The organism is Pseudomonas sp. P4_C3 (genome assembly GCF_056402075.1).
The window spans coordinates 1-56,267 of the sequence record NZ_JBFUIC010000017.1 but is presented as its reverse complement, the minus strand read 5'-3'; the positions used below and the strand labels follow the sequence as shown (position 1 = coordinate 56,267).

The following is a 56,267-nucleotide window of genomic DNA, read 5'->3' as shown; positions in this document are numbered from 1 at the left end:
TGATGGGGGTTGGACCCGTCACGTGGCTGTGCGTTCAGTGGCGGCGAATTATAGGGGAGGCGGGCTGGACGGTACAGGCTTGCGCCGGGCGGTCTGGTAAACTGCTGGCACTTTTCACCCTGTCGAGTGTTTTTCGTGTCGATTTCCCTTCTCTGTGGGCGTTGCCCGCTATGAGTCATGCCCCCGCGCGCTTTGCCTTGAATGCCGTAGCCCGCTTGCGCGATCAGCGCGAGGAGGAGGGCATCAAGCCGATTCAGGCYCGCGGCTGGCGCGCGCCGCGTTGCCGCGACTGCCGGGTGATCGAGAGTCACTGCCTGTGTGCATGGCGTCCGCAGGTCGCTACCCGCTCCGGCGTGTGCCTGATCATGACCAACAAGGAAGTGTTCAAGCCGAGCAACACCGGTTGGCTGATCGCCGACGTGGTAACTGACAACCATGCCTTCATCTGGTCCCGTACCGAGGTCGATCCAAAGTTGCTGGCGCTGTTGTCCGACCCGCAATGGCAGCCTTACCTGGTGTTTCCGGGTGAGTACGTCGAGCCCGAGCGTGTGACAAACAGCGTGGATGTCGATAGCACCAAGCGTCCATTGTTCATTCTGTTGGATGCGACCTGGACCGAAGCGCGGAAGATCTTTCGCAAGAGCCCCTATTTCGATCGATTGCCGATCCTCAGCCTGCTGCCGGAGAAACTCTCCCGCTACCGGTTGCGCCGCTCGACTCGCAGCGAGCATCTGTGCACGGCGGAAGTGGCGGCGCTGTGCCTCGACCTTGCAGGCGATGTAACCGCAGCTTCGGCGCTGGATRCCTATTTTGATGTGTTCAGCCAGCATTACCTCGACGCCAAACATCAGTTGGACATGAACGTTTCGACCCCGGCGCACGCCGAGTTGATGCCCTATGTGCAGCCGGTCACTCCGTTGATGGGCTGATTGTTGCGCATACTGCAATAACGTGTACCGGCCATGCTGCTTGACCACCCCGGCTTCGCTGGGCATGCTTGGCGCCGATCTGGGTGCGGCCAGAGTTTGCAACGTCGTTTTTTGCGTTGAGCGTGCTTTGTTGGTGCGGCTCCGTGGCTGTACCTTGAGTTGCTCTGGCGAAGCCCGAATGCATCGGGCGTCCCATGAAAAACAGGATCATTTGAAAAATGGCCACATACGAAATCCTGATTGCCGATGACCACCCACTTTTTCGTAGTGCCTTGCACCAAGCGCTGACCCTGAGCCTTGGCCCGGATGTCCGTCTGGTGGAAGTGGCGAGCATCGCCGAACTGGAAGTGCGCCTGACGGAAAAATCCGATTGGGATCTGGTGCTGCTGGACCTGAATATGCCGGGAGCCTACGGTTTTTCCGGACTGGTCCTGCTGCGCGGTCAGTATCCGCAGATTCCAGTAGTCATGGTTTCGGCCCAGGAAGAGCCGACCATCATGGTCAAGTCTCGTGAGTTCGGCGCCAGTGGCTTCATTCCCAAATCCAGCGACTTGAGTGTGATCCAGAAAGCCGTGCGTGCGGTTCTCGATGGCGACGTGTTCTGGCCGCCGCAGGCGTTCGAAGCGGTCAGCGTCTCGGATGAAGCCAAGGCGGCCAGCGAAGGCCTTGCCAGCCTGACGCCGCAGCAATTCCGGGTGCTGACCATGGTCTGCGAAGGCTTGCTGAACAAGCAGATCGCCTACGAGCTGAGTGTTTCCGAGGCGACGATCAAGGCGCATGTCACCGCGATTTTCCGTAAACTGAATGTGYGGACCCGGACCCAGGCCGCGCTGCTCTTGCAACAACTTGAGTCAATTTCCAGCCATTAAAGGCTGGCAACTTCACGCTTTTTTGACTTTGGTTGATCTAGCTTTCCTACTTCTTTTTTGTAAGTTGCCCACTCTATGTCACCTTTCAAAGGCCAGACCGGTCTGAAACGTATTCTCAATGCCTCCAGTTATTCGCTGGACGGCCTGCGCGCAGCCTTCACCGGTGAAGCCGCCTTTCGGCAATTGGTATTGCTCAACGTCATCCTGATTCCCCTTTCGTTCTTCCTGAATGTCAGCCGGGTCGAACGGGCGTTGTTGATCGCGGTATGCCTGCTGGCGTTGATCGTCGAGTTGCTCAACTCGGCAGTGGAAGCGGCCATCGACCGCATTTCCCTTGAGCGGCACCCGCTGTCCAAGAATGCCAAGGACATGGGCAGTGCCGCCCAGTTCGTGGCATTGAGCATGATTGCCCTGGTGTGGGCGGTAATTCTGCTCTAAGCGATCGTCGGCAGCACGATCTCGTCGCTGCGCTGAACCCCGGCGGTGAAGGCGCGGCACAGATCGAGGAACTCGCGCATCGCCGAGGTCTGATACTTCTGTTTATGCCAGATGAAATAAAACTGTCGCGCCAGATCCAGATCCGGCGTCTCGACAGGCACCAGGCTGCCGCGGCGGAATGCGTCGCGCAAAGCCAGCCTGGAAATGCAGCCAATCCCCAAACCTGACTCCACCGCGCGCTTGATCGCTTCGGTGTGCTCGAGCTCCAGGCGAATGTTTAATGAAGTGCGGTGATGGCGCATGGCTTGATCGAAGGTCAACCGCGTGCCTGAGCCTTGTTCGCGCAAGATCCAGGCTTCGTGACTCAACTCATCCATGGTGGCCGTGCCGCGCTTGGCCAGCGGATGCTGAGGGGCGCAAAACACCACCAGTTCGTCCTCGACCCAGCTTTGTACTTCGATGTCCGGGTGGCTGCAGTCGCCTTCGATTAGACCCAGATCAATTTCATAGTGGGCCACTTGTTGCACGATATTGGCAGTGTTCTGCACGTGCAGTTTCACCTGGCTYTCCGGATGGCGCTGCATGAAGCTGCCGATCAGCAGGGTGGCCAGGTAATTGCCGATGGTCAGGGTCGCGCCCACGGCCAGCGAGCCGAAACCGGACTTGCCGTTGAGCAGATCTTCGATTTCCTTGGCCTGGTCCAGCAGGGCGACAGCTTGCGGCAACAGTTGTTTGCCGAGCGCGTTGAGGCTCAGGCGTTTGCCGGCGCGGTCGAACAACTGGCAGCTGCACTGGCGCTCCAGCTCGGTGATCGAGGTGCTCGCCGCCGATTGCGAGAGGTTGAGCAGGCCCGCGGCACGGGATACGCTTTCCTGCTGGGCGACGGCGACGAATACTTGAAGTTGACGGAGAGTAAATCGCATATCGATATAACCGATAACCCTTATCTTAATAATCCATTTAACAGATATTGTCTCTGCCTTTAGAATGCGATGCAATTGCGCAGAGCTGGCTTTCTTTGCAGAGCACGCCGAACACGCGCAGACAAATCTCCAGGAGTCCCACGTACATGAGCAACATGAACCACGAGCGTGTCCTCAGTGTTCACCACTGGAACGACACTCTGTTCAGCTTCAAGTGCACCCGTGATCCGGGCCTGCGCTTCGAGAACGGTCAGTTCGTGATGATCGGCCTGCAACAGCCCAACGGCCGCCCGCTTATGCGCGCTTACTCGATTGCCAGCCCGAACTGGGAAGAGCATCTCGAGTTCTTCAGCATCAAGGTGCCTGATGGTCCGCTGACTTCGCAGTTGCAGCATCTGAAGGAAGGCGACGAGATCATCATCAGCAAGAAGCCTACCGGCACGCTGGTACTGGATGACTTGAAGCCTGGCAAACATTTGTACCTGCTCAGCACCGGTACCGGTCTGGCGCCGTTCATGAGTGTTATCCAGGACCCGGAAACCTACGAGCGTTTCGAGAAAGTGATCCTGTGCCACGGCGTGCGTTACGTCAACGAAGTCGCTTACCGCGAGTTCATCACCGAGCACCTGCCGCAGAACGAATTCTTCGGCGAAGCACTGCGTGACAAGTTGATCTACTACCCGACCGTGACCCGCGAGCCGTTCGAGAACGAAGGTCGCCTGACCGACCTGATGCGCAGCGGCAAGCTGTTCAGCGACATCGGCCTGCCACCGATCAACCCGCAGGACGACCGCGCCATGCTGTGCGGCAGCCCGAGCATGCTCGACGAGACCAGCGAAGTGCTGAACAGCTTCGGCCTGAAGGTTTCGCCGCGGATGCGCGAGCCGGGTGATTACCTGATCGAGCGAGCGTTCGTCGAGAAGTGACCGTAGGTCACTTGTAGGAGCGAGCCTGCTCGCGATGGAGGTCAACGATAACGCGGGAAGCTTGATACCCAGCGGCGTCCTCAGGTTTTTCGCGAGCAGGCTCGCTCCTACAGTAGATTTGCAGCGCATCTGAAAAGCCCGCATGACTTGGGAAGGTCATGCGGGCTTATTCGTTTCCGGCGTTCAGCCCTTTGCAGGAATGACTTCCAGGACGCGGATCAGCTCCGGTGTCGGATAGTGCCAGCGCACATCCAGATCCCAGAACTGCGCGCCGTATTCCCGCGCGGGTGCCGGCGTTTGATAGGCCGGGCGCGGATCTTGCGCCAGGCATTGCTCGATCAGCTCAACCAAAGGCTCTTCCAGGCGCTGAGCATGCTCGTGAGCCTGTTTCAGCGCTGTATCCGTCCACTGTATGGGGATCAGCTGCGGCGCGGCGCTGGCGATGCTGTTGGTGGCTGTGTCGATGATGTCGGCGTAGGGCACGTAGGGTTTGATATCGAGAATCGGCGTGCCATCCAGCAGATCGATGCCCGAGATCCACAAGCGGTTGGCTTCGACCTTGTCCAGTTTCACCACTGACTGCCCGATGCCATTGGGACGGTGGGTGGCGCGGGTAGCGAACACGCCCATGGATTTGTTGCCGCCGAGGCGAGGAGGGCGGACCTTCAAGCGAGGCTTTTCTTCCAGGGCCTGGTGGAACAGGAACAACAGCCATACATGGCTGACCTGCTCCAGGCCCTGTACAGCGTCCCCTTGATCGAACGGTGCCACCAGTTCCAGCACGCCACGGGCGGCCGGGGCCAGTTGCGGCTGGCGCGGAATGGCGAACTTCTCCTTGAAGCAGGAGCGCACGAAGCCGATGGGGGAAACGCTGTAGGTCATGGTTTGAGGTCGAGGTGGATTTAGATAGGGCATGATGCCGCAAAGATCAAAAGATCGCAGCCTGCGGCAGCTCCTACAGAGGAATTCGTTCGGCGTAGGAGCTGCCGCAGGCTGCGATCTTTTAAAGGCTGAATCCGCCATCCAGGGGAATGATATTCCCGGTCATGTAGACCCCGGCAGTACTCGCCAAACTGATCGCCAGCGCCGCTACCCCTTGATAGGGTAGCTCTCCAGCAGTGCGCCCCAGGTGGTGCTGGCATTGTTCACCAGAATGTCCAGATGAGTGATCTGCTCGCCCAGGCGCCCGCCTCGAGATAGGCCTTGGCGATCATTTTACCGGTGCCGCGGGTGCCACCGGTCATCAGAGCAGTGCGGCCTTGCAGGGAAAAGTAGGGATGCATGGCGAATCCTGAGAGCTGAGGTCTTTACACCCTGGTCGTCAGCCGCGGTCAGCGGAGCCACTATTTTTGCGCGGAATGAGCGGGCATAGCGCCATGCGGGAACTGCGATGTGGCGTTCCGACTAGCCAGCGAAGGATGAGGGAACACCGCGTTCATACAGTCAGTACGCGTTATCGTTTGCGACCTTCGCTGGCAAGCCAGCTCCTACAGGCGAACGCGCAGGGTCAGGCCCTTGAGGAAATTGCGCAGCAACTGGTCGCCGCACGGGCGATAGTTGGTGTGGCCGAACTTGCGGAACAACGCGCTCAGTTCAGGCTTGGACACCGGGAACTCGGCGGCCTTGAGGATCGCGTGCATGTCGTCCTCTTTCAGCTCGAACGCCACCCGCAGCTTTTTCAGGATGATGTTGTTGGTCACCGGCACTTCGATCGGCTGCGGCGGACGGCTTTCGTCCTTGCCACGCTTGAAGATCACCAGACCGTCGAGGAAATGCGCCATGACTTCGTCCGGGCAGCGTACGAAGCCTTCCTCGTCTTCTTCTTTTTTGTCGAGGTAGGTCAGCAGGTCCGGCAGGGTCACGTTCAGGCCGCCGAGCTTGATGATCTCGATGACTTTCTTGTCGCTGATGTCGAGCATGTAGCGCACGCTGCGCAGTACGTCGTTATGAATCATGTGTGCAGTCCTGATAATTCAGCTATGGGCGCCGCCGAAAACAGCAGCGCCGAAAGGTGTGGCGGCGCGGGGAGCCTTAGAACTTCTCTTTGCCGGACAAGTAGCGCCATTGCCCCACGGGCACTTTGCCGATGGACACGCCGCCGATGCGGATGCGGCGGATGGCGACGACTTTCAGGCCGACGGCCTGGCACAGCTGGGCGATGATGCCCGGTTGCGGGTTCTTCATGGCAAAGCGCAGGCGGTTTTCGTTCTGCCAGCTGGCCTTGACCGCCGGCAGCTCCTTGCCCTTGTGGGTCAGGCCGTGGTTCAAACGGTTGAGGCCGTGAGCCACCATCTCGCCTTCAACCTCGACCACATACTCTTGCTCGATCTTGCTGGAGTCAGCGGTGAGCTTGCGCAGGATTTTCCAGTCCTGGGTGAACACCAGCAGACCGCTGGCGTTGGCCTGCAGGTCGGTGCTGGCGGTCAGGCGCAGGAAGTGCCCTCGCAACGGTCGCTTGCCGTAGCGGTGTTCTTCGCTCAAGGTCTCGGCGCCGAGGGTGGCCATGGCGGTGTCTGCGTCCATGCCGGCGGGCACATTGAGCAGCAGGGTCACCGGTTCCGGCGCGGTGGCCTTGGCTTCTGGATCAAGCTCGACTTTCTGGGTGTCGACCTTGAATTGCGGCTCGTCGATGACCTCGCCGTCGACGGTGACCCAGCCGCCCTCGATGAACAGCTCAGCCTCCCGACGGGAGCAGCCGACGAGTTCGATGAGGCGTTTGGAGAGACGAATCGGGTCAGTCATGTCAGGGCCGTAACAAAAAGGGGGGAGGCATTGTACCTGCCTGGCGCCGGTTAATCCCGGTTCCATTTACACCGTAGAGCTTTTTGTAGGCGCTGGCTTGCCAGCGAGCAGTGTGTCTGTGAAAACAATGCTGGATGTGCCGACGTCTTCGCTGCGATGCGGCGACCCGACAAGCCAGCTCCTACAGTTGTTCCGTGTTGTGTCAGCCATGTTGGGAGTGTTGCTGATTTTGGCGCATACGCATGTGCAGCAATGGATACGGCTGGCCCATGCCATCGACTTCCGAGCGACCGATGACCTCGAAGCCCTGCTTGAAGTAAAAGCCCAGGGCTTGCGGGTTCTGTTCGTTGACGTCCAGTTCGTCGGCATTCAGGTGTTCCAGGGCATAGCGCAACAATTTCTTGCCCAGGCCCTGGCCGCGATGGTCGGGGTCGATGAAGAGCATTTCGATCTTGCCGGCCGCGACGCCGGCGAACCCGGTGATGCGTTGGTTCGAATCCTTGGTGCAGATCAGCATCACCGCGTCGAGGTAGCGGGTCAGCACCAGGTTTCTCAGCAGTTTGATGTAGCTGTCCGGCAGAAAGTCGTGGGTAGCGCGTACCGAGGCCTCCCAGACCCGGGTCAATTCTTCGTAGTCGCCGAGTTTCGGCGTGTGGATGACCGAATGCTGACGCATGCCTGTCTGCCCCTGATGCGTGAGTGATGTGAGTCCGTTCAATCTCAAACGATAGCCGTAAAAAAGCCCCGCATCTCGTCAAGAGAGCGGGGCTTTGCGTATTTTTTGCGTTTAGATCTGTTCAGCCCACAGGTCGTATTCGTCGGCGTCGGTCACTTTGCACCAGACCTTGTCGCCCGGCTTGAGGTTGCTGCCGTTGTCGATGAATACGTTACCATCGATTTCCGGAGCATCGAAGAAGCAGCGGCCGACCGCGCCTTGCTCGTCGACTTCATCGACCAGCACTTCGATTTCACGGCCGATGCGCATTTGCAGGCGCGCCGAGCTGATGGCCTGCTGGTGCGCCATGAAGCGCTCCCAGCGGTCCTGCTTGACGTCGTCCGGGACGACTTCCAGGTCCAGGTCATTGGCCGGTGCACCTTCTACCGGCGAGTACTGGAAGCAGCCGACGCGGTCGAGCTGGGCTTCAGTCAGCCAGTTCAGCAGGTACTGGAAGTCTTCTTCGGTTTCGCCCGGGAAGCCAACGATGAAGGTCGAACGGATGATCAGGTCCGGGCAGATTTCGCGCCAGTTCTTGATCCGTGCCAGGGTCTTGTCTTCGAAAGCCGGGCGTTTCATCGACTTCAGCACTTTCGGGCTGGCGTGCTGGAACGGGATGTCCAGGTACGGCAGGATCTTGCCGGCGGCCATCAGCGGGATCAGCTCGTCAACGTGCGGGTACGGGTAAACGTAGTGCAGGCGAACCCAGACGCCGAGGGTGCTCAGGGCTTCGCAGAGTTCGGTCATGCGGGTTTTCACCGGCGCGCCGTTCCAGAAACCGGTGCGGTATTTCACGTCGACGCCATAGGCGCTGGTGTCTTGCGAGATCACCAACAGCTCTTTGACACCGGACTTGACCAGGCGCTGGGCCTCGTCGAGCACGTCACCGACCGGACGGCTGACCAGTTTGCCGCGCATCGACGGGATGATGCAGAAGCTGCAGCTGTGGTTGCAGCCTTCGGAAATTTTCAGGTAGGCGTAGTGGCGCGGGGTCAGCTTGATGCCTTGCGGCGGCACCAGGTCGATCAGCGGGTTGTGGTCCTGGCGTGGCGGCACGACTTCGTGCACCGCGTTGACCACTTGCTCGTACTGCTGCGGACCGGTCACGGCCAGCACGCTCGGATGTACGTTGCGAATGTTGCCTTCTTCGACGCCCATGCAGCCGGTCACGATGACCTTGCCGTTTTCCTTGATGGCTTCGCCGATCACTTCCAGGGACTCGGCCTTGGCCGAATCGATGAAGCCGCAGGTGTTGACCACTACGACGTCGGCGTCCTGGTAGGTGGACACGACGTCATAGCCTTCCATGCGCAGCTGGGTAAGGATGCGCTCGGAGTCGACCAGTGCTTTGGGGCAACCCAGGGATACGAAGCCAACCTTTGGATTGGCCGGCGCAGGAGTGGTGGACATGTCTAACCTCGGTATTTTGTGACGCCGCTTGCCGGGCAGGGCAAAACCGACGGACGGGCGCTTGAACTGCGCCTCTGATCAAAAAGTGCGCAATTCTAGCGATGAGTCGTTCACTTGACCAGCTTTATGCAGGGAAATACGACGAGTGCTGCGCTATGCTTCGCGCCGTTACGCTTTACTGATTTTTTACAGTCAACAAAACGTCTGTAACGTGAAGTAAAACAGCGCATGCTGCACGACAAAGCATAGTGCTTCTTTCAAAGAAGCCCGAGTCTGGGTAGTAGGAGTGGTGGATGGGTCAGGCAAGTAGTCAGACTGCGGGCGCCGAGCATTCGGCGGTGAAGCCGATCGGGATGCTGGTCGCGGCAGTCGGGGTGGTTTATGGCGATATCGGCACCAGTCCGTTGTACACCCTCAAAGAAGTGTTTTCCGGAGGCTATGGCGTGCCGGTCAACCATGACGGGGTGCTGGGGATCCTGGCGCTGATCTTCTGGTCGCTGATCTGGGTTGTGTCGATCAAGTACATGATGTTCGTGCTGCGCGCCGACAACCAGGGCGAAGGCGGGATCATGGCCTTGACCGCACTGGCCCGGCGGGCGGCGGCGGGGCACGCGAAATTGCGCATGTTGCTGGTGGTCTGCGGGCTGATCGGCGCGGCGTTGTTTTATGGCGACAGCATGATTACCCCGGCGATCTCCGTGCTGTCGGCGATTGAAGGCCTGGGGCTGGCCTTCGAAGGCATCGACCATTGGGTCGTGCCGCTGTCGCTGGTAGTGCTGGTCGCGCTGTTTCTGATCCAGCGTCACGGCACGGCACGGATCGGCATTCTGTTCGGGCCGATCATGGTCGCCTGGTTTTTGGTGTTGGGCGCGTTGGGCGTCTACGGCATCCTTCAACACCCGGAAGTATTGCAGGCAATGAATCCGGTGTGGGGCGTGCGCTTCTTCATCGACCACCCGGGCATGGGCGTGACAATTCTCGGCGCTGTAGTACTGGCATTGACCGGTGCCGAAGCGCTGTACGCGGACATGGGCCACTTCGGTCGCAAGCCGATTGCCCGTGCGTGGTTCATCCTGGTGCTGCCGGCGCTGGTGCTGAACTACTTCGGTCAGGGCGCCTTACTGCTCGGCGACCCGGAAGCTGCCCGTAACCCGTTCTACCTGCTGGCACCGAGCTGGGCATTGATCCCGCTGGTCGGCCTGTCGACCCTGGCCACGGTGATTGCCTCGCAAGCGGTGATTTCCGGCGCGTTCTCCTTGACCCGTCAGGCGATCCAGCTCGGTTACATTCCGCGCATGCACATCCGGCACACCTCCAGCGCCGAACAGGGTCAGATCTACATCGGCGCGGTGAACTGGGCGCTGATGGTCGGTGTGGTGCTGCTGGTGCTGGGTTTCGAATCCTCCGGTGCCCTGGCCTCGGCCTACGGTGTGGCGGTGACCGGGACCATGCTGATGACCACCATCCTGGTGTCGGCCGTGATATTGCTGTTGTGGAAATGGCCACCGCTTCTCGCCGTTCCCGTGCTGCTCGGTTTCCTGCTGGTGGACGGCCTGTACTTTGCCGCCAACGTGCCGAAAATCGTCCAGGGCGGGGCTTTCCCGGTGATCGCCGGTATTGTGCTGTTTGTGTTGATGACTACCTGGAAGCGCGGCAAGCAGTTGTTGGTCGAGCGCATCGATGAGGGTGGATTGCCGCTGCCGATCTTCATCAGCAGCATTGCCGTACAACCGCCCCATCGAGTTCAGGGCACCGCCGTGTTCCTGACAGCGCGGGCGGATGCCGTGCCCCACGCGTTGTTGCACAACCTGCTGCATAACCAGGTGTTGCACGAGCAAGTGGTGTTGCTGACGGTGGTGTACGAAGACATCCCTCGGGTGCCACTACAACGGCGCTTCGAGGTCGATTCCTACGGCGAAGGTTTCTTCCGCGTAATCCTGCATTTCGGATTCATCGATGAGCCGGACGTACCGCAGGCGCTGAAACTGTGCCACCTCGATGAACTGAATTTCAGCCCGATGCGTACCACCTACTTCCTCAGCCGCGAGACGGTCATCGCCTCCAAGCTCGAAGGCATGGCCCGTTGGCGCGAAGGGTTGTTTGCGTTTATGTTGCAGAACGCCAACGGCAATTCCTGATCCACCGCTATCGCGAGCAAGCTCGCTCCCACAGGGGGTGTGTGGTGCCTGCTGGAATGAAAAAGCCCCCGCAACCGTAAGGCTGCGGGGGCTTTTTGCAGGCTGTCAGATCACTCTGTAGCAGCCGTTTCCTTCACCTGCCGCTTCTCGATCACATCCACCAGACGCTTGGCCAGCGCCGGGTAGTTCTCGTCGAAGTGATGGCCGCCAGGCAGCTTGATGGCTTCGCCCACCGCAGTCTTGTCGGTGCAGCCGCTTTCGTCGGTTTCCTCTTCACCGTAGATGCACACCACTTTGGCGGCTGGCAGCTTGGCCATTTCCGGGCCGGTGGCGGCTTCCTTGCCGGCGTTGCCGAGCCAGCCTTCGACTTCGATTTCGAAGCTGCCGGTACGGGCGAAGGCCAGGAGGATGATCGCGTCGACGCGTTGCTGCTCCGACTCGGCCAGACGATTGTAGATCGCTGGCAGGACATCGGCGCCGAACGAGTAACCGGTCAGGATGAAGCGCTTGGTGCCCCATTTCTGCCGGTAGTGTTGCATCAGTTCGGCCAGGTCCAGCGCACTTTGCTCCGGGCTCTTGTGCTGCCAGTAGTAGCGCAGGGTGTCGATACCGACCACCGGGTAGCCGATCTTGGCCATCTCGCCCGCCACGTCGCGGTCGAGATCGCGCCAGCCGCCGTCACCGGACAGGAACAGGGTCACGGTGTCCCTGGCCTGGCCTGCCGGCACTTCGACCACCGGGATCTGCAGGCCGCCAGCGGCCTTGTCACCACCGACGAGGATCTTGCGCAACTCGTTGTTCAGCACTTGTGGCAGGTTGATGTCGTAGTCGCTGATGCTGGTTTCGGCATTGACCTGGTCGCGCACGAAGCCGGCGCTGGTGTCGTCCGGGTTGTCGTTCCATGCCACCAGCCAGTGGCCGTGGGCCGCGCTTTTCGGTAGCAGGTGCGTACAGCCGGGCTTTTCCAGGGCCAGGTCCACCGAGACGGCCTGGGCCTTGTCGTTCTTCTGCTCGGACAACCAGCGCCAGGCCAGCACGGCGCCCGGGCCGATGCCGCTGACCAGGGTCGCCGGGCCTTTCAGTTCTCTCAGGCCCGATTGCAGGGCTCGGCTTTGCAGCAGGCAGTCCTTGGGCAGGATCACCTGGACAATCTGCGCCGCGCCACTGCGGCTGAGGGTCATCAATTGCTTGTCGCTGAGTTTCTGGTCTTCGTTGACAGCCACCAGTACCTGGGCGCGTGGCGTGGTACCGGGGATGACACGGGTCATCGCCGCACCATCGGCCGGGGTCAGCAATTCGAGGGTCGGTTCCGGTGCCGGGCGTTTCAGGTACCAGTAACCGCCACCGAGAACCAGGGCCACAATCACCAGTGTGCCCAATACATACCGCAAGGAGCGTTGAATCATCAGCGTTTCACCAATCCGGTCAAGCCACCCGCGATCAGGGCAGCAGTGTCGGCCAGCGCAACCAGCGGATCGAGTCCGGCGGGCACGGCCATATAACGGGGTTCCCAATCAGGCTGGAACTTGTCTTTGAAGCGGCGCAAGCCCTGGAAGTTGTACAGCTGCTCACCACGGCGGAATACCATCGAGCCCAGGCGCTGGGTCAATGGCGCGCCGCGACGGGGTTGCAACCCCGACAACGGCACCATGCCCAGGCTGAAACGCGCGTACCCATGGTTTTTATAATGTTGAATCAGGCCGACCATCATGAACTCCATGGTCAGCTTCGGGGCATCCGGGTGCGCGCGCATCAGGTCGAGGCTGGCCAGGTCATGGCCGTAGGTCTCGAGCAGGTTGGCGAACGCCACCGGGCGTCCTTCGAAGCGTATCACCGCGATGCGGAAATACTTGAGGTAGTCATCGCTGAAGCGGCCCAGCGAAAAGCCTTTCTCCCGGACGTTCTTGCCGGTCAGCCAGGCGTCGGAAATCACCTTGAGCTCATCCATCGGCGCGTGGCCCGGCTCATGGATTTCCAGGGACAGGCCGTCACGGGTGCCTCGGTTCCAGGTGTAGCGCAGGTCTTTCATCTCTTTGCCCTTGGCTTCGAGATCAAAACGCTTGAGGTCGACCCGGGCTTCTTCGCCGAGCTTGATCGCGGTCAGGCCGATGTCCATGTAGTACGGCAGGTTCTCTGCGCGCACTTGATAGAACACGGGACGGGCATGGTGGATGTCGCACAGATCGCGGAACTGCCAGATCATTTCCGCCCGTTGCTGGCCCGGGCCGATCGGGTCATACAACGCCACCAGGCTGCGGCCACGGCGGGCGTACATCAGGAACGCCTCGTCGTTGGGGTGAAACAGCAGCGCCTTGTCACCGGTCAGGGCCAGGCCGCCATCCGGTTGGGCCGATGCCATGAGGATCTTGCTGGCGCGCTCCAGTTCGTCGGGCGTCGGCAGGTGAATGACCGGACGCGCGGTGCGCAGCAGCCAGGTCAGCGACACCACCACCAGCAGCACTGCGGCACCGAGCAGCGAACGCAGGCCGCGGGGGGCATCGGCGTCGAGGGTGAACTGCCACCAGAGCTGGTGGCTGTACGGAACGTCCTGATAGGCGAACAGCAGCAACCAGATCGACGCACCGAGCACGCACAGGCTGGCCACCAGGTACAGCGGCGAGAACGGTACTTCGGTCAGGCGGCTGGGGCGATAGAACGAGCGGCGGAATACCCCGAGCAGGCTCGCCGTCAGCACCATCAGGCTGGCTTCCTCCCAGTCGAAGCCTTTGAGCAGTGAGAGCAGGGCGCCGACCAGCAACAGAATGGTGGTCAGCATCCACGCGGCCGAGAGCCGGCGACGCAGCCCCTGGGCCAGTAACAGGCAAAGAACGCCGACCAGGCTGGCGCCAAAGTGCGAAGCATCGACCAGTCGATGGGGGATCAGAAACCCGATGTGTTCCAGGCGGGTGTCGATTTCCGGGGTGGCACCGGAAAAGAGCAGGACAACACCGGACAGGAATACCAGCACCGCCAGTATCGGAGCCGCCAGGCCTGAGGCCGCGCGCAACGTCTGGCGTGTCTGGAACAGGCGCTGACCTTCGTTGATCAGCAACAGCAGGCAGGCCACCAGTAAGGGCAGGACCACGTAGATCAAGCGATAGAGCAGCAGGGCGGCCGCCAGTGGCGCAGCACCGAGGGTGTCGGAAAACGCCGCCAGCAAAATGGCTTCGAACACCCCGACACCGCCCGGCACATGGCTGAGCACGCCGGYGGCCAGCGCCAGCAGGTAAACCAAGAGGAAGGCACCAAAGGGCGGTGCTTCTGGCAGCAGCAGATAGAGCACGGTCGCGGCCGCCGCTACGTCCAGGGCAGTGATGACCAATTGCAGGAACGTCAGGCGACGCCCGGGCAGACGCAAGGTGCGGCGRCCGACCTTGACCAGCAGGTTGTCCGGGTAAGGCTGTTCCGGCAGCCGACGACGGTAGATACCAATGGCCAGCACCGAAAACAGTACGAGCACGGCGCTCGCCACCACGCCCAGCAACGTCTCGGAGAGACCCAGGGCGGTGGATGCCGCTGGCAGGTCGCTGAGCGTCGCCAGGGCGGCCAGCGGCGGCAGGGCGCAACCCAGCGAGAGGCTGGCGAACAGCGTCATGTGGGCGACTTCAGCCGCTCCCAGGCCATGACGGGCATAGAGGCGATAGCGAACCGAACCGCCCGACAGCATTGAAAGACCGATGGCGTTGCCGATGGCAAAGGCCGTGAAACCGCCTAGCGCCAACGTGCGCGGTGCCAGGCTCACCCCGGCATAGCGACTGGCCGACCATTCGTAGCCGAGCAGAATGATGAAACCCGCCACCGTTGCGGCCAGTGCGCCCATCAAGGCAGGTTTTGGAACTTCGAGGATCGAGTCGTGCAGCGCGTAAAGGTCGAGTTCGCTCAACAGATGGCGACAGGCAATCAGCGCGATCGCGAACAACAGCAGGGTGACCGCCAGACCAATGGGTTGACGGTATTTGCTCAATCGATCGAGCAGGCGCAGGCGCTCAGCCTTGATCGGTTGTGTCGCTGTGACAGTGTCTTGTGAATCAGACGAGTTGGCGCGCATCAATCACCTCTTGGATTGTGCGCGACAGGATGGGGGTATCCAGCCAAGTTACCAATCCCTGCAGAAAAAAATAATCACAAATATTAACGCCTATCACCGGGCAACGGGGACGGCGCGTCATCAGTCGTGAAGGCTTCAGCCTGCAATAGAGCATAGTCTGAACCCGGCGCATGGGTGCCCCCCAAACGGCTTGCTTCACAGTGACAGGTCATTGTTGCGAAAGGACTTTTTCAACAGATACAAAAAAGGCCACTCTTTCGAGTAGCCTTTTTTGATGTTTGGTTGCGGGAGCCGGATTTGAACCGACGACCTTCGGGTTATGAGCCCGACGAGCTACCAGACTGCTCCATCCCGCGTCTGTGTGGCGGCATTCTATAGAGATACGCCGGGGTGTCAACCGTTAATCCTGAATCAGGTCAAATAAACGTTGAATCGCGGCAAACGGTCGCGGCGATGGCCTAAGTTTCGGAATCAGAACGATTTCCGGTTTCGGTGTCATTGAGTATCCAGGCCTTGTTTCGGCGTTCGGCGCTACAAAACGAGCGCGCACAAAAAAGGCCACTCTTTCGAGTAGCCTTTTTTGATGTTTGGTTGCGGGAGCCGGATTTGAACCGACGACCTTCGGGTTATGAGCCCGACGAGCTACCAGACTGCTCCATCCCGCGTCTGTGTGGCTCATTCTATAGAGATGCGCTCGGGTGTCAACCTCCAATTCCGATAAAATCTCTTCCCGTTCAATCGGTTAGCGTTCAAAAGGGGAGGTCGATCGGTCTGTGAGGCAGGCAGGGCAAGGCCTGCGCGTCTATTGAAAGTAATTTTTCGATTGAGAAAATAAATTCACAATCGAATCTTCCTACGATTGGAAAAGAACATTCAGAMTACTGGTGCTATATACAGGTGTCAGTGAGATACTGTTTGTCCGGCATGCCATGACGCCTTTTCTTTGCCATGAACACGGCTTTGCTATGACTCAACGCAAGATCATCCACGTCGATTGTGACTGCTTCTATGCAGCCATCGAAATGCGCGACGACCCACGCCTCGCCGGTAAACCACTGGCGGTAGGTGGGGCGGCGGACCGGCGCGGGGTGATCGCCACCTGCAATTATGAGGCGCGAGCGTACGGGGTGCGTTCGGCGATGTCCTCCGGGCATGCCTTGAAGCTGTGCCCGGACCTGACCATCGTCAAGCCACGCATGGACGCCTATAGAGAAGCGTCCAGGGAAATCCACACGATCTTTCGCGATTACACCGAGATCATCGAGCCGCTCTCGCTCGATGAGGCGTACCTCGATGTGTCGGACAGTGCGCATTTCGGTGGTAGCGCAACGCGCATCGCCCAGGACATCCGGCGCCGGGTCTCCAACCAGTTGCATATCACCGTGTCGGCGGGTGTGGCGCCGAACAAGTTTCTGGCCAAGATCGCCAGTGACTGGAAAAAGCCCAATGGCCTGTTCGTCATCACTCCGGACCAGGTCGAGGATTTTGTCAGTGGCTTGCCAGTGAGCAAATTGCACGGGGTCGGAAAAGTCACCGCCGACAAACTCGGCAAGCTGGGGATTACCGATTGCCTGCAATTGCGCGAGTGGGACAAGTTGGCGCTGGTGCGTGAATTCGGCAGCTTTGGCGAGCGACTTTGGAGCCTGGCCCGTGGGATCGATGACCGCGTGGTACATAACGACAGTCGCCGTCAGTCGATCAGTGTTGAAAATACCTACGACGTCGATCTGCCAGATCTGAAGAGTTGCCTGGATAAATTGCCCGAGCTGCTGGAGACCCTGGTTGGCCGCATGGCGCGAATTGACAGCAGCTATCGTCCGGGCAAGCCATTCGTCAAAGTGAAGTTCCACGACTTCACCCAGACTACATTGGAGCAGGCCGGGGCAGGGCGGGATCTGGGGAGTTATCAGTTGATGTTGACCCAGGCTTTCAATCGCGGCGGTAAACCGGTGCGGTTGTTGGGCGTCGGCGTGCGGCTGGAGGACTTGCGGGGCGGGTTCGAGCAGATGGAGTTGTTTGAGCGGTAAATTCTGAAACACAAAAGATCGCAGCCTGCGGCAGCTCCTAAAGAAGAACGCGATCTGTTGTAGGAGCTGCCGCAGGCTGCGATCTTTTTTGGGGTTTAGTTCAGCCCCGGATTCGCCACCAGTCGCTCGCCATTGCGGGCCAGCGACTTCAGGAACTCGCTCTGCAATTCTGGATCATTGCGCGTCAGTTCGATCAGGCTCTGTTCCAGCTCACTGGCTTCCTCTTCAAGACCCAGCTCCGACAGGCGTTTGACCCGGTGGACCCATTGGCTGACTTCGTCACCTTCGAGATCGTCATAAATCAACCCGTGGGCCTCATAGAGCTTGCTGCGCAAGTTGCTGCTGATGACCAGGGTGGAATCGTTGTGCACGTTGCCCTGGGCATCCTCAACACGGATCAGCAAGCGGCTCAGATGGTTGATGTCATGTTCGGCGAACGGGTTGTCCAGCAGATTCAGGCGTAACACGCCGTTTTTGTCGGTGGTCAGCTCGAAGGTTTCCTTGCCGGCCTTGACCTCGACCGGGCGCTCGCTCCAGGGCAGGCTTGAGTATTCCGTACGCTTGTCGCGCTGGACTTCATCAATGCCGGCCAGGTTCTGCTGCGCGCGACCGTGGGACTGCACGTTCATGAACGGGTTGAGCCCGGCGAAACCGTAGCTCAGCCAATCCTTGGTCATGCTGTCCGGCAGATTGCCGAGGGCGAACACATTGACCACGTTGGCACCGACACCCGCCACCACGGCCACCGCGCCCAGCGGGATTTCGTAAATCTCCCGCCAGGGTTGGTACGGCGTATAGCGGTCGTAGTGACGCGTGACTTCGTACTCGGTGACTTCGAAAGTCTTCTGCTCGTGAATTTTCACCCGCCGTTGCGGCAGCTCAAGCACCTTGGGCTCACCGACATCGATCTGCAGGCTGTGATCGAGCAATTTGCGCTCGACCCGTTCCTCTTGCTCGCTGCGTTGTGACATGTGGTTGGCACAGCCACTGACCAGCAGGGTGCCGCACAAGGCGGCACCACCGAGGCCTAAGGTGTTTCGCTTGAACATGACGCCTCTATATCTGGTATCAGCGGCGGATGCGAGCCTGAAGGAAGGACAGTACGTCGGCGACCGGCAGCGCTTGTGCGTCGGCCTCGGTACGGCTCTTGTATTCCAGGTTGCCTTCGGCCAGGCCGCGGTCGCTGACCACGATCCGGTGTGGAATGCCGATCAGCTCCATGTCCGCGAACTTGATGCCTGGGCTGGTTTTCTTGTCACGGTCGTCGAGCAGCACTTCAAAGCCGGCAGCGGTGAGTTCCGCGTACAGCTTGTCGGTGGCTTCACGAACCTGTTCGGTTTCGTAGCGCAGCGGTACCAGGGCAATCTGGAACGGCGCGAGAGTGTCGCTCCAGATGATCCCGTTTTCGTCGTTGTTCTGCTCGATGGCCGCCGCTACCACGCGGGACACGCCGATGCCGTAGCAGCCCATTTCCAGGGTGACCGGCTTGCCGTTTTCGCCCAGCACTTCGCACTTCATCGCTTTGCTGTACTTGTTGCCCAGCTGGAAGATGTGCCCGACTTCGATGCCGCGCTTGATTTCCAGGGTGCCTTTGCCGTCCGGGCTCGGGTCGCCGGCCACAACGTTGCGCAGGTCGGCAACGGTCGGAACAGGCAGGTCGCGCTCCCAGTTCACGCCGAAGTAGTGTTTGTCGTCGATGTTGGCGCCGATGCCGAAGTCGCTCATCAGTTCGACCGAACGGTCGATGATGATCGGCAGCTGCAGGTTCAACGGACCCAGGGAACCGGCACCGGCGCCAATGGCGTCGCGCAGTTCGCTTTCCGAGGCCATGACCAGCGGGCTGGCAACGCCTGGCTGGTTGGCCGCCTTGATTTCGTTCAGCTCATGGTCGCCACGGATGATCAGGGCAATCAGCTTGCCTTTCTCTTCAGCGTGCACCACGAGGGTCTTGATGGTTTTCTCGATCGGCAGGTTGAAGCCTTCGACCAGTTGCGCAATGGTCTTGGCATTCGGCGTGTCGACCAGACGCAGTTCTTCGCTCGGAGCGGCGCGCGAGGTTTCCCGTGGCACGGCCTCGGCTTTCTCGATGTTCGCCGCGTAGTCGGAACCGTTACTGAAGACGATGTCGTCTTCGCCCGATTCGGCCAGAACGTGGAACTCGTGGGAACCGGCGCCGCCGATGGAGCCGTTGTCGGCTTCAACAGGGCGGAACCTCAGGCCCAGACGGGTGAACACGTTGCAGTAAGCCTGGTGCATGCGGTCGTAGGTGACCTGCAGCGAAGGCTGGTCGGCGTGGAACGAGTAGGCGTCCTTCATGATGAATTCGCGGCCACGCATCAAGCCGAAGCGTGGGCGGATTTCGTCACGGAATTTGGTCTGGATCTGGTACAGGTTGATTGGCAACTGCTTGTAGCTGCTCAATTCGTTGCGCATCAGATCGGTGATGACTTCTTCGTGGGTGGGACCTGCGCAGAAGTCGCGACCGTGGCGATCCTTGAAGCGCAGCAATTCAGGGCCGTACTCTTCCCAGCGCCCGGATTCCTGCCACAGCTCAGCCGGTTGCGTGCTCGGCATCAACACTTCGAGAGAGCCGGCGGCGTTCATTTCTTCGCGAACGACGGCTTCGACCTTGCGCATTACCCGCAAGCCCATCGGCAGCCAGGTGTACAGGCCCGAGGCGAGTTTGCGGATCATGCCGGCGCGCAGCATCAGCTGGTGGCTGATCACGACCGCGTCGGAAGGCGTTTCTTTTTGTGTGGCGAGCAAAAATTGACTGGTGCGCATGGTTGGCCGTTATCGATTGCTGATGACGAGAAATGACGGAGCATTGTACGGGCGAGATCCGCTGGCGTACAGGCGTGCGGTCGGTGGTGTGGCAGGAGGGCGTGATTCACACGGCCCTCCGCGATTCTTCCTGCGTAATGAGCCTACGATTCTTCGGCGACCGGGGTCTGCACCGGTTCCGGTGTCGGTGTCGGACCTGCGCGGCGGTTCTCCTGGAACCAGTGCAAGGCGATCAACAGCAGGGTCGGGACGCCCAGCAGGGCGGTGATCAGGAAGAAGTTGTGGTAACCGAATTTTTCCACCATGACCCCGGAGTAGCCACCGATCAGGCGCGGCAGCAACAGCATGATCGAGCTGAGCAGGGCGTATTGGGTGGCGGAGAACTTGAGGTTGGTCAGGCTCGACAGGTAGGCGACGAACGCCGAAGTCGCCAGGCCTGAACTGAAGTTGTCCAGGGAGATGGTCAGCACCAGCATGTTGAGGTTGGGGCCCATGTCGGCGAGCATCAGGAACAGGATGTTGGTCGCCGCGGATGCRACGCCACCGATGAACAGGATCGGCAGGATGCCGAAACGCACGATCAATAGGCCGCCCATGCCGGCACCCACCAGGGTCATGATCAGGCCGAAGATTTTGCTGACGCTGGCGATCTGGTCCTTGGTGAAGCCCTGGTCGATGTAGAACACGTTGGCCATCACGCCCATGACCGTATCGGACATCCGATAGGTGGCGATCAAGCCGAGTAGCAGCAGCGCCTGCCAGCGGTATCGCAGGATGAAGTCGTTGACTGGCGTGAGCACCGGTGCCAGGCCGCGACGGCCCATGGCCGAGAGGCACAGGGCAGTGAGCGTGATATAGAGGATGGCCCGCAGGAGCGCGCGGTCTTCGAGCAGCAGGTCGAGCACGCTCACGCCTTCGAACAGTACGCTGGCGAAATCGGTGTAGTAGAGCTGGGTGAACATGGCCGGTACGGACACCAGCAATATGATCAGCACGAACACCGAGGCCAGTTGATGCACGAAGCTGTAGCGTCCGGCCTGCAGTTGCGTGCGCAACGGCACGGGTGGTTCGCGCATGAATATGGAAGTCAGCAGAGCCGGGACCATCAGTGCCCCGAACAGAATGTAAGTGCCGGCCCAGGCCGAATGCTTGTAGTTGAAGCCGGTGGAGCCAAAGCCTTCGGCGAAGTACAGCGCGCCTGCAGTCGCCAGCAGCGCAGCGACCCGGTAGCCGGACATGTAGCTGGCGGCCAGGGCGGYCTGACGATTGTCTTCGGCGATTTCCAGGCGATAGGCGTCTACCGCAATATCCTGCGTCGCTGATGCGAAAGCGACGACCACGGCAATGGCTATCAGCCAGGACAAATGCTTTTGCGGATCGCAGAAACCCATCCCGATCAGGCCAAGGATGACCAGTGCCTGGGACAGCACGAGCCAGGATCGTCGTCGACCGAGTTTGCCAAGCAATGGCAGTCGCCATTGGTCGAGCAACGGTGACCAGACCCACTTGAAGGCATACGCCAGGCCAATCAGGCTTGCATAGCCAATGGTTTCACGCGCCACGCCAGCCTCACGCAGCCAGACTGAAAGCGTCGAAAACACCAGCATGTAGGGCAGGCCGGCGGCGAAACCAAGCAGCAACAGCACGAGTGTCGAAGGGCTGGCATAAGCGGCGAGCGCGGCGCGCCAGGTTTTACGGGGCATGGGCTGGAGTCTGCCTCAAGAAATACGGAAACAAAGCGCGCACTCTAACCGCTGTGCTCTACCGGACGCCAGCCATGGCGCTGAATATCAACACGATTATTCAGGACACTGATGCCCTCCATGCGTAATCGTGCGCGCTGCTCATCGCCCGAAGGGCTGCCGACCGGCAGGCTGATACGCCCGTTTGCACCCAGAACGCGATGCCAGGGTAATTTGCTGTCGCTCGGCAATTGGCTGAGGGTGCGGCCGACCCAGCGGGCGGCGCGACCCAGTCCTGCAAGCTCGGCCAATTGACCGTAGCTGATGACTTTGCCCTCGGGAACTTGCGCCAGTGTCAGATACAGCGCCGTGCGTCGGATTTGCGCTGCACTCTCGGGTTCATCGGTTGGATCGGTCACGTCCGTCAGTCCTGAAGAAGTTTGCTTTACCGTCTTTAGAGTAATTCCTGTACGGATAGTTGAGAAATGGACTCAACAGAAATAGTCGGGTCAGTCCTTGTCAGGACATCATTCCTACGGATAATGCCGACTTTACTCGCAAGTCCGAGTCCGTATTTTGCTTATGTTGTCCAGATCCCTGCTATGTCTCGCCGTCCTTGGTGCTTCTTCTCCTTTGTTAGCCGATACCGTGTGGTTGAAGAACGGTGACAAGCTGAGCGGCAAGATCACGCTGTTCGATGGCGGCAAGCTGCTGATCCAGACCGAGTACGCGGGAGCGGTGATGATCGACTGGAAACAGGTCAAGACCCTGGACAGCGATCAGGAGTTGCTGGTCAAGCAGGATGCCTACAGTGGCGAGAAAGCGAAGTCGCTGAAAGCGGCGGACGCCGGCAAGGTGACGCTGGCCAATGGCGACGCACCGAAGACGGTCGAATTGGCGAGCATTCAGCAGATTCTCAAGCCAAAACCGGTGGTTGAGGATCTGGTGTGGAAAGGCAACGTCGATATCGCGCTGGATTACCAGCGGGCGGAAAACGACACCGATGACTACGACATCGATTTCAAGACCAGTGCGCGACACGGTCGCTGGCGGCACACCGCCGAAGGTGAATACAACCGTGAGTTCCAGGACGACGTGGTGACCACGGACAACTGGCGGGCCGAGTACTCCATCGACCGATTCCTGACCGACCAATGGTTCTGGCAGGGGCGCCTGGTGTACAAGCGCGACAAGGTCGAAGACCTTTCCCGTCAGCGCACCGTCGGTACCGGTCCCGGCTATCAGTTCTGGGATGACGAGCTTGGGGCGTTCTCCCTGGGCTCGCTGGTCAACCGCACGGACTATGAGTTCTCCGATGGCAGCAAGGTCAATTTCTACGCCCTGGCCATGAAATGGGACTACAACCGCTACCTGATCGGCAAACGCGTCGAGTTCTTCACCAATGGTGAGGTCGGCAAGCCGCTGTCGGATGTGGCCGACTACGCACTCGATGCCGAGATGGGGTTGCGCTACAAGGTGACTGACTGGGCTTCGCTGAACCTGAAGGCGGAGCGGGACATCATCAGCGGCACCGACGATGCGGATCTGGACAAGACACGCTACACCGCAGGATTTGGCGTGACCTGGTAAGACGCTAAAAGATCGCAGCCTGCGGCAGCTCCTACAGGGGAGCTATGTTCACCCTGTAGGAGCTGCCGCAGGCTGCGATCTTTTTACCTGTGAAAAACACACAGGCACAAAAAAGCCCCGCTGTTGAGGGCGGGGCTTTTTACTAAAGCAAGTACAAGTTAGATAACTTGAACTTCTTCAGCTTGCATGCCTTTCTGACCGCGGGTAGCGATGAAAGAAACCTGTTGGCCTTCTTTCAGGCTTTTGAAGCCGTCGGACTGGATAGCTTTGAAGTGAACGAACAGGTCGTCACCGGATTGTGGAGTGATGAAGCCGAAGCCTTTTTCATCGTTGAACCACTTAACGGTACCGGTTTGGCGATTAGACATGGTGTAACTCCTTGAACAAAGATAACTGCGACTCAGGAAGAACCCTGGCCGAGACTGAGTGCAAAGAGCAGGAAAAATTCTTGTAGATGGTTGGATCGAAATTCAACATATCGTGTAGAGATTCTCAGTGACACAAGCAGCACAGTGACGCCACCTTAACCCTTTTTCCTGAACGTGCCAATGCTTCTTGCGAAGGTTTCTCTGATTTAAGGATCGGCGGTGTGACGGTTCGTCGCCAGCGCAGGCAATTCCTGCCTGTTCGGCGAGAATTGCACCGCGGACTTTGAACCCGGCGGCGCGCCCGGTAAGATGCCGGACAGAATTTTTCGACCTCGCTATTCAGGACACCCGCCATGAGCATCAAATCGGACAAGTGGATTCGCCGCATGGCGCAGGAACACGGCATGATCGAGCCTTTCGTCGAGCGCCAGATGCGCGGCAGCGACGATAGCCGTGTGATCTCCTATGGCGTGTCGAGCTACGGCTACGATGTGCGTTGCACCAATCATTTCAAGGTGTTCACCAACATCAATTCGGCCATCGTCGACCCGAAGAACTTCGATGCCGGCAGCTTCGTCGACATCCACAGCGACGTGTGCATCATTCCGCCGAACTCGTTCGCCCTGGCCAGCACCGTCGAATACTTCCGCATTCCGCGCAATGTATTGACCATTTGCCTGGGTAAAAGCACCTACGCGCGCTGCGGCATCATCGTCAACGTCACGCCGCTCGAGCCTGAGTGGGAAGGTCACGTGACCCTGGAGTTCTCCAACACCACCAATCTGCCGGCGAAAATCTACGCGAACGAAGGCGTGGCGCAGATGCTGTTCCTTGAGTCTGACGAAGAATGTGAAGTGTCCTACAAGGACCGTGGCGGCAAGTATCAGGGCCAGCGTGGCGTGACCCTGCCTCGCACCTGAGTCAGCCGTCTGACAAATGTCGGGAATTCCTGAGCGGGCGTACACTCTATGGGGTGTACTGTTCCGACCCGCGCAAGGCGGGTCGGGCCATCGCTCAGGAGTGCCGAATGAAGATCGATCCGCGAATCAGTGCCGAACTGGCAAGGCTTGAACCCAATCAGGTGGGTGTTCTGGCCTGGTCGTTGTTGGCTCATCCGCCCGTCAGCATGGCAGGGGGGATCCCCGGCCAGCCTGATCCTGATACCCCGAATGAACAGCCTAACGAGCCGGGCGAACCGACCCTGCCGGATGAGCCACCGCCTGCGCCTGTTGCCTGATTACCCGGACACTACCAATCAAATGTAGGCGCGAGCCTGCTCCGGGCGGCGTTCCGACGATGGCGGTGTAACAGTCAACAATGAAGCTGATTGAACCACCGCCATCGCGAGCAGGCTCGCTCCTACAGGAATGTCTGTAGCCGTTACTTAAGGTTGCCGCTGAGGAACTGCTTCAACCGCTCGCTTTTCGGAGTGCCCAGTACGTCTTCCGGCGCGCCTTCTTCCTCAACCAGGCCCTTGTGCAGAAACAGYAMCTGGCTCGACACYTTGCGGGCRAAGCTCATTTCGTGGGTCACCATGATCATGGTCCGGCCTTCTTCGGCCAGGCCCTGRATCACCTTCAGCACTTCACCCACCAGTTCCGGGTCCAGCGCCGAGGTCGGTTCGTCGAACAGCATGACTTCCGGCTCCATGGCCAGTGCGCGGGCAATCGCTACCCGCTGTTGCTGACCGCCGGACAGGAATGCCGGGTATTGGTCCGCCACACGGGAGGCCAGCCCCACCTTGTCGAGGTAGCGCCGGGCGCGGTCCTCGGCTTCTTTCCTGTCACACCCCAGCACCCGGCGCGGGGCCATGGTGATGTTTTCCAGCACCGTCATGTGGCTCCACAGGTTGAAGTGCTGGAACACCATGGCCAGGCGGGTGCGAATCCGCTGCAGTTCATCGGCATCGGCCACGTGCATGCCGTGACGATCCTTGATCATGCGGATGTTCTGCCCGTCGAGGCTCATGGCGCCGTCGTTGGGTTGTTCCAGAAAGTTGATGCAGCGCAGAAAGGTACTTTTACCCGAGCCGCTGGCGCCGATCAGGCTGATGACGTCGCCGGTCCTGGCCTTGAGCGAAACACCTTTGAGGACTTCATGGTCGCCATAGCTTTTATGCAGGCCTTCGATGGTCAATTTGTACATGGGGCGTGCATCCTCAAGGCGAAAGTAGATAGCCGCTGCGATAGGCTTCGGTGCCCGCGACGTGGGCGATCACCATGCCGGCAGTGGCCATGCGACGCAGCGAACGGGCGTACATCAGCCCGGCGGCGGAGCAGTGAACGGGAGTGACGCGATCGTTGACCGGATCAATGATCTCGGCGATCAGTTGCCCGGCTTCCAGGTACTGGCCGGGCCGCGCGGTGAACACCAGCAGGCCGCCGACGGGCGTGGCCACCGGTTCTACACCGGCCAGCGGTGTCGCCGGATAGGGCAGGTCGGGCAGGGGCGCGGGTTCGCCGGCGATCGCGCCGAAATGGATCAGGTAATCGATCAGTGCCTGGCAATCGAGGCTCGCCAGCGGGTGATTGACGTCGCCCTGGCCGCGCAGTTCGACGGTCACCGAAAAACTGCCCGGCGCAATGTCGAAGTGCTCGCCGAAGCGCTCCTTCAACTGCCACCAGAGCAGGGTGAAGCATTCGTCGAACGACTGACCGCCGGAATCGGTTGCCAGCAGGCTGGCTTCGGCGCCGATATAACGGGCCAGCGGCTCGACCAGTGGCCAGGCATCCGGCGTGGTGTAGAGGTGAGCGACCGCTTCGAAATCGCAATGCAGATCGAGCACCATGTCGGCGTCGCAGGCCAGCCGTTGCAGGGTCAGGCGCTGGGATTGCAATTGGGTGCTGGCGGTCTGCCGGGCCAGCGCATCGCACAGGCTGCTGCGGATCAGTTGCAGGTTGTGCTGCGGATCGTCACTGAGCTTGCCCTCTATCGCGTTGCCGACTTCCTCACTGAGGTCGACGAACCAGCGGTTGAAGTTCTGGCCGCTTTCCAGCTCGTAGCGGCCCAGCGGCACATCCATCAGCACCTGTTCCAGGCCCACCGGGTTGGCGATGGGCACCAGCACGATTTCGCTGCGCAGGCGACCGGCGGCTTCGAGCTCCGCCAGGCGTTGCTTGAGGTGCCAGGCCACCAGCATGCCGGGCATTTCGTCGGCGTGCAGGGAGGCCTGGATGTAGATCTTGCCGTTGGCCGGTTGTGGGCCGAAGTGAAAACTGTGGATCTGTCGCGCGGTGCCCGGCAGCGGGGCCAGCAGGTCATGTTTCTGGTGGCGCATCTGTTGTTTCCTGAAGCAGGTTGAGTGCTAGTGGGTCGGCCCGAGGAAGGCCAGCCATCGGCGTTCGGCAAGGCGGAACAGGCCGACCAGCGCAAAAGTGACGGTCAGGTAGATCAGCGCGGCGATGCCGAACGACTGGAAGGTCAGGAAGGTCGCCGAGTTGGCGTCCCGTGCGACTTTCAGGATGTCCGGGATRGTCGCGGTGAAGGCCACGGTGGTCGAGTGCAGCATCAGRATCACTTCGTTGCTGTAGTAMGGCAACGAGCGACGCAAGGCCGACGGCATGATCACGTAGGCATACAGCCTCCAGCCRGTCAGTCCGTAAGCCTTGGCGGCCTCGACTTCGCCGTGGTTCATGCTGCGAATGGCTCCGGCGAAGATCTCCGTGGTGTAGGCGCAGGTGTTCAGGGCGAAGGCCAGGATGGTGCAGTTCATCGCATCGCGRAAGAAGCTGTCGAGCAGCGGCTGCGCGCGTACGGCGGCCAGGCTGTAGATCCCGGTGTAGCAGATCAGCAGCTGGATATAGAGCGGCGTTCCGCGAAACAGGTAGGTGTAGAACTGCACCGGCCAGCGAATGTAGAGGCGCGGTGAAACCCGGGCGATAGACAGCGGAATCGAGACGATGAAACCGAAGAATATCGATGCGCTGAGCAACCACATGGTCATGGCCAGACCGGTGATGTTGTTGCCGTCGCTGTAAAGGAAGGGTTTCCAGTATTCCTGCAGGAGTTCGATCATCGTACGGCCTCCCGGGTACCGGCGGAGTAACGACGTTCGAGCCAGCGCAGAATGAAGTTGGACGCGCTGGTGATCACCAGATAGATCAGCGCGGCAAGTACCAGGAAGTAAAACAGCTGATAGCTGCTTTTGCCGGCGTCCTGGGCAGCCTTGACCAGATCGGCGAGGCCGATGATCGACACCAGGGCGGTGGCCTTGAGCATCACCATCCAGTTGTTACCGATACCCGGCAGGGCATAACGCATCATCTGTGGGAACACCACGATCCAGAAACGCTGGCCGCGCTTGAGGCCATAAGCGGTGGCCGCTTCGACCTGACCCCGTGGGACGGCGAGAATCGCGCCACGGAAGGTTTCGGTGAAATACGCACCGYAGATGAAGCCCAGGGTGATTACCCCGGCGCTGAACGGGTTGATCTCGATGTATTCCCATTCCATGTAATCGGTAAGCGAGGTCAGCCAGGTTTGCAGGCTGTAGAAAATCAGCAGCATCAGGACCAGGTCCGGAACGCCGCGAATGAGTGTGGTGTAGAGCTGGGCAGGCACGCGCATCAGTTTGACTTTGGACAACTTGGCACTGGCGCCGAGCAGTCCGAGCAACACGGCTACCAACAACGACAACGCCGACAATTTGATCGTCATCCAGGTGCCTTGCATCAGCAGCGGACCGAAGCCCTTGAGGCTGAAGGCAGAGAGCCCCAGATTTTCCAGTAGGTTTTCGAACATAAATCAGCAACCTGATCGGATGAAAAAAGCGCCCATCGAGAGATGGGCGCCGGGCATTATTTGCCGCTATACAGATTCAGATCGCCAAAGTGTTTCTTCTGAATGGTGGCGTAGGTGCCATCATCGTGTAACGCTTTGATACCTTTATCCAAAAGTGCTTTCAGCTCGGTGTTACCTTTCTTAATACCGACCGCTGTTTTGGCGGGTAGCAAAGCGTTGTCGACCGGCTTGCTGACATCGTAGTCGGCACCCTGTGGCGACTTCAGAAAGCCCAGTTTGGCTTGCAGCATGTCCTGAATCCCTGCATCGAGACGACCGGAAGTCAAGTCGGCGTAGACCTGATCCTGGTTGGCGTAGGCTTGGGTTTTCACGCCGGCCTTGTCCAGAACGGCTTTGGCATAGGCTTCCTGAATGGTGCCTTGTTCGTAGCCGACGGTCTTGCCCTTGAGCGAGGCGACGTCTTCAGTCACGCCAGAACCTTTCTTGGACACGTAGGCGGTTGGGCCGGAAAACAGTTCGCTGGAGAAGTCGATGACTTTTTCACGGGCTTCGGTAACGGTCATCGACGAGATCACACCGTCGAATTTATTGGCTTTTAGGCCGGGAATCATGCCGTCGAAGTCACTTTCGACCCACTTGCACTTGACCTTCAGTTCGGCGCAGATCGCGTTCCCCAGATCGATGTCGAAGCCAACCAGGCTGCCGTCGGCCGCTTTCGACTCGAACGGTGCGTAGGAAGGGTCAACGCCGAAGCGCAGTTCTTTGTACTCCTTCGCCATGGCGGAGCCAGCAGCCATGCACAACGCCAGTGCAGAAAGGGTCACCAATGCTTTTTTCATTATTCAATCCCTAAAAACCAATATGAGCGCTTGTGGCGCAGAATTATTGTTACTGGAAAGCGTCAGACCTGTTGAAAGTAGCAATTTCCGAACCAGAGTGCCGAACAAGCGTTTTAAAAGGTGTCTGGAAATAGCCGGAGACAGATTTATGCACGAAAACGGGCGCAGGGAAATGGCCGCACCCGTTCGACTCAAAAAGAAAAAATTTTGAGGATAAAAAGAAGGCTCAGCCGAGCAGATTTTGCAGGGTCGCCAAACTGTCGGCTTCGTCGACCGACTTGTCCTTGCGCCAGCGCAACCGCAACGGCGATTCAACATTCAACCTCTATTTTAAATGTTGAATCGCTATCGTCGGAACGCCGCCCGGAGCCGGCTCGCTCCCACAGGTAAAGGGCGCGGTTACTTTCCTGGTGTCAGCGTCATCCGAGTCTTGCCATAGGCGTTGTCGAAGTTCTGCGGCTGTATCGGCAGGCTCATGTACTGGCCCTTGAGCCACGGTTCGATGCTGTTGAGGTAGTTCGGGCTGGCCGGGTTTCCGGATTGGCCGGTGCCGTTTTGCGCCATCAGCGGCTCGGACTGGCCGAAGTCGACGATAAAGCGCATGGCTGGCGCCAGCGTAGTGTTGAAGTCCTGGCCCCAGGCGAAGGCAGCGGTGTTGAGCGTGGTGTGATCGCCACCGGCCGGCAGCGGTCCGCGTACGGTCTGGCCGCTGGTGTTCTTCCATTCATAGCGGTGCAGTTTGCCCCACTGCCAAGCCTTGTGATCACTGCCCAATTGGCTGTCGCCTGCGCTGATCGCTGCGGCGAGGCTGCGAGCGAGGATCACCGGTTTGTCTTCTTTCTGCGCGGTGCGCACGTCATCCCAGAATGGGCTGTCCTCACGCCCGAGCAAGTGATCGGCTTGGGCCGCGTAGGACAACTTGCCATCGGCGACAAAGGCCTTCCATGCCGGGCTGCTTTCAGGGCCCAGTTCATCGAGGAAGATCTGCCGGGCGCTTTCCTGCAGGAACAGTTCGTAGATTGCCGCATCGGTGGAGGTCGGGCTGAGCTTGCCGTCGAACGCCAACAGGCGGCTGTAGGCCTCGTGTGCCTTGGCGCGATCTGCCGCCGGCAAGGCGTCGATGGCTTGTTTGAGCGGCTGGGTCATACCTGGCGCTTCAAACATTTTCTTCAGCTTGGCAGCGAAGGTAGTGGTCTGGTCGTATTGCATGGCGATCAGGCTGCGGCTGTCGTGTTTGCCTGCGCCGGCCAGTTCGGCCAGGCGCTCGCCGCGCTCCGGAGCGGCCCAGGAATTGGACAATTGCATGCCGTAGCCATGGGGAATGACCCGCTGGTTGGCGGTGCCGAGCCAGCCTTGTGCCGGGTCCTGGTCGTACGGGTGCAACATCGGGTCGGCGTAGCCGTCCCAATCGTAACGACCTTCCCAGCCCGGTGAGGGCAGCAGACCTTCGCCTTCGCGACGGTTCGGGTAACGACCGGTGACTTGCCAGCCGATGTGGCTCGCGTCGGCAAACACCAGGTTCAGCGCGATGGCGCGGATTTCGCGGCTGGCATCAGAGGCTTTCTCGACGCTCTGGGCGCGGGACAGGTCGAAGAACGCGTCCAGGGTCTTGTCGTCGGTGAAGCTCGGCGTCTGCAAGGCCAGGCCGAAACCATTGGCCAGAGTGCTGCCCTGAGCGCTGTTGAGCAGCGGTCCATGGCGGGTTTCGTACACCGCTTCGCGAATCGGCCGCTGGCCTTTGACGAAATAGGTTTCGTTGCGCACGATCGCCGGCTGCCACTTCCCGGCATTTTCGTAGGTGAGCCCGTTGCCCTGGCGTTTGATCTTCTCCAGGAACAGGTCCTGGTTGTCGCCCATCACGGACGTCATGCTCCATGCCACCTTGCCGTTGAAACCACCGAGCACCATTGGCAGGCCCGCGATGGTCACGCCGGACGCCTGATACTTCGGCGCGCGAATCTGCACGTAACTGAACAACGAAGGCACGCCCAGCGGGCCGTGACTGTCACTGGCCAACAGGCTCTTGCCGCTGCGGCTGCGTTGCGGGGCGATAGCCCAGTTGTTCGACGAGGTGGCGCCGAGCAGGTTCAGGTCCGACAGTTGCCCGGTGGCCTTGCTGAGTTCGGCCAGCCCCGGCACTTGCCCGTTGAGTTTGATGCCTTGCAGTTTTTCGCTTTCGGCGACCGGCAGTTTTTCGTCGGGAGCCGACGGCGTCAACCACGCCAGTTTGTCGGTGGTGACAGTCTGGGCCAGTACCAGCGAGGAAATTTCTTCCGGCAGGTTGGTCGACTGGCTGAAGTTCAACAGGCAGAAAATCAGCGCCGAATCTTCCGGCTGCCAGTATTCAGGCTGGTACCCGGAGGCCGCGAGGTCCGCCGGCAGTTTGTCGCGGTAGCGGAACAGGTAGGCGTTGACGCCGCGCGCATAGACTTCGAAGAAGCGCTTGAGGCGCGGCGAAGAGGCCTTGTACAACTCGCCGGCACTTTTCTTCAGGTTGACCGCCCGCATGTAACGGTCGGCATCCAGCAGCTGCGCACCGTGCATCTCGGCCAAACGGCCCTGGGCCAGCAGGCGCAGGGTGACCATCTGCGTGATGCGGTCGCTGGCATGCACGTAACCGAGGGTGAACAGCGCGTCGTGGAAGCTGTTGCTTTCGATCAGCGGCATGCCCATGGCATTGCGGCGCACCGAAACGTTTTGCGCCAGGCCCTTGAGCGGCTGTACGCCGGAGGTCGGCGGGAGGGTGTCCTGGGCGTTGAAGTTCTGACAACCGGTCAGGCTCAAGGCACCGGCCACTGCTGCGGCAACGCCGAACCGGGGTAGAAAATGAGTAAGGGCTGGCGAGGCCATGGCAAAGCTCCTGCGGGGGTAGAGGCGGCGGCGCGCAATAAAGGCGCTACGTTAGTGAGCAGGAGGTGGCCGTGCAAGCGGGGTACAAGGTTATTTCAGGATTTGTCTGATAAACCGAAAAAATCACGGCCTTGCCAGTCGCAATGGGTGATGTTGAAGTGCGACACGGTCAACAATCCTGGAGAAAAGTCGGCATGGAGCTCAAGGCAAACGCGGCACTGATCATCATCGATCAACAGAAAGGCATCCTGCATCCCAGACTCGGCCGCAGGAATAATCCTCAGGCTGAAGAGCGCATGCTGGAATTGCTCGGTCATTGGCGGCGCACCGTTCGGCCGGTGATCCATGTGCAGCACCTGTCCTGCTCGGAGGACTCAGTGTTCTGGCCGCAGCAGTCGGGGGTGGAGTTTCAGGAACGGTTTCAGCCCATGGCCGGTGAACGCTTGATCCAGAAGCAGGTGCCGGATGCGTTTTGTTCGACGGGGTTGGAGGCGCAGTTGCGCGAGGCGGGGATCGGGCAATTGATCATCGTCGGTGTCGCGACCCACAACTCGGTGGAATCCACGGCGCGTACCGCAGGCAACCTGGGGTTTGATACCTGGGTGGCCGAGGATGCGTGCTTTACCTTCGACAAGGCTGATTTTTTCGGCCATGCCCATAGCGCCGAAGAGGTGCATGCGATGTCGCTGGGGAATTTGCACGGTGAGTATGCAACGGTGGTCAGTACTGCCGACCTATTAAAGGCTGACTGAAAAACCTGTAGGAGCAGCCGGTCGACGCTCGATTGCTCGCGATGGTGTTTCAGCTACACAGATGTCGACTGACACACCATCGCGAGCAAGCTCGCTCCTACAAGGGAACTGCATTCACAGCACAGGTCTGCTCGCGAAGGCGATTCAACAGGCGAAGCAAGCCTTCGCCCGAAGCATCAAGCGCCGTGGCACTTCTTGAATTTCTTGCCGTTTCCGCATGGGCACGGATCGTTGCGGCCGACGTCCTTCAGGGCATTGCGCACCGGTTCCTGGTGAGCGTGGCCGCAGTTCGGACCGTGGACATGGCCGTGGTCGTGATCATGGTGGTGATGGTCATGATCGTGGTTGCAGTCAGGGCCGTGGACGTGGGGTTGCTGGGTCATCGGTGTTGCTCCGGAATTAAATCGGCGGCGATTATCACGCCATTGCGCGCCAGGTGCACGTAGTGGGCGATGAATATACCGGTTTCCAGTTCACCTTCCAGACGATAGGGAATGGGTTGATCGGATTTTTTCAGCAGTTTGACCAGATCACGGACCTTGGACCACAGGTTGGTGCGGATCGGCACCTTGAAGTAAGCGCTGTGTCTGGGGCCGATGGTGAACCAGTGTTCGTACTCGCCATCGGCCAGCAGTATGTCACCCAAGTGAACGCGGTACTCCAGACTGCGCACCGTCAGGTCACTGTCATTGGGGTTGTCGATGCGAAAGTGCAGGAGGAATTTCTGTTCCAGCAGTTTGGCGCTGACCACCTCGATCTTCACCAGATGGACCTCGGGGTCCGGCAAGTCGTCGCCGAACCACGATGCACAGCCGCCGAGCCCGAGTGTCAGGAACAACGTGAGCAGATAGAGTGCGCCGCGGCGGATGATCATCGTGGTGTTTCTCCCTTGAGCCTCAGTCCAGACCCAAAAGATCGCAGCCTTCGGCAGCTCCTGCGGGGTGGACAGACATTCCATGTCCTAACTGCTGAAATACCCTGCGCAACACTTCTTGAACTTCTGCCCACTCGCGCACGGGCAGGTGTCATTGCGTCCGGGCTTGAGCTGCACGGTAGGGTCGATGAAGTACCAGCGCCCGGTGTTTTGCACAAATGACGAACGCTCGTGGTGGCTGTGCTCGCCACTACTGTCGTGCCAGCGTGCAGTGAAGGTCACGAAGGCGTGTTCAGGCTGGCCGCCCAGCACTTCGGAGCTTTCCACCTCAAGGCCCAGCCACGTGCTTTGCGCGCTCCAGTCGCTGATCGATTGACGGTCCAGGCCGGCCTGCTGGGCGGGCAGGGTGGTGGTCACCAGATAGTCGACCAACCCCAGCACGTAGGCGCTATAGCGCGAGCGCATCAAGGCTTCGGCGCACGGCGCCGGGTGCCCGGCATGGTAGTGACCGCAGCAGGCGTCGAGCAGGGTGCCGCTGCCGCAAGGGCAAATGGATGTACTCATTGCATTACCACCAGTATTTCCCGAAGTTTTCCGGATTGGCCCAGAAGCRCGAATTGAGCCAGTCAGGGACTTGTTTGTATTCAAGCAGATCGTAGGTGAACAGGGTCAAGACCTGTTCGTCCCGTTGAAAGCGTTCGCTGGCTTGCAGGGCCAGGGAGAAAAAGTCGGTTTCCTGCCAGCCACACGCTGGCAGATCCGCCAACACGGCGATGCGGCTGGCGTTGAGGTTGCGAATGCCGCCCAAAAGATTCAGGCCGTTGCGCTTGGGCAAATGCTCCAGGCAATCGACCACCAGGGCCAAGTCGAATCGGCGGGCCGCCAACTCGTCGGGCAACGGCCCGGGGGCAGCGAAAGCGACGCTGCTGTCCGGGTGAGCGAGCTTGAAAGCCTCCAGCGCCGGGAACTCGCTGGCGCCGATCAATAACAGGCGCGCGGGGGCATATCGGTCAAGTAAAGCGGCCAGTGCCTGCTGCGGCGTGCGCGAAGAAATACCTGCAATCATCGAAGATCCTCAATCAGATCTGCCAAGACTAGCCTGACCGAACGTTCGGGCCTAGAGCGGCCTGGCGACAAAAGCGTCAACCTGTCGTTAATACACGAATAAACCGCATGGCCTATTGCTGGCGGAGATTAAAACTCGGGTCTTTACTACCTGAATCGGTTCCAAGCCGATCCCTCAGGAGAAAACTAGATGAGCATAGTTCGGACAGCATTACCCTTGGTTCTGCTAACCAGTGTCTTGACTGGTTGCGCAGGTTTGCAGAAAACCGACTGGCCGACCTGTGCGGCGGTCGGTGGTGTCGTGGGTGCGGGCCTCGGTGCGACCGAAAGCTCGGCATGGGCAGGGTATGGTGCTCTGCTCGTCGGCGGTACGGCAGCGGCTTATTGCTGGGTGCACGGTGATGGCGACGAAGACGGCGATGGTGTGCTGGATAGTCGCGACAAGTGCCCAGGCACGCCTAAAGGCGTTCGGGTCGATGCCAACGGTTGCCCACCACCAGCACCTGTGGTCGAAGAGGCGGTTGTGGTCAAGGAAGAAACCATCGTCATCCGCGATGTTCACTTCCAGTTTAATAAGGCCACGCTTACCGCGTCCGACAAACAGGTACTCGACAAGATTGCCGCTCGCCTGAAAGCCGAAGCCCCTACTGCTCAACTGACCGTAACCGGCCATACCGACAGCGTGGGCAGCGATTCCTACAACCAGAAACTGTCGGATAAACGCGCCCACTCGGTGGTTGAATACCTCATCGAACAAGGCGTACCTCGCAGCAACTTCGTGTCGGTTGTCGGTGCCGGTGAGAGTCAGCCAGTTGCGGACAACAAAACCGCTGACGGTCGTGCACAGAACCGTCGTACGGAAATCAAAATCCAGCGTTAAGCCCCCTCGCATCCGCGCCTTGTGCAGTCGCGGATGCGGGTCTTTACTCCTGTGTAACCGGTATTGGCCGGTGACACAGGAGCTTTCAACATGATCGTTCTCACAAGGACCGTCTTGCCGGTTGTGCTACTTGGCAGCCTGTTGAACGGTTGCGCGACCCACAGCGATGGCTCTGCCCCCCTCAATCAACGAACCTGGCCAATCTGCAGCCTGATCGGCGGCCTGGTCGGTGGTGGTCTGGGCGCAATCGAGAGTGGCGGTTGGGCAGCGGGTGGGGCGGCGCTGGGTATCTTGTCCGGCGGCTTGATCTGTTATGCCCAGGATGGCGACGAAGACGGCGACGGCGTTTTCGACCGACGCGACCGTTGCGCTGATACTCCCGCCAATACCCCGGTCGACCATCGCGGTTGCCCGGCGCCGCAGTATCCGGCCAGCGTCAAATCCGAGCCTGCGCAATCCGAAGTCATCACCCTGAGCGATGCCGGCGACGTRCTGTTTGCCTCCAGTCAATCCGGCCTTACCCCGACGGCCAAGAGTCAGCTGGACGCGCTGATGAGCAAGTTCGAGGATGCCGATGTGGTCAGCATCAAGGTGGTCGGCCATACCGACAGCGTCGGTTCGGATGCCTATAACCAGGCCTTGTCGGAGCGGCGTGCCAGCAGCGTGGCGGAATACCTGTTGAGCCAGGGTGTGGCGCCGAACAAAGTCACCAGCGAAGGCAAGGGCGAGAGTCAACCGATTGCCGACAATGAAACAGAAGCAGGCCGTGCGAAAAACCGTCGCGTGGACCTGCATGTAAATCGCTGAGCCATGAGATAGAGCAGTCGGGCGACAGGTGTGAGCGCTGTGACGGCCGTTCGGCGGCCTACATGAAGATTTTTCCGTTGCCCTCTGGCTTATCCCGCGTGGAAGCCGTTACTGTGCGTGCAAACAATAATTTACATCGGGGGCGCGTATGAAAGTCTTATGGGGGCTGGGGCGGTTACTGACCTTGCTGTTCTGGTCGGTAGTGCTGCTCAATCTGCTCACACCGTTTGTCTTTCCGCTGCACCCGTTGGTCAACCTGGCCGGCGGCCTGTTGGGCTTCATCCATCTTCTGGAAGCGTTGCTGTGCTATCGCAGCCTTCGAGGTCGCGCTCATCCCTGGCTTGACCGCCTGAAGATCGTCATTTTCGGCGTATTCCACCTGCAAACCATTCCAGCCCCCACCGCTTCGAAGGCTTCCCATGCGTAAACTCTGTCTGCTCGCCGCACTCATCAGTCCATTGGCCAGCGCACAGGTGGTGAGTGTCGAACCCAACTCGCTGATGCGCTTGCCCAACACCGCCAGTACTCTGCAACTGGAACGCCTGGAAGTGGCCGATTACGGCACCTTGCTGATTCCCTCGAACGTGACCGAAGTCACCGTGGGTGAATTGCATCTGGGGCGTGAAGCGCGCATTGCCATCGTGCCGGGGGAACAGGCGCTGGCGCTGAAGGTCCGTCGCGCTGATTTGTCCGAAGGCAGCCAGATCACCGCCCGTGGCGCCCCCGGGACTTACCAGAAGGCGGCTCGATCCGGGCGCAATCTTGATTTGCAGATCAAGGCACTGAACGCACCGCAATTGATCGTTGATGCTCGTGGTGGTGCGGGCGCGCCGGGGTTCGTTGGTCTTGACGGGGCCAATGGCCAGGCACCGGGCTGCACCTGGGGCCAGGCCGGTCGCGGTGCTGATGGCAGCGATGGCAGTAACGGCCAGCCAGGGGCGCCGGGGGCACTGGTTAAACTGGCAGTACCGCATGAATTCCCGGCAGACCGGATCAAGGTTCAGGTGGCCGGCGGTGCCGGTGGCCTGGCCGGCCCGGGCGGCAAACCGGGCGCGGGTGGCAAGGCCAAGGGCTGCCTGATTTACAAGGCCGATGGCGGCAAGAGCGGTAAACCTGGCACCGACGGGCAGCCGGGGCCTGAAGGCGCGGCGGGTTCGGTGACGGTGCAGCGGTTGTAAGCAATCGCCGAAATGTGTGTCGTCTAGTCGATTGTCTTCGCGGGCAAGTCGGATCGCCGCACCRCCGCTCCTACATGGATCACGGAACCCTGTGGGAGCGGCGGTGCGGCGATCCGACTTGCCCGCGAAGCTTTTAAAGCGTCGGCCGAGCCGCTGCAATCGCCACCACCGCCAAACCCACCAACAGATTGATCCCCACCAACTGGCGAATCCGCCCCAGCACACCGGCACCCGCGGGCCAGTCCTGCCCGGTCACGGCGGTGCGCAGTTCCGGCAGCATCAGCGCCTGAATGCGGATAAACAGCGCGGTCATCACCACATACAAACCCATCATCACCTGCACATAGCGCGGTGCGGTTTCAAAACCATTGAAGTGCAAATTCAGCATGCCCACGCCGCTGACCGGCAGCAGAATCACTGCCACCCAGACCCAACGAAAGAAACCCTGAAACACTTCTACCCACAGTTTCAGCCGGGCAGGGCCTTCCAGCGCCTTCATCGCTGCGGGGCGCAGGACCATCCAGGCGAAAAACATGCCGCCGACCCAGACCAGGGCCGCCAGTACATGCAGGCTATAAATGAGGCTAAAAGGTGTCATTGGGTTACTCCGTTCTGCGCGGTATTCATTAGCGGGGTATGATAGCGACCGAACCGAACCACTGAAAATTTATCCAGCGTTTTTTGCGCCCGACAATCCATGATCAGCACCGAACTCAAAACCACGATCCAGGGCGCCTACTCGCGTTTTCTCGAAGCCAAGAGCCTCAAGCCGCGTTATGGCCAACGCCTGATGATCGCCGAAGTCGCCAAGGTCCTGGGTGACATCGACACCGACGACGAAGGCCGGCGCAGTGGCGACCCCGCGATAGTCGCGGTGGAAGCCGGCACCGGTACCGGCAAGACCGTGGCCTACAGCCTGGCGGCGATTCCCACGGCGAAGGCCGCCGGCAAACGCCTGGTGATCGCCACGGCCACCGTGGCCCTGCAAGAGCAGATCGTCTACAAGGACTTGCCCGACCTGATGCGCAACAGCGGGCTGAACTTCAGCTTCGCCCTGGCCAAGGGACGCGGGCGCTACATGTGCCTGTCCAAGCTCGACATGTTGCTCCAGGAGGGCCACGCGCAGACCGCCACGGCACAGTTGTTCGAAGAAGAAGGATTCAAGATCGAGGTCGATGAGGCCAGCCAGAAGCTGTTCACCAGCATGATCGAGAAGCTTGCCGGCAATAAGTGGGACGGCGACCGCGACAGTTGGTCCACCGCCCTGGAAGACGCCGACTGGGCACGCCTGACCACCGACCACAGCCAGTGCACCAACCGTCATTGCCCGAACTTCGGCCAGTGCGCCTTCTACAAGGCCCGCGAAGGCATGGGCAAGGTCGACGTGATCGTCACCAACCACGACATGGTCCTGGCCGACCTGGCCCTGGGCGGCGGCGCCGTGCTGCCGGACCCGCGCGATACCATCTACGTGTTCGACGAAGGCCATCACCTGCCGGACAAGGCCATCGGCCACTTCGCCCATTACACGCGCCTGCGCTCCACCGCCGACTGGCTGGAAACCACCGCCAAGAACCTCACCAAACTGCTGGCCCAACACCCGCTGCCGGGGGACCTGGGCAAGTTGATCGAGCAGGTGCCGGAGCTGGCGCGGGAGATCAAGACCCAGCAGCAGTTCATGTTCACCGCGTGCGAGCAGATTGCCGATTTCAAACCCGGCGAAGACGTTGAAGGCCGCGAGCGCCCGCGTCACCGATTCGTCGGCGGTGTGATTCCCGAGCACATGCGCGAGATGGGCATTGAACTGAAGAAAGGCTTCGCGCGGCTGACGGACTTGTTCACCCGCCTGACCGACCTGCTCAAGGAAGGCATGGATGGCGAGGTCAACATCGGCATCGCCAGCAACCAGGCCGAAGAGTGGTATCCGCTGTTCGGCAGCCTGCTGTCGCGTTCTTCCGGCAACTGGGAGTTGTGGACTGCCTTCACCGTCGAAGATCCGGAAGACAACCCGCCCATGGCCCGCTGGCTGACCCTGGCCGAGAGCGGTTCACTGTTCGACATCGAGGTCAACGCAAGTCCCATCCTCGCGGCGGAAATGCTTCGTCGCAACCTGTGGAACGTGGCGTATGGCTGTCTGGTGACTTCGGCGACCTTGACCGCCCTCGGCACCTTCGACCGCTTCCGCATGCGCGCCGGCCTGCCGAAAAAGGCCGTGACGGCGGTGGTGCCAAGTCCGTTCCATCACGCCGACGCCGGTGTGTTGCGGGTACCGAACCTGAACGCCGACCCCCGTGATGCAGCGGCGCATACCGCCGCGATCATTCGTGATCTGCCTGAATTGGTCGAAGGCTCGCGGGGCACGCTGGTGCTGTTTTCCTCGCGTAAACAGATGCAGGACGTGTTCGATGGCCTGGATCGCGACTGGCGCAAGCAAGTGTTCATCCAGGGCAACCTGTCGAAACAGGAAACCCTTAACAAGCACAAGGCGCGAGTCGATGGCGGGGATTCCAGCGTGTTGTTCGGCCTGGCGAGCTTCGCCGAAGGGGTCGACTTGCCCGGTGCCTATTGCGAGCACGTGGTGATCGCCAAGATTCCTTTCTCTGTGCCCGATGATCCGGTCGAGGCCGCACTGGCCGAGTGGATCGAAGCCCGGGGCGGCAATCCGTTCATGGAAATCTCCGTGCCGGACGCCTCGCTGAAGCTGGTCCAGGCCTGCGGTCGCTTGCTGCGCACCGAAGAAGACCGCGGCACGATCACCTTGCTCGACCGGCGCCTGGTGACCCAACGTTATGGCAAAGCCATCCTCAACGCGTTGCCGCCGTTCCGTCGAGAAATTTCCTGAAACACTGGTGGGTAGTTTTGCCCACCGCGTTGTCTATCTCTCTGCCATCGCTTTTCCACTGGCCCATTGAAGGTCGTTAGGGAGATTTTCGTTCTCATGATTTGCCGTTCGTTGCCTGCTGTTTTTGCCCTGCTGTTCGCAACACCGCTGTTGGCCGCTCCCGCCAGCCCGCAGACTTTGTTCAACTTTGTGCGCCCCGCCGACGTGGTCCAGGTGGCGACTCAGGACGCCAGCCTGCCGCAATCCAACGCCGAGCAAACCCCCGAGGGCGAAGTGCTGCGCCGGGTGACGTTCAACCCGGTCGCCCGGCCGACGTTGCGCCTGACCCCGCAAACCGGCGCCTGGGACTGGTCGCAGTCGGGCGTCATGAGCCTGCGGATCCAGAGCGCGATGAGCTGGGCCCTGACCCTGTACGTGACCATCCAGAGCAACGACGGCAAGACACTGGTCAGCCGCGTCGATCTGCCGGCAGGGCCTGCGCAAACCCTGTTGGTGCCTTTGCAAGCGACATCACCGCTGAACCAGGGCATGAAGTCTGGCCCGCCGATGCCGATGACTGTCGAGGGGCAGCGAGTGTTGCTGGCCAGCAGCGCCGGTGAACTGGATCGCAGCCAGGTGGTGTCGGTGAGTTTGTCGATGGACCAGCCGAAAGCCGCACAAAGCATCTTGCTGGAACGCTTTGGTGTGCAGGACGGCGAGTCAGTCACCCAAGCTGTATATGGCGGGTTGGTGGATGCTTACGGCCAGTCGACCCGAGACAAATGGCCGGAAAAAATCAGCAGCGACGAACAATTGAAAAGCGCCGCAAGCAAGGACCAGCAGCAACTGAAAACCTGGCTGGCCGAGCGTGAAAAGTCGTCCCTGGACAAGTTCGGTGGTCTAACCAAAGGCCCGTCCTTCAAGGCCAGCGGCTTTTTCCGCACCGAGAAACGCGACGGACGCTGGTATCTGGTGACGCCGGAAGGCCATCCGTTTTATTCGCTAGGGGTTAACACCGTCGCTGCAGACGTCAACCAGACTTACGTTGCCGGTCGCGAGTGGATGTTCGAATCCCTGCCCAAGGCGGACGAGGCCCTGGCCAGTCATTTCGGCGAAGGCGACAACCGTGGCGGCAACGGTGCCGATCAGGGCCGCGGCTACAATGCCGGGCGCTGGTACGACTTCTACGGCGCCAATCTGCAGCGTCTGTATGGCGATCCGTGCGTGAAGGGTAGCGATACCAAGGCCGGTGTCGCCGAAGCGGCCAAGACCGAAGCGACAGAAGCGAAAGCCGCTGAGCAAAAACCTGTCGAACCGTGCAAGGCGCTATTCGACGAGCAACGTTGGGCCAGTCACACCCTTGATCGTTTGCAGGCCTGGGGCTTCAACACCATCGGTAACTGGAGTGCGCCGGTACTGGGCAACGCTGATCGCGTGCCGTACACCTTGCCGCTATCGATCGTCGGCGACTACGCCAGCATCAGCACCGGTACCGACTGGTGGGGCGGCATGCCCGACCCGTTCGACCCGCGTTTCGCCATGGCCACCGAACGTGCCGTGGCCATCGCCGCCCGCGATCATCATGACGATCCGTGGCTGATTGGTTACTACGCTGACAACGAACTGGCCTGGGCCGGTCCCGGCGATGACCCGAAAGCCCAATATGCCTTGGCCTACGGCACTTTGAAAATGACCACCGACGTGCCGGCCAAGCGCGCGTTCCTCAAGCAACTGCGCGACAAGTACCGTAACCAGGCTGGTTTGTCGAAAGCCTGGGGCATTGATCTGCCGGCCTGGGAGCTGATGGAAGATCCGGGGTTCGTGCCGCCACTGCCAAGCGCCGAGCACCCGGAAATCGAAGCCGACTTCAAATACTTCCAGAAGGTCTTTGCCGACACTTACTTCAAGACCATCTCCGACTCGCTCAAGTGGCACGCGCCGAACCAATTGCTGCTCGGCGGCCGTTTCGCGATCAGCACGCCGGAAGCGGTGGAGTCCTGCGCCCAGTACTGCGACGTGTTGAGTTTCAACATGTACACCTTGCAACCCCAGGACGGTTACGACTTCGCCAAACTGCTCAGTCTCGACAAACCGGTGCTGATCACCGAGTTCAATTTCGGCTCGGCTGATCGTGGCCCGTTCTGGGGCGGCGTCACGCCGTTGGCGAAGGAGGAGGACCGCGGTGCGGCTTATGCCAACTTCCTCAAGCAGGCCTTGAGCGAGCCGTCGATTGTTGGCGTGCATTGGTTTCAGTACCTCGATCAACCGGTCACCGGGCGTCTGCTTGACGGTGAAAACGGTCACTTCGGGTTGGTGGGCATTACTGATCTGCCGTTCCAGGGTTTTGTCGATAGCGTGCGCAAGAGCAACCTGGCGACGGTCGAGCAATTGGGCAAAGAGGCCGAGAAGGCTACGGCCGCCGCCGACAAAGCCAGCCACGACGCCGAGGGCGGCCGCAAGGCCGAGGCCGGCAAGGGGCCGGGGAAGGGCGCTGGTGGGCATTCCGGCAAAGGTCATTAAATTCTGAGGCAGCCAAGATCGCAGCCTTCGGCAGCTCCTACAGGGGAAGTGTAAACACCTTGTAGGAGCTGCCGCAGGCTGCGATCTTTTGATTTTCATCTTGATCTTGAATTGACCGCCTAGCCCGCCCCTGTTCCAAAAACCCTCAAGGGCTGGAACAATGCGGCCCAATTTACAGAACGTTTTCCGGGGAGTTGCGGGTGCAGATTCAGGGTCATTACGAGCTTAAGTTCGAAGCGGTGCGAGAGGCGTTCGCTGCGCTGTTCGACGATCCCCAGGAGCGTGGCGCAGCGTTGTGCGTTCAGATTGGTGGCGAAACCGTCCTCGATCTGTGGGCCGGCACTGCCGACAAGGACGGGGCCGAGGCCTGGCACAGCGACACCATCGCCAACCTGTTCTCCTGCACCAAGACTTTTACCGCTGTCACCGCGCTGCAACTGGTGGCCGAAGGCAAGCTGCAACTGGATGCCCCGGTCGCGCGCTACTGGCCTGAGTTCGCCGCCGCCGGCAAAGAGTCCGTCACCCTGCGACAATTGCTCTGCCATCAGGCCGGCCTTCCGGCATTGCGCGAGTTACTGGCCCCCGAAGCCCTTTACGACTGGCAAACCATGGTCGACGCCCTGGCCGCCGAAACGCCATGGTGGACGCCGGGCGAAGGCCACGGTTACGCGGCGATCACCTATGGCTGGCTGGTCGGTGAATTGCTGCGCCGTGCCGACGGTCGTGGACCGGGGGAATCCATCGTCGCGCGGGTCGCCAAGCCGTTGGGCCTGGACTTCCATGTCGGCCTGGCCGACGAAGAGTTCCATCGCGTGGCCCACATTGCGCGGGGCAAGGGCAATGTCGGCGATGCGGCCGCCCAGCGCCTGCTGCAAGTGACCATGCGTGAGCCAACGGCCATGACGACCCGGGCGTTCACCAACCCGCCGTCGATCATGACCAGCACCAACAAACCCGAGTGGCGACGCATGCAGCAGCCGGCCGCCAATGGCCATGGCAATGCCCGCAGCCTGGCCGGCTTCTATGCAGGCCTGCTCGATGGCCGCTTGCTGGAAAGCGAGATGCTCGATGAACTGACCCGCGAGCACAGCCTCGGCGAGGACAAGACTTTACTGACCCAGACCCGTTTTGGCCTGGGCTGCATGCTCGATCAACCGGACGTTGCCAATGCCACCTTCGGCCTTGGCCCGCGTGCGTTTGGTCATCCGGGTGCCGGCGGTTCCATCGGTTTTGCCGACCCGGAGCACGATGTGGCTTTCGGATTTGTGACAAATACCCTGGGGCCGTACGTCTTGATGGACCCGCGCGCCCAAAAGCTGGTGCGGGTTCTGGCCACTTGTCTGTAAAAACGACTATCGGGTGTCAGGGCTGGAACCCGATAGCCATTCCAGTTTCAAACCGTCTGCTTCTACCGGCCAATCTGGCCTGATTTTTTTGACTTCATTTTTGTGGATATCCAATGTCATCCAATAAAACCCTCGCCTTGGCCCTGTGCTTTGCTATTACCGGTTGCGCACAGACTCCACAGAAAGATGCGACGGCGCCTGTCGCCAAGACTGAAAGCGGCAGCCACTGGTACTGGCCGTTCGGCTCCGACGACAGCACCGGCAAGCCCGTGGCCAAGCCGGAGGTGAAACCTGCAGTCAAGCCCGTTGCGGTGGCCAAGGCCGAAACCGATAGCGGCAGCAAGTGGTGGTGGCCGTTCGGCGGCAGCAAGCAGAGCGCCGCCAAAGCTGTGCCGATGCCAGATCCAAAAGTCACCCAGGCCTGGCTTGACGACTACGAACCGCGTCTGCGCGAGGCGGTCAAGGGCAGCAACATGCAACTCGAGCGCCGCGAAAACGTGCTGGTGGTGACGACGCCGGTCGAAGGCTCGTTCAACCCTGATCGTCCGGCCATGCTGCTGCCGGTCACACTCGGTCCGTTTACCCGCATTGCCAAAATCCTTGAAGCCGATCCACAGACCGCGGTCCTGATTCTCGGCCACAGCGATACGTCCGGTGCGGCGTCTGCCAACGTCAAGCTGAGCCAGGAACGTGCCCAGGCCGTCGCGGCGATTTTCCGTCTCAGTGGTTTGCAGCGTGATCGCCTGATGCTGCGTGGCCTGGGCGGTGATGCGCCGCGCGCCGCCAACGACAGCGCGGAAGGGCGTGCGTTGAACCGCCGCGTGGAGCTGCTGGTGACCCCGCAAAACACCATGGTCGCACTGCTGAGCAAGTACAACATGCCGGCGCCGGCCCCTGTGACCAAGGTCACTGCCGCTGACGTCAAGCCGGTCGCCAAGCCTGTGACACCGGCCCCGGCTGCGAAAAAAGCGACCGTCCCGACCACGAAAAAAGCGCCAGCGAAAAAAGCACCGGCCAAGAAATCACCTGCGAAAACCGCAACGCCGGCGAAAAAGACCACGCCAGCCAAAGCCTCCGCGGCTGACAAGAAAGGCGCCGCCACCGATACTGCAAAGCAGTGATTCGTTAACCAAAAGGAATGCGCCATGACCCAGGGCCTGGCTGATATGCGTCGTGACTACACCCGTGATGGCCTGACCGAGGCACAAGCCCCGGCCGAGCCGTTTGCGCTGTTCCACCAGTGGTTCGCCGACGCGGTGAAAACCGAGCAGGCGCCGGTGGAAGCCAACGCCATGACCCTGGCCACCGTCGACCAGGACGGTCGACCGCACTGTCGCATTCTGTTGCTCAAGGGCCTGGACGAACAGGGCTTCACCTTTTTTACCAACTACGACAGCGCCAAGGGCCAGCACCTGGCCGCGAATCCGTTCGCGGCCATGACGTTTTTCTGGCCGGCGCTGGAGCGCCAGGTGCGCATCGAAGGGCGGGTGGTGAAGGTCACGCCTGAGGAGTCCGACGCCTATTATCAGGTCCGTCCGCTGGGCAGTCGCCTGGGGGCCTGGGCATCGCCGCAGAGCCGTGTGATCGCCGATCGTGGCGAGCTCGAAACGCTGCTCAAGGACACCGAGCACCGTTTCAGCGACACCCAGCCGCATTGCCCTGAACACTGGGGCGGTTATCGCCTGCTGCCGGAGCGCATTGAATTCTGGCAGGGCCGCCCAAGCCGCCTGCATGACCGCCTCAATTACCGCCAGCAGGGCTCCGGCTGGATTCTTGAACGTCTGGCCCCCTGAGCAGTTTACCTACCGGGATAGCCTGCCGCAGCGGCCTCTAGCCACTTCGGCAGGTCTCGACGCTTGATCTTCTGCACCTGAGCGCTCGCCAACTGTTCGAGCATGAAGGCTTTTTTCTGCTCGTCCTTGCCCGCCAGCGCTAGCGCCAGGTCGCGGTCCATCCAGCGTTTGATCCGTACGTACAACCACCCGTGGAAGTACAGACCAGCGACGGTAGTAACGAAAATGATAAAGTAGTCCATGAAAATCCTTGGCCAGTGGGGCAGTTTTCCGATTTTGCCGCTACTGTGTGAGTTCGTGGAGGCGCCTTAACGGAGCCTGAATCAAACCAATTTTACCCGGGCGGTGCCGTGACAGGCGTCAAGCTGCGGAGTTTAATGAATATCTGTTTCTTTGGAGTTGATGCTATGCGTAAGTCTGTTCTGCTGGTTGCTTCCTTTTCCACGATGGCGATGTTGCTCACTGGTTGCCAATCGAACCTGACCGGTGACTCCTACTCCCGTGACGAGGCGCGTCGTGTGCAGACCGTTCGCATGGGCACCATCGAAGCATTGCGTCCGGTGAAAATCGAAGGCACCAAAACCCCGATCGGCGGCGCTGCAGGCGCAGTGGTCGGCGGCGTTGGCGGTAGCTCCATCGGTGGYGGCAAAGGCAGCGTCGTTGCTGCCGTCATCGGTGCTGTGGCCGGCGGTCTGCTCGGTTCGGCCGCTGAAGAAGGCCTGACCCGCACCCAGGGCGTGGAAATCACCGTGCGCGAAGACGATGGCAGCATGCGCGCCTACGTTCAGGAAGTTCAGCCGAACGAGGTGTTCCGTGTTGGCGAGCGTGTGCGCATCGCCAGTGTGAATGGCACCAGCCGCGTTTCGCACTAAGCGCAAACACCGGATAAACAAAAAACCCGATCAGGTGACTGATCGGGTTTTTTGTTTTTGGCTGAGGTGAGTCTTGATTGGCGCCAGGCGTTATCGCGGTTTATCAGTATGCCAGGCTGGAGTTCTTGCGGCTCGCCATCGCCGTCACCCCATAACCGATCAGCGCGGCCAGAATCGAACCGGTCAGGATCCCCATGCGATCCATCCCGGCGAAATCACTCACGCCCGGCTCAAAGGCCAGCGAGCCGACAAACAGGCTCATGGTGAAGCCGATGCCGCAGAGAATCGCCACGCCCAATATCTGGCCCCAATTGGCGCCTTGGGGCAGAGCGGCGATACCGGTTTTCACGGCCAGCCAGGTCAGGCCGAAGACACCGACGGTCTTGCCCAGCAACAGCCCGATGGCGATGCCCATGGGGACGTGGTGAGTGAAGCTTTCGACGGTGACACCGCTCAGGGACAGGCCGGCATTGGCAAACGCGAACAGCGGCAGAATGCCGTAGGCGACCCACGGGTGCAGGGCGTGTTCCAGGGTCAGCAATGGCGAGGGCTCGGCATTTTTTGTGCTCAGCGGAATGCAGAAAGCCAGGGTTACACCGGCCAGGGTGGCGTGGACACCGCTCTTGAGCACGCAGACCCAGAGAATCAAGCCAATGATCATGTAGGGCCCGAGCTTGACCACGCCGAGCCGGTTCATCCCGATCAGCGCGGCAATACAGGCCGCGGCCAGCGCCAGGGACAGGGTCGACAGCGCACCGGAATAGAAGATCGCAATGATGATGATCGCGCCGAGGTCGTCGATGATCGCCAGGGTCATCAGGAACAGTTTCAGCGAGACCGGAACGCGTTTGCCCAGCAGCGCCAACACGCCAAGGGCGAAGGCGATGTCGGTAGCGGTCGGGATTGCCCAGCCGTTGAGGGCCGGTGGCGTGTCGCGATTGAGGTACCAGTAGATCAGCGCCGGCACTACCATGCCACCAATCGCCGCCGCGCCAGGCAGGACGATTTGCGACGGTTTGGACAACTGGCCGTCGAGGACTTCGCGCTTCACTTCCAGGCCAATCAGCAGGAAAAACAGCGCCATCAGGCCGTCGTTGATCCACAGCAGCAACGGCTTGGCGATTTTAAGCGCGCCGATCTGTGCCACCACGGGGGTGTCCAGCAGGCCGTTGTACAGCCACGACAGCGGCGAGTTGTTGATGATTAGAGCCAGAACGGCAGCGGCGATCAGTAACAGACCGCTGGCAGCTTCCAACTGAAAGAAACGCGTGAAAGTGCTACGCAGAGGCAAGGTCGCTCTCCATCCGTGAATTCAAAAGGTGTTACACCCTAACAAGTACTGTTAGTTGTTAAAACAAAAGTTATATTCTTTTTTGTTATATGCCGTTACAGAGTGAACCGCCAGTACCGAGCAGAGCCTAGCAGTTGCCGGGCGTATTGGACCTCAGCTGTACCTGTGCTGGATGTAGGTTTTTTCCTAAGCTTGTTGGATGAGCCTCGATAAAAGGCCGACTCCTGCCCGATTCAACGAGAAAACCATCATGAGCGACAACCGACAGTGGTCCCGCGAAGCGATCCGGATCATCGAAGCCGATTTCCAGCGCAGCGCCGACACCCACTTGATCCCCTTGCCGCTGCCGGGTTTTCCAGGCATCGAGTTGTACTTCAAGGATGAATCCAGCCACCCCACGGGCAGTCTCAAGCACCGACTGGCCCGTTCGCTGTTCCTGTACGCGCTGTGTAATGGCTGGCTCAAGCCAGGAGCGCCGGTCATTGAGGCTTCCAGCGGTTCCACGGCGATTTCCGAAGCGTATTTCGCGCGCATGCTGGGCTTGCCGTTCATTGCGGTGATGCCGGCGACTACCTCGAAAGAAAAGATCGCGCAAATCGCCTTCTATGGCGGCCAAAGCCACCTGGTGGACGATCCGACCCAGATCTACGCCGAGTCTGAACGACTGGCCCGCGAACACGACGGGCACTTCATTGACCAGTTCACCTACGCCGAGCGCGCCACCGACTGGCGGGCGAACAACAACATTGCCGAGTCGATCTTTCATCAGATGCGTTTCGAGCAGCATCCCGAGCCGAGCTGGCTGATTTCCAGTCCCGGTACCGGGGGCACCACGGCCACCCTGGGCCGATACGTGCGTTATCGCCAGTATTGCACCCGCGTGCTGTGTGCCGATGCCGAGCGTTCGGTGTTCTTCGATTACTACCAGACCGGCGATGCCAGCCTGCGACTGGACCACGGCTCGCGGATCGAAGGTATCGGCCGGCCGCGTGTGGAGGCGTCGTTTCTGCCCAAGGTGATCGACGCGATGGTCAAGGTGCCGGATGCCTTGTCACTGGCGGCCATGCACTACCTGGCGGAGCGTTTGGGACGCCATGTGGGCGGGTCGAGCGGGACCAACCTGATCGGCGCGCTGATGGCCGCTCAGCACATGAAGGCGCAGGGGGAGACGGGGTCGATGGTGGCGATTCTGTGTGACAGCGGCGAGCGCTACGCCACAACCTATTACGATCAGGATTGGCTCAAGGCTCAGGGGTATGAGTTGAGCGGGTTGATTGCTGCGGTGGCGGCGACAGTGGAGCGGGGTGAGCCGCTGCCGGCGTCGGTACTGCGCGCCAATATCTGAGATCTTTCAGACACTGAGTACCAATGTGGGAGCGAGCTTGCTCGCGATGGCGGATTAACATTCAACTCTTGTGCTGACTGATTGGCCGCTATCGCGAGCAAGCTCGCTCCCACAGGGTTTTGCATTGTTTCCGGGATCGGGTATCAGGCTTCCAGGCCGAGAATATCCCGAGCCACAGCCTCGGCAATGCGAATCCCGTCAACACCCGCCGACAGAATCCCGCCCGCATAACCGGCACCCTCACCGGCCGGGAACAAGCCTTTCACGTTCAGGCTCTGCATCGATTCGTTGCGGGTAATACGCAGCGGTGAGGATGTGCGGGTCTCGATCCCGGTCAGCACCGCGTCGTGCAGCGAATAACCACGAATCTGCTTCTCGAACGCCGGCAGGGCTTCGCGAATCGCTTCGATGGCGAACGCCGGCAGTGCCAACGCCAGGTCACCCAGGGCTACGCCCGGCTTGTAGGACGGCTCGACGCTGCCCAGTTCGGTGGATGGTTTTCCCGCGATAAAATCGCCGACCAGTTGCGCCGGGGCTTCGTAGTTGCTGCCGCCCAGCACAAAGGCGTGGGATTCCAGGCGCTCCTGCAGCTCGATACCGGCCAGCGGGCCGCCCGGGTAATCGACTTCCGGGGTGATGCCAACGACGATACCGGAGTTGGCATTGCGCTCGTTACGCGAGTACTGGCTCATGCCGTTGGTGACCACGCGGTTCGGCTCGGAAGTCGCTGCCACCACAGTGCCGCCCGGGCACATGCAGAAGCTGTAGACCGAGCGGCCGTTCTTGGCGTGGTGCACCAGTTTGTAGTCGGCGGCGCCCAGTTTCGGGTGGCCGGCGTACTTGCCCAGGCGCGCACGGTCGATCAGAGACTGCGGGTGTTCGATGCGGAAACCCACCGAGAACGGCTTGGCTTCCATGAACACACCACGGCCGTGGAGCATGCGGAAAGTGTCGCGGGCGCTGTGGCCAAGGGCCAGGATCACGTGTTTCGAATGAATYTGTTCGCCGCCATTGAGTTCGACGCCGACCAGTTGTCCGTCTTCGATCAGCACGTCGGTGACACGCTGCTGGAAGCGCACTTCACCGCCCAGGGCGCGAATCTGCTCCCGCATGTTTTCCACCACGCCGGTCAGACGGAACGTACCGATGTGCGGCTTGCTGACGTAGAGGATTTCTTCCGGGGCACCGGCCTTGACGAATTCGTGCAGGACTTTACGACCGAGGAATTTCGGGTCCTTGATCTGGCTGTAGAGCTTGCCGTCGGAGAATGTCCCTGCGCCGCCTTCACCGAACTGCACGTTGGATTCCGGGTTGAGCACGCTTTTGCGCCACAGGCCCCAAGTGTCCTTGGTGCGCTGGCGTACTTCGGTGCCGCGTTCGAGGATGATCGGCTTGAAGCCCATTTGCGCCAGCAGCAGCCCGGCGAAAATCCCGCACGGGCCGAAGCCGACGACGATCGGCCGCGCGCTCAGGTCGGCCGGTGCCTGGCCTACCGCTTTGTAGCTGACATCAGGCGCCACGTTGACGTTACGGTCATCGGCAAACTTGTGCAGGACCAAAGCCTCATCGCGAACTTCAAGGTCGATGGTGTAGATGAAGCACAGCTCGGAGGACTTTTTTCGCGCATCGTAGCTGCGCTTGAACAAGGTGAAATCGAGCAGGTCATCGCTGGCAAGCCCTAAGCGCTGCACGATGGCAGGGCGCAGGTCTTCTTCGGGATGGTCGATCGGCAACTTGAGTTCGGTGATTCGTAACATGGCAGGATCCGGTTCGCGGGGCGCACAACTGCGCCAGGGCGTTTGAAGCCCGCGATTATAAGCCCCAAAGGCAATGCCCAGTGAGGCAAAAACCGCCTCTCGTCGAATCAGTCGTCGCGCGAGCCGCCGAAATACCCGCATCCACGCTGGACCTGGCCGTCAACGCGCAGCTCGGCACTCATGTGCTGGATGCTGCCGGTGCTGCTGTCGACGCAACGTTGCGGCGCAACCCACAGTTCGATGTGTTGGTTATTGGCTTCGGTGCTGAGGTTGAAACGGCCATCGCCCAGTTGCTCTTCCACGTAGGGCACGGCGAGGGGAGGCTGGCCGGCGCGGTCAATGACCATGCCTTTGCCGCTGACCTTGACGTTCCATTCCGGCGTATGGCCGGCGGCGCGCAGGATCAGCAGTTTGAAGTTCGGATCGTCGCACGCGGTGCCTGAGCGCTCGACACGGTACAACTGCTCCAGATCGACCTGGCCGTCACCACCGCTGCCGGCCACAACCCGCCCACGCACGTCGGCAAACAGTTTGCCCTGCTTGTCCGCCAGGTTTGCCGCCTGCTGCAGGACGCTGGTACCACCCGTGTCGTTGACCACATAGCGGTTTGCCTGGTTGCACGGCTGGAACAGCAGCTTGCCGTCCGCCGCGGTCAGCTGGCCTTGCATGCGTGTCTGGCCGACGTGGGAGTCGCTCTGCCGTTCACCCTCGAACAACTGGCAAGCGGCGAACAGCGGAAGCAGGGCAACGAGGACTAGGGAACGGGCAACACGCATCTTGGGGTCTCCTGACAAGTGTCGCCACGTTACTCAGGCTGACCGTTCATCACAACCCGTTATTGCCTCCACTATGTACAGGCACTGTCACAACCTGTGTGCTTCGGTCTTCAGATGTGAAAGGTCTGACCGGTCTGCAACCCTTCCACGCTCTTGGCGTAGGCCAATGCAACATCCGCTGCAGGAACCGGCTTGAAGCCACGGAAGTACGGCGCGTATTTGCCCATGGCTTCCACCAGCACGTTCGGACTGATCGAATTCACCCGCAGACCGCGCGGCAGTTCGATGGCGGCGGCGCGGACGAAGCTGTCCAACGCTCCGTTGACCAAGGCTGCCGACGCGCCGCTGTAAATCGGATCGTGACTGAGCACGCCAGTGGTGAAGGTGAACGATGCGCCGTCATTGGCGAACTCGCGGCCGATCAACAGCAGGTTGACCTGGCCCATGAGTTTATCTTTCAGGCCCAGGGTAAAGCTCTCCTCGGTCATCTCATTGAGCGGTGCGAAGGTCACGTTGCCGGCGGCACACACCAGTGCATCGAATTTGCCGGTCTGCTCGAACAGTTTGCGAATCGAGGTGCTGTCGCTGATGTCCACCTGAAAATCGCCGCTGTTACGGCCAATCCGGATGATTTCATGGCGTTGCGACAGTTCCTTGTCGACTGCCGAACCGATGGTGCCGTTTGCGCCGATCAAAAGAATTTTCATGGGGGCTGATCCTCGTATGGGTTGAACGCGGTATCAGTTTAGGGTGGTTTTTTCCGTAGATAAGCGCACTAATAGGCAACCTTTGGTTTTCAAATGGAAACAATCCATGAGCGAGATGGATGACCTGGCCGCGTTCGCCGTATTGATCGAAGCGGGAAGTTTCACCCTGGCGGCGCAGCAGCTCGGTTGCAGCAAAGGCCAGCTGTCCAAGCGCATCAGCCAGCTAGAAGCGCAGTTTTCCGTGGTGCTGTTGCAACGTACCACCCGCCGCTTGAGCCTGACCGCCGCCGGTGCTGCGTTGTTGCCCCAGGCACAGGCGCTGGTGGTGCAAGTCGAGCGGGCGCGTCAGGCCCTGGCGCGTCTGAAGGACGACATGGCCGGTCCGGTGCGGATGACGGTGCCGGTGTCGCTCGGGGAAACCTTCTTCGATGGGTTGTTGCTGGAGTTCTCCGCCAAATACCCTCAGGTGCAGATTGAGCTGGAGCTCAACAACAGCTACCGCGAACTGTCCCGCGACGGCTTCGATCTGGCGATTCGTTCTGACGTGGCGATTGACCAGCGACTGGTGGCGCGTCCGTTGCTGGCGTGGCAAGAACTGACCTGTGCCAGTCCGGCTTATCTGGAACAATACGGTGAGCCGCAAACGCCCCAGGCGCTGGCCGAACATCGCTGCCTGCTCAACAGCCATTACAGCGGCCGCGAAGAATGGCTGTATCACCAGCAGCATGAATTGTTGCGGGTGCGGGTGTCGGGGCCGTTCGCCAGCAACCACTACAACCTGTTGAAGAAAGCCGCACTGGTCGGTGYCGGTATTGCGCGCCTGCCGTCCTACTGTTTGCCAACGGAGCTGGCGGACGGGCGTTTGCGATGGCTGCTGCGCGATTATCAGACCCGCAGCATGCCGATGTATCTGGTGCATCCGTATCAGGGCGGTTTGCCCAAGCGCACGCAGGTACTGGCGGATTATTTGATCGGGTGGTTCAAGCGCAGTGGGGAGGTGCTGGATCGGTTGTAATGACCCCCAGTAGGAGCGAGCTTGCTCGCGAAGAACGTATAGACACCACGTTCATCCAGCCAGCCACCGTCATCGTTAACGTCCATCGCGAGCTCGCTCCTACAAGGGGTCTCATGGCGGGCATAAAAAAACGGCCCGAAGGCCGTTTTCTGTTTACCGCAATGGCTCAACCGCCGAGGTACGCTTCGCGCACTTTCGGGTCGGTCAGCAGTGCTTCGCCGGTGCCTTGCATCACCACCCGGCCGTTCTCCAGCACGTAGGCGCGGTCAGCGATTTTCAGCGCCTGGTTGGCGTTCTGCTCGACCAGGAACACCGTCACACCGTCCTTGCGCAGCTGTTCGATGATGTCGAAGATCTGCTGGATGATGATCGGTGCCAGGCCCAGGGAAGGCTCGTCGAGCAGCAACAGCTTGGGCTTGCTCATCAGCGCACGGCCGATGGCGAGCATTTGCTGTTCGCCACCGGACATGGTGCCGCCACGCTGGGCGAAGCGTTCTTTCAGGCGTGGGAAAAGTCCGAGGACCTTGTCCATCTGTTCCTGATAATCGCCCTTGTCGGTGAAGAAACCACCCATGGAGAGGTTTTCTTCCACGGTCAGGCGGGAAAACACCCGACGACCTTCCGGTACCACGGCGATGCTCTTGCGCATGATCTGCGAGGAGTCCTGACCGACCAGTTCCTCACCCATGTAGCGGATGCTGCCGCTGTGGGCCTGCGGCGAACCRCAGAGCGTCATCAGCAGGGTCGACTTGCCGGCACCGTTGGCGCCGATCAGGGTCACGATCTCGCCCTGACGGACTTCGACGTTGACGCTGTGCAGGGCCTGGATCTTGCCGTAGAAGGTGGAAACGTTTTCGAACTGCAGCATTTACGCTTCCCCCAGGTAGGCTTTGATCACTTCAGGATTGTCGCGGATCTGTTCCGGCGTGCCGTTGGCCAGGGGGGTGCCCTGGTTGATCACGACGATGTGGTCGGAAATGCTCATGACCAGTTTCATGTCGTGTTCGATCAGCAGCACGGTGACGTTGTGCTCCTCACGCAGCACACTGATCAGCGCCTTGAGGTCTTCGGTTTCCTTTGGGTTCAGGCCGGCGGCCGGTTCGTCGAGCATGAGGATCCGCGGACGGGTCATCATGCAGCGGGCGATTTCCAGGCGACGTTGCTGACCGTAGGCCAGGGTGCCGGCCGGACGGTTGGCGAACTCCTTGAGGTGAACCTTTTCCAGCCAGTACTCGGCGTACTCCATGGCCTCGCGTTCGCTTCTGCGAAATGACGGAGTCTTGAACAGGCCGGACAGGAAGTTGGTGTTCAAGTGACGGTGCTGGGCGATCAAGAGGTTCTCGACCGCGGTCATGTCCTTGAACAGCCGCACGTTCTGGAAAGTACGCACCACGCCCTTGAGGGCGATCTTGTGGCCGGGCAGGCSCTCGATGGCCTCGCCGTCCAGCAGGATGCTGCCGCCGCTCGGCTTGTAGAAGCCGGTCAGGCAGTTGAACACGGTGGTCTTGCCGGCGCCGTTGGGGCCGATCAGTGCCACGACCTGCTTTTCCTTCACGCTCAGGGCTACGCCGTTGACCGCCAGCAAACCGCCGAAGCGCATGCTCAGATTTTCTACTTTAAGGATCTCGCGGCTCATTTACGCAGCTCCATGTGAGGACGTTGCATGGGCAGCAGACCTTGAGGACGCCAGATCATCATCAGCACCATCAAGGCACCGAACATCAACATGCGGTATTCGCTGAAGTCACGCATCAGCTCGGGCAACAGAATCATTACGACGGCCGCGAGGACCACGCCCAATTGCGAGCCCATGCCGCCCAGCACCACGATGGCGAGGATGGTGGCCGATTCGATGAAGGTAAATGACTCCGGCGTCACCAGACCCTGACGTGCAGCGAAGAAGCTACCGGCAAATCCGGCGAAGCAGGCGCCCAGGGTGAAGGCCGACAGCTTGATCACGGTCGGGTTCAGGCCCAAGGCACGGCAGGCGATTTCGTCTTCACGCAAGGCTTCCCAGGCACGGCCGATCGGCATACGCAGCAGACGGTTGATCACGAACAGCGCGAACAGCGCCAGCAACAGCGCCACCAGGTAGAGGAATACCACCTTGCTGACCGGGTTGTAAGTCAGGCCGAAGTACTCGTGGAAGGTCTGCATGCCTTCGGCGGCCGTTCTATCGAAGCTCAGACCGAACAGCGACGGTTTGGGGATGTTGCTGATGCCGTTCGGTCCGCCCGTGAGGTCTGTCAGGTTACGCAGGAACAGACGGATGATCTCACCGAAGCCCAGGGTCACGATCGCCAGATAGTCACCGCGCAGACGCAGCACCGGGAAGCCCAGCAGGAAGCCGAACGTCGCAGACATCAGTCCGGCGATGGGCAGGCAGATCCAGAAGCTCAGGCCGTAGTAGTGCGACAGCAGCGCATAGCTGTAGGCGCCCACCGCGTAGA

54 protein-coding genes, 2 tRNA genes and 1 pseudogene are annotated in these 56,267 nt (G+C 60.3%); 22 read left to right on the top strand and 35 right to left on the bottom strand.

All coding sequences use genetic code 11. The features are described 5' to 3' along the window. Positions 1-170 precede the first annotated feature (170 nt). The 3 genes from AC1DVH_RS05880 (at position 171) to AC1DVH_RS05870 (ending at position 2,236) form a co-directional block, all read left to right on the top strand. Positions 171-929, top strand: a complete 759-nt coding sequence (locus AC1DVH_RS05880) for a tRNA-uridine aminocarboxypropyltransferase (RefSeq protein WP_477752998.1) — start codon at positions 171-173, stop codon at positions 927-929. A gap of 218 nt (positions 930-1,147) precedes the next feature. Continuing rightward, positions 1,148-1,798 carry a response regulator transcription factor ErdR gene (gene erdR, locus AC1DVH_RS05875; protein WP_477752997.1) on the top strand — a complete coding sequence of 217 codons (651 nt, stop codon included), beginning with the start codon at positions 1,148-1,150 and terminating at the stop codon, positions 1,796-1,798. A 75-nt stretch (positions 1,799-1,873) separates the two neighbouring features. Then, positions 1,874-2,236, top strand: a complete 363-nt coding sequence (locus tag AC1DVH_RS05870) for a diacylglycerol kinase (RefSeq protein ID WP_477752996.1) — start codon at positions 1,874-1,876, stop codon at positions 2,234-2,236. Here the strand turns inward: AC1DVH_RS05870 and AC1DVH_RS05865 are convergent. Continuing rightward, positions 2,233-3,159 carry a LysR family transcriptional regulator gene (locus tag AC1DVH_RS05865; protein WP_046041182.1) on the bottom strand — a complete coding sequence of 309 codons (927 nt, stop codon included), beginning with the start codon at positions 3,157-3,159 and terminating at the stop codon, positions 2,233-2,235. The two genes, AC1DVH_RS05870 and AC1DVH_RS05865, sit on opposite strands and share 4 nt — an antisense overlap. 146 nt (positions 3,160-3,305) lie before the next feature. Here AC1DVH_RS05865 and fpr point away from each other — a divergent pair, with 146 nt between their 5' ends. Beyond that, a complete protein-coding gene (gene fpr, locus AC1DVH_RS05860; protein ID WP_003443014.1) occupies positions 3,306-4,085 on the top strand; it encodes a ferredoxin-NADP reductase in 780 nt (259 codons plus the stop codon). Between the two features lie 183 nt (positions 4,086-4,268). Here the strand turns inward: fpr and tsaA are convergent, their stop codons facing one another. The 6 genes and pseudogenes from tsaA to rimO form a co-directional block, all read right to left on the bottom strand. Then, positions 4,269-4,967, bottom strand: coding sequence for a tRNA (N6-threonylcarbamoyladenosine(37)-N6)-methyltransferase TrmO (gene tsaA / locus AC1DVH_RS05855; protein WP_477752995.1), 699 nt, complete (start codon positions 4,965-4,967; stop codon positions 4,269-4,271). Positions 4,968-5,177: 210 nt separating this feature from the next. Beyond that, positions 5,178-5,368, bottom strand: a pseudogene (locus AC1DVH_RS05850) (3-oxoacyl-ACP reductase); the annotation flags it as partial. A gap of 204 nt (positions 5,369-5,572) precedes the next feature. Next, entirely contained in the window at positions 5,573-6,040 is a 468-nt protein-coding gene (locus AC1DVH_RS05845) for a YehS family protein (protein ID WP_477752994.1), read from the bottom strand. 76 nt (positions 6,041-6,116) lie between these two features. Beyond that, positions 6,117-6,827 (bottom strand): rRNA pseudouridine synthase, encoded by a 711-nt coding sequence (locus AC1DVH_RS05840; RefSeq protein WP_477752993.1) that lies wholly within the window; start codon positions 6,825-6,827, stop codon positions 6,117-6,119. A gap of 202 nt (positions 6,828-7,029) precedes the next feature. Then, positions 7,030-7,503, bottom strand: a complete 474-nt coding sequence (locus AC1DVH_RS05835) for a GNAT family N-acetyltransferase (RefSeq protein WP_477752992.1) — start codon at positions 7,501-7,503, stop codon at positions 7,030-7,032. A 111-nt stretch (positions 7,504-7,614) separates the two neighbouring features. Then, positions 7,615-8,952 carry a 30S ribosomal protein S12 methylthiotransferase RimO gene (gene rimO, locus AC1DVH_RS05830; RefSeq protein WP_008052161.1) on the bottom strand — a complete coding sequence of 446 codons (1,338 nt, stop codon included), beginning with the start codon at positions 8,950-8,952 and terminating at the stop codon, positions 7,615-7,617. Positions 8,953-9,245: 293 nt separating this feature from the next. On the opposite strand from rimO, the gene AC1DVH_RS05825 reads away from it, so the two are divergent. Further along, positions 9,246-11,090 (top strand): potassium transporter Kup, encoded by a 1,845-nt coding sequence (locus AC1DVH_RS05825; RefSeq protein WP_477752991.1) that lies wholly within the window; start codon positions 9,246-9,248, stop codon positions 11,088-11,090. Between the two features lie 110 nt (positions 11,091-11,200). Here AC1DVH_RS05825 and AC1DVH_RS05820 read toward each other — a convergent pair whose 3' ends face one another. The 4 genes from AC1DVH_RS05820 to AC1DVH_RS05805 form a co-directional block, all read right to left on the bottom strand. Continuing rightward, on the bottom strand, positions 11,201-12,496 hold the full coding sequence (locus AC1DVH_RS05820; RefSeq protein ID WP_477752990.1) for a virulence factor family protein: 1,296 nt from the start codon (positions 12,494-12,496) through the stop codon (positions 11,201-11,203). Beyond that, positions 12,496-15,138 (bottom strand): bifunctional lysylphosphatidylglycerol flippase/synthetase MprF, encoded by a 2,643-nt coding sequence (gene mprF / locus AC1DVH_RS05815; protein ID WP_477752989.1) that lies wholly within the window; start codon positions 15,136-15,138, stop codon positions 12,496-12,498. Before mprF ends, AC1DVH_RS05820 begins: the two co-directional genes overlap by 1 nt. Before the next feature lie 279 nt (positions 15,139-15,417). After that, positions 15,418-15,494: transfer RNA gene (locus tag AC1DVH_RS05810), tRNA-Met, on the bottom strand. 232 nt (positions 15,495-15,726) lie between these two features. Further along, a tRNA-Met gene (locus AC1DVH_RS05805) sits at positions 15,727-15,803 on the bottom strand. A 300-nt stretch (positions 15,804-16,103) separates the two neighbouring features. On the opposite strand from AC1DVH_RS05805, the gene dinB reads away from it, so the two are divergent. Beyond that, the gene (dinB, locus tag AC1DVH_RS05800; protein WP_477752988.1) at positions 16,104-17,165 is read left to right on the top strand and encodes a DNA polymerase IV; all 1,062 of its coding nucleotides are present in this window, start codon (positions 16,104-16,106) and stop codon (positions 17,163-17,165) included. A gap of 95 nt (positions 17,166-17,260) precedes the next feature. Here the strand turns inward: dinB and AC1DVH_RS05795 are convergent, their stop codons facing one another. From AC1DVH_RS05795 to AC1DVH_RS05780, 4 genes are all read right to left on the bottom strand, one after another. Beyond that, positions 17,261-18,214, bottom strand: a complete 954-nt coding sequence (locus AC1DVH_RS05795; protein WP_477752987.1) for a hypothetical protein — start codon at positions 18,212-18,214, stop codon at positions 17,261-17,263. Between the two features lie 19 nt (positions 18,215-18,233). Next, the gene (locus AC1DVH_RS05790) at positions 18,234-19,949 is read right to left on the bottom strand and encodes a proline--tRNA ligase (protein WP_477752986.1); all 1,716 of its coding nucleotides are present in this window, start codon (positions 19,947-19,949) and stop codon (positions 18,234-18,236) included. A gap of 143 nt (positions 19,950-20,092) precedes the next feature. Beyond that, complete coding sequence (locus AC1DVH_RS05785; protein ID WP_477752985.1) at positions 20,093-21,652, bottom strand: AmpG family muropeptide MFS transporter; 1,560 nt, start codon at positions 21,650-21,652, stop codon at positions 20,093-20,095. Between the two features lie 44 nt (positions 21,653-21,696). Beyond that, on the bottom strand, positions 21,697-22,050 hold the full coding sequence (locus tag AC1DVH_RS05780; protein ID WP_477752984.1) for an MGMT family protein: 354 nt from the start codon (positions 22,048-22,050) through the stop codon (positions 21,697-21,699). Between the two features lie 163 nt (positions 22,051-22,213). Between AC1DVH_RS05780 and AC1DVH_RS05775 the strand changes: the two genes are divergently transcribed. After that, the gene (locus tag AC1DVH_RS05775; protein ID WP_477752983.1) at positions 22,214-23,221 is read left to right on the top strand and encodes a DUF481 domain-containing protein; all 1,008 of its coding nucleotides are present in this window, start codon (positions 22,214-22,216) and stop codon (positions 23,219-23,221) included. A gap of 158 nt (positions 23,222-23,379) precedes the next feature. Here the strand turns inward: AC1DVH_RS05775 and AC1DVH_RS05770 are convergent, their stop codons facing one another. Next, positions 23,380-23,589, bottom strand: coding sequence for a cold-shock protein (locus AC1DVH_RS05770; protein WP_002554837.1), 210 nt, complete (start codon positions 23,587-23,589; stop codon positions 23,380-23,382). Positions 23,590-23,942: 353 nt separating this feature from the next. On the opposite strand from AC1DVH_RS05770, the gene dcd reads away from it, so the two are divergent. Both dcd and AC1DVH_RS05760 read left to right on the top strand, forming a co-directional pair. Continuing rightward, positions 23,943-24,509: a dCTP deaminase gene (dcd, locus tag AC1DVH_RS05765; RefSeq protein ID WP_007940589.1), complete on the top strand. Its 567-nt coding sequence runs from the start codon at positions 23,943-23,945 to the stop codon at positions 24,507-24,509. Between the two features lie 107 nt (positions 24,510-24,616). Further along, a complete protein-coding gene (locus AC1DVH_RS05760) occupies positions 24,617-24,826 on the top strand; it encodes a hypothetical protein (protein ID WP_033047523.1) in 210 nt (69 codons plus the stop codon). 143 nt (positions 24,827-24,969) lie between these two features. Here AC1DVH_RS05760 and AC1DVH_RS05755 read toward each other — a convergent pair whose 3' ends face one another. The 6 genes from AC1DVH_RS05755 to AC1DVH_RS05730 all read right to left on the bottom strand — a co-directional run bounded on the left by AC1DVH_RS05755 (position 24,970) and on the right by AC1DVH_RS05730 (position 32,018). Beyond that, complete coding sequence (locus AC1DVH_RS05755; protein ID WP_477752982.1) at positions 24,970-25,734, bottom strand: ABC transporter ATP-binding protein; 765 nt, start codon at positions 25,732-25,734, stop codon at positions 24,970-24,972. Between the two features lie 13 nt (positions 25,735-25,747). Beyond that, positions 25,748-26,866, bottom strand: coding sequence for a succinylglutamate desuccinylase/aspartoacylase family protein (locus AC1DVH_RS05750; protein ID WP_477752981.1), 1,119 nt, complete (start codon positions 26,864-26,866; stop codon positions 25,748-25,750). Positions 26,867-26,893: 27 nt separating this feature from the next. Next, positions 26,894-27,604 (bottom strand): ABC transporter permease, encoded by a 711-nt coding sequence (locus AC1DVH_RS05745; protein WP_477752980.1) that lies wholly within the window; start codon positions 27,602-27,604, stop codon positions 26,894-26,896. Continuing rightward, positions 27,601-28,329 carry an ABC transporter permease gene (locus AC1DVH_RS05740; RefSeq protein ID WP_477752979.1) on the bottom strand — a complete coding sequence of 243 codons (729 nt, stop codon included), beginning with the start codon at positions 28,327-28,329 and terminating at the stop codon, positions 27,601-27,603. Before AC1DVH_RS05740 ends, AC1DVH_RS05745 begins: the two co-directional genes overlap by 4 nt. A 56-nt stretch (positions 28,330-28,385) precedes the next feature. Continuing rightward, the gene (locus AC1DVH_RS05735) at positions 28,386-29,168 is read right to left on the bottom strand and encodes a transporter substrate-binding domain-containing protein (RefSeq protein WP_477752978.1); all 783 of its coding nucleotides are present in this window, start codon (positions 29,166-29,168) and stop codon (positions 28,386-28,388) included. Between the two features lie 399 nt (positions 29,169-29,567). Beyond that, the gene (locus AC1DVH_RS05730) at positions 29,568-32,018 is read right to left on the bottom strand and encodes a penicillin acylase family protein (RefSeq protein WP_477752977.1); all 2,451 of its coding nucleotides are present in this window, start codon (positions 32,016-32,018) and stop codon (positions 29,568-29,570) included. A gap of 194 nt (positions 32,019-32,212) precedes the next feature. Between AC1DVH_RS05730 and AC1DVH_RS05725 the strand changes: the two genes are divergently transcribed. Beyond that, positions 32,213-32,770, top strand: coding sequence for a cysteine hydrolase family protein (locus tag AC1DVH_RS05725; RefSeq protein WP_477752976.1), 558 nt, complete (start codon positions 32,213-32,215; stop codon positions 32,768-32,770). 176 nt (positions 32,771-32,946) lie between these two features. Here AC1DVH_RS05725 and AC1DVH_RS05720 read toward each other — a convergent pair whose 3' ends face one another. The 4 genes from AC1DVH_RS05720 to AC1DVH_RS05705 form a co-directional block, all read right to left on the bottom strand. Then, complete coding sequence (locus tag AC1DVH_RS05720; protein ID WP_007955014.1) at positions 32,947-33,153, bottom strand: SEC-C metal-binding domain-containing protein; 207 nt, start codon at positions 33,151-33,153, stop codon at positions 32,947-32,949. Continuing rightward, positions 33,150-33,644: an LEA/WHy family protein gene (locus tag AC1DVH_RS05715; protein ID WP_477753008.1), complete on the bottom strand. Its 495-nt coding sequence runs from the start codon at positions 33,642-33,644 to the stop codon at positions 33,150-33,152. The genes AC1DVH_RS05720 and AC1DVH_RS05715 overlap by 4 nt, the downstream gene beginning before the upstream one ends. Before the next feature lie 87 nt (positions 33,645-33,731). Further along, the gene (locus AC1DVH_RS05710) at positions 33,732-34,208 is read right to left on the bottom strand and encodes a YchJ family protein (RefSeq protein ID WP_477752975.1); all 477 of its coding nucleotides are present in this window, start codon (positions 34,206-34,208) and stop codon (positions 33,732-33,734) included. A gap of 4 nt (positions 34,209-34,212) precedes the next feature. After that, the gene (locus tag AC1DVH_RS05705; RefSeq protein WP_477752974.1) at positions 34,213-34,710 is read right to left on the bottom strand and encodes a DUF6231 family protein; all 498 of its coding nucleotides are present in this window, start codon (positions 34,708-34,710) and stop codon (positions 34,213-34,215) included. 189 nt (positions 34,711-34,899) lie between these two features. Between AC1DVH_RS05705 and AC1DVH_RS05700 the strand changes: the two genes are divergently transcribed. The 4 genes from AC1DVH_RS05700 (at position 34,900) to AC1DVH_RS05685 (ending at position 37,574) form a co-directional block, all read left to right on the top strand. After that, positions 34,900-35,589: a PA1041 family peptidoglycan-binding anchor lipoprotein gene (locus AC1DVH_RS05700; protein ID WP_477752973.1), complete on the top strand. Its 690-nt coding sequence runs from the start codon at positions 34,900-34,902 to the stop codon at positions 35,587-35,589. Between the two features lie 90 nt (positions 35,590-35,679). Then, positions 35,680-36,396 (top strand): PA1041 family peptidoglycan-binding anchor lipoprotein, encoded by a 717-nt coding sequence (locus AC1DVH_RS05695; RefSeq protein ID WP_477752972.1) that lies wholly within the window; start codon positions 35,680-35,682, stop codon positions 36,394-36,396. 148 nt (positions 36,397-36,544) lie between these two features. Next, positions 36,545-36,823 carry a DUF1145 domain-containing protein gene (locus AC1DVH_RS05690; RefSeq protein WP_477752971.1) on the top strand — a complete coding sequence of 93 codons (279 nt, stop codon included), beginning with the start codon at positions 36,545-36,547 and terminating at the stop codon, positions 36,821-36,823. Continuing rightward, positions 36,816-37,574, top strand: coding sequence for a collagen-like protein (locus tag AC1DVH_RS05685; protein WP_477752970.1), 759 nt, complete (start codon positions 36,816-36,818; stop codon positions 37,572-37,574). The genes AC1DVH_RS05690 and AC1DVH_RS05685 overlap by 8 nt, the downstream gene beginning before the upstream one ends. 133 nt (positions 37,575-37,707) lie before the next feature. On the opposite strand, the gene AC1DVH_RS05680 is transcribed toward AC1DVH_RS05685, so the two are convergent. Next, positions 37,708-38,172: a CopD family protein gene (locus AC1DVH_RS05680; protein ID WP_477752969.1), complete on the bottom strand. Its 465-nt coding sequence runs from the start codon at positions 38,170-38,172 to the stop codon at positions 37,708-37,710. 99 nt (positions 38,173-38,271) lie between these two features. Here AC1DVH_RS05680 and dinG point away from each other — a divergent pair, with 99 nt between their 5' ends. The 5 genes from dinG (at position 38,272) to pdxH (ending at position 46,054) form a co-directional block, all read left to right on the top strand. Further along, positions 38,272-40,416 carry an ATP-dependent DNA helicase DinG gene (gene dinG, locus AC1DVH_RS05675; RefSeq protein ID WP_223458942.1) on the top strand — a complete coding sequence of 715 codons (2,145 nt, stop codon included), beginning with the start codon at positions 38,272-38,274 and terminating at the stop codon, positions 40,414-40,416. A gap of 96 nt (positions 40,417-40,512) precedes the next feature. Then, a complete protein-coding gene (locus AC1DVH_RS05670) occupies positions 40,513-42,915 on the top strand; it encodes a beta-galactosidase (RefSeq protein WP_477752968.1) in 2,403 nt (800 codons plus the stop codon). A gap of 200 nt (positions 42,916-43,115) precedes the next feature. Further along, positions 43,116-44,261 (top strand): serine hydrolase domain-containing protein, encoded by a 1,146-nt coding sequence (locus AC1DVH_RS05665; RefSeq protein WP_477752967.1) that lies wholly within the window; start codon positions 43,116-43,118, stop codon positions 44,259-44,261. Between the two features lie 113 nt (positions 44,262-44,374). Continuing rightward, positions 44,375-45,382 (top strand): OmpA family protein, encoded by a 1,008-nt coding sequence (locus AC1DVH_RS05660; protein ID WP_477752966.1) that lies wholly within the window; start codon positions 44,375-44,377, stop codon positions 45,380-45,382. A gap of 24 nt (positions 45,383-45,406) precedes the next feature. Continuing rightward, positions 45,407-46,054, top strand: coding sequence for a pyridoxamine 5'-phosphate oxidase (gene pdxH, locus AC1DVH_RS05655; RefSeq protein WP_477752965.1), 648 nt, complete (start codon positions 45,407-45,409; stop codon positions 46,052-46,054). Positions 46,055-46,059: 5 nt separating this feature from the next. Here the strand turns inward: pdxH and AC1DVH_RS05650 are convergent, their stop codons facing one another. Beyond that, positions 46,060-46,296, bottom strand: coding sequence for a hypothetical protein (locus AC1DVH_RS05650; protein ID WP_477752964.1), 237 nt, complete (start codon positions 46,294-46,296; stop codon positions 46,060-46,062). Positions 46,297-46,461: 165 nt separating this feature from the next. On the opposite strand from AC1DVH_RS05650, the gene AC1DVH_RS05645 reads away from it, so the two are divergent. Beyond that, on the top strand, positions 46,462-46,926 hold the full coding sequence (locus AC1DVH_RS05645; protein ID WP_111281476.1) for an outer membrane lipoprotein: 465 nt from the start codon (positions 46,462-46,464) through the stop codon (positions 46,924-46,926). Positions 46,927-47,029: 103 nt separating this feature from the next. Here AC1DVH_RS05645 and nhaA read toward each other — a convergent pair whose 3' ends face one another. Beyond that, positions 47,030-48,217, bottom strand: a complete 1,188-nt coding sequence (gene nhaA, locus AC1DVH_RS05640) for a Na+/H+ antiporter NhaA (protein ID WP_477752963.1) — start codon at positions 48,215-48,217, stop codon at positions 47,030-47,032. 247 nt (positions 48,218-48,464) lie between these two features. Here nhaA and AC1DVH_RS05635 point away from each other — a divergent pair, with 247 nt between their 5' ends. Then, positions 48,465-49,562: a PLP-dependent cysteine synthase family protein gene (locus tag AC1DVH_RS05635; RefSeq protein WP_477753007.1), complete on the top strand. Its 1,098-nt coding sequence runs from the start codon at positions 48,465-48,467 to the stop codon at positions 49,560-49,562. 143 nt (positions 49,563-49,705) lie between these two features. Here the strand turns inward: AC1DVH_RS05635 and AC1DVH_RS05630 are convergent, their stop codons facing one another. The 3 genes from AC1DVH_RS05630 to AC1DVH_RS05620 all read right to left on the bottom strand — a co-directional run bounded on the left by AC1DVH_RS05630 (position 49,706) and on the right by AC1DVH_RS05620 (position 52,802). After that, positions 49,706-51,319 carry an NAD(P)/FAD-dependent oxidoreductase gene (locus AC1DVH_RS05630; protein ID WP_477752962.1) on the bottom strand — a complete coding sequence of 538 codons (1,614 nt, stop codon included), beginning with the start codon at positions 51,317-51,319 and terminating at the stop codon, positions 49,706-49,708. Positions 51,320-51,426: 107 nt separating this feature from the next. Beyond that, positions 51,427-52,095 (bottom strand): COG3650 family protein, encoded by a 669-nt coding sequence (locus AC1DVH_RS05625; RefSeq protein WP_477752961.1) that lies wholly within the window; start codon positions 52,093-52,095, stop codon positions 51,427-51,429. 110 nt (positions 52,096-52,205) lie between these two features. After that, the gene (locus AC1DVH_RS05620; RefSeq protein ID WP_477752960.1) at positions 52,206-52,802 is read right to left on the bottom strand and encodes a short chain dehydrogenase; all 597 of its coding nucleotides are present in this window, start codon (positions 52,800-52,802) and stop codon (positions 52,206-52,208) included. Between the two features lie 106 nt (positions 52,803-52,908). Between AC1DVH_RS05620 and AC1DVH_RS05615 the strand changes: the two genes are divergently transcribed. Then, a complete protein-coding gene (locus tag AC1DVH_RS05615; RefSeq protein WP_477752959.1) occupies positions 52,909-53,817 on the top strand; it encodes a LysR family transcriptional regulator in 909 nt (302 codons plus the stop codon). Positions 53,818-53,983: 166 nt separating this feature from the next. On the opposite strand, the gene AC1DVH_RS05610 is transcribed toward AC1DVH_RS05615, so the two are convergent. From AC1DVH_RS05610 to livM, 3 genes are all read right to left on the bottom strand, one after another. After that, complete coding sequence (locus AC1DVH_RS05610) at positions 53,984-54,685, bottom strand: ABC transporter ATP-binding protein (protein ID WP_046043979.1); 702 nt, start codon at positions 54,683-54,685, stop codon at positions 53,984-53,986. Then, positions 54,686-55,453, bottom strand: a complete 768-nt coding sequence (livG, locus tag AC1DVH_RS05605; protein ID WP_477752958.1) for a high-affinity branched-chain amino acid ABC transporter ATP-binding protein LivG — start codon at positions 55,451-55,453, stop codon at positions 54,686-54,688. Continuing rightward, a partial coding sequence (gene livM / locus AC1DVH_RS05600; protein WP_477752957.1) for a high-affinity branched-chain amino acid ABC transporter permease LivM occupies positions 55,450-56,267 on the bottom strand: 818 nt, incomplete at its 5' end. The genes livG and livM, both read right to left, overlap by 4 nt.

Coding starts and splice junctions, on each gene's coding strand:
- AC1DVH_RS05870 (WP_477752996.1), top strand. CDS start 1,874: ATGTCACCTTTCAAAGGCCAGACCGGTCTGAAACGTATTCTCAATGCC.
- fpr (WP_003443014.1), top strand. CDS start 3,306: ATGAGCAACATGAACCACGAGCGTGTCCTCAGTGTTCACCACTGGAAC.
- tsaA (WP_477752995.1), bottom strand. CDS start 4,967: ATGACCTACAGCGTTTCCCCCATCGGCTTCGTGCGCTCCTGCTTCAAG.
- AC1DVH_RS05845 (WP_477752994.1), bottom strand. CDS start 6,040: ATGATTCATAACGACGTACTGCGCAGCGTGCGCTACATGCTCGACATC.
- AC1DVH_RS05840 (WP_477752993.1), bottom strand. CDS start 6,827: ATGACTGACCCGATTCGTCTCTCCAAACGCCTCATCGAACTCGTCGGC.
- AC1DVH_RS05835 (WP_477752992.1), bottom strand. CDS start 7,503: ATGCGTCAGCATTCGGTCATCCACACGCCGAAACTCGGCGACTACGAA.
- rimO (WP_008052161.1), bottom strand. CDS start 8,952: ATGTCCACCACTCCTGCGCCGGCCAATCCAAAGGTTGGCTTCGTATCC.
- AC1DVH_RS05825 (WP_477752991.1), top strand. CDS start 9,246: ATGGGTCAGGCAAGTAGTCAGACTGCGGGCGCCGAGCATTCGGCGGTG.
- AC1DVH_RS05820 (WP_477752990.1), bottom strand. CDS start 12,496: ATGATTCAACGCTCCTTGCGGTATGTATTGGGCACACTGGTGATTGTG.
- dinB (WP_477752988.1), top strand. CDS start 16,104: ATGACTCAACGCAAGATCATCCACGTCGATTGTGACTGCTTCTATGCA.
- AC1DVH_RS05795 (WP_477752987.1), bottom strand. CDS start 18,214: ATGTTCAAGCGAAACACCTTAGGCCTCGGTGGTGCCGCCTTGTGCGGC.
- AC1DVH_RS05790 (WP_477752986.1), bottom strand. CDS start 19,949: ATGCGCACCAGTCAATTTTTGCTCGCCACACAAAAAGAAACGCCTTCC.
- AC1DVH_RS05775 (WP_477752983.1), top strand. CDS start 22,214: ATGTTGTCCAGATCCCTGCTATGTCTCGCCGTCCTTGGTGCTTCTTCT.
- AC1DVH_RS05770 (WP_002554837.1), bottom strand. CDS start 23,589: ATGTCTAATCGCCAAACCGGTACCGTTAAGTGGTTCAACGATGAAAAA.
- dcd (WP_007940589.1), top strand. CDS start 23,943: ATGAGCATCAAATCGGACAAGTGGATTCGCCGCATGGCGCAGGAACAC.
- AC1DVH_RS05760 (WP_033047523.1), top strand. CDS start 24,617: ATGAAGATCGATCCGCGAATCAGTGCCGAACTGGCAAGGCTTGAACCC.
- AC1DVH_RS05750 (WP_477752981.1), bottom strand. CDS start 26,866: ATGCGCCACCAGAAACATGACCTGCTGGCCCCGCTGCCGGGCACCGCG.
- AC1DVH_RS05735 (WP_477752978.1), bottom strand. CDS start 29,168: ATGAAAAAAGCATTGGTGACCCTTTCTGCACTGGCGTTGTGCATGGCT.
- AC1DVH_RS05730 (WP_477752977.1), bottom strand. CDS start 32,018: ATGGCCTCGCCAGCCCTTACTCATTTTCTACCCCGGTTCGGCGTTGCC.
- AC1DVH_RS05725 (WP_477752976.1), top strand. CDS start 32,213: ATGGAGCTCAAGGCAAACGCGGCACTGATCATCATCGATCAACAGAAA.
- AC1DVH_RS05720 (WP_007955014.1), bottom strand. CDS start 33,153: ATGACCCAGCAACCCCACGTCCACGGCCCTGACTGCAACCACGATCAT.
- AC1DVH_RS05715 (WP_477753008.1), bottom strand. CDS start 33,644: ATGATCATCCGCCGCGGCGCACTCTATCTGCTCACGTTGTTCCTGACA.
- AC1DVH_RS05710 (WP_477752975.1), bottom strand. CDS start 34,208: ATGAGTACATCCATTTGCCCTTGCGGCAGCGGCACCCTGCTCGACGCC.
- AC1DVH_RS05700 (WP_477752973.1), top strand. CDS start 34,900: ATGAGCATAGTTCGGACAGCATTACCCTTGGTTCTGCTAACCAGTGTC.
- AC1DVH_RS05690 (WP_477752971.1), top strand. CDS start 36,545: ATGAAAGTCTTATGGGGGCTGGGGCGGTTACTGACCTTGCTGTTCTGG.
- AC1DVH_RS05685 (WP_477752970.1), top strand. CDS start 36,816: ATGCGTAAACTCTGTCTGCTCGCCGCACTCATCAGTCCATTGGCCAGC.
- AC1DVH_RS05680 (WP_477752969.1), bottom strand. CDS start 38,172: ATGACACCTTTTAGCCTCATTTATAGCCTGCATGTACTGGCGGCCCTG.
- dinG (WP_223458942.1), top strand. CDS start 38,272: ATGATCAGCACCGAACTCAAAACCACGATCCAGGGCGCCTACTCGCGT.
- AC1DVH_RS05670 (WP_477752968.1), top strand. CDS start 40,513: ATGATTTGCCGTTCGTTGCCTGCTGTTTTTGCCCTGCTGTTCGCAACA.
- AC1DVH_RS05660 (WP_477752966.1), top strand. CDS start 44,375: ATGTCATCCAATAAAACCCTCGCCTTGGCCCTGTGCTTTGCTATTACC.
- pdxH (WP_477752965.1), top strand. CDS start 45,407: ATGACCCAGGGCCTGGCTGATATGCGTCGTGACTACACCCGTGATGGC.
- AC1DVH_RS05650 (WP_477752964.1), bottom strand. CDS start 46,296: ATGGACTACTTTATCATTTTCGTTACTACCGTCGCTGGTCTGTACTTC.
- AC1DVH_RS05625 (WP_477752961.1), bottom strand. CDS start 52,095: ATGCGTGTTGCCCGTTCCCTAGTCCTCGTTGCCCTGCTTCCGCTGTTC.
- AC1DVH_RS05620 (WP_477752960.1), bottom strand. CDS start 52,802: ATGAAAATTCTTTTGATCGGCGCAAACGGCACCATCGGTTCGGCAGTC.